General features: G+C 28.6%; 45 protein-coding genes, 3 pseudogenes and 1 riboswitch (1 of these 49 running past the window's edge). Of the genes and pseudogenes, 7 read left to right on the plus strand and 41 right to left on the minus strand.

All coding sequences use genetic code 11. The features are described 5' to 3' along the window. Positions 1 to 148 precede the first annotated feature (148 nt). Complete coding sequence (locus LEQ07_RS03645; protein ID WP_046822057.1) at positions 149 to 448, minus strand: hypothetical protein; 300 nt, start codon at positions 446 to 448, stop codon at positions 149 to 151. A gap of 628 nt (positions 449 to 1,076) precedes the next feature. On the opposite strand from LEQ07_RS03645, the gene LEQ07_RS03650 reads away from it, so the two are divergent. Both LEQ07_RS03650 and LEQ07_RS03655 read left to right on the plus strand, forming a co-directional pair. After that, a complete protein-coding gene (locus tag LEQ07_RS03650) occupies positions 1,077 to 1,637 on the plus strand; it encodes a YdcF family protein (protein WP_263329594.1) in 561 nt (186 codons plus the stop codon). Positions 1,638 to 1,770: 133 nt separating this feature from the next. Next, positions 1,771 to 2,544, plus strand: coding sequence for a CPBP family intramembrane glutamic endopeptidase (locus LEQ07_RS03655; RefSeq protein ID WP_263329595.1), 774 nt, complete (start codon positions 1,771 to 1,773; stop codon positions 2,542 to 2,544). Positions 2,545 to 2,572: 28 nt separating this feature from the next. Here LEQ07_RS03655 and LEQ07_RS20675 read toward each other — a convergent pair whose 3' ends face one another. From LEQ07_RS20675 to LEQ07_RS03735, 17 genes and pseudogenes are all read right to left on the minus strand, one after another. Continuing rightward, the gene (locus LEQ07_RS20675; protein WP_332842889.1) at positions 2,573 to 3,328 is read right to left on the minus strand and encodes a cation:dicarboxylate symporter family transporter; all 756 of its coding nucleotides are present in this window, start codon (positions 3,326 to 3,328) and stop codon (positions 2,573 to 2,575) included. Beyond that, complete coding sequence (locus tag LEQ07_RS20680) at positions 3,325 to 3,942, minus strand: cation:dicarboxylate symporter family transporter (protein WP_332842890.1); 618 nt, start codon at positions 3,940 to 3,942, stop codon at positions 3,325 to 3,327. The genes LEQ07_RS20675 and LEQ07_RS20680 overlap by 4 nt, the downstream gene beginning before the upstream one ends. Before the next feature lie 132 nt (positions 3,943 to 4,074). After that, a complete protein-coding gene (locus LEQ07_RS03665; protein ID WP_035118054.1) occupies positions 4,075 to 4,407 on the minus strand; it encodes a winged helix-turn-helix transcriptional regulator in 333 nt (110 codons plus the stop codon). 202 nt (positions 4,408 to 4,609) lie between these two features. Beyond that, complete coding sequence (locus LEQ07_RS03670) at positions 4,610 to 5,488, minus strand: NAD(P)/FAD-dependent oxidoreductase (RefSeq protein WP_332842891.1); 879 nt, start codon at positions 5,486 to 5,488, stop codon at positions 4,610 to 4,612. 24 nt (positions 5,489 to 5,512) lie between these two features. Continuing rightward, the gene (gene trxA / locus LEQ07_RS03675; RefSeq protein ID WP_046823727.1) at positions 5,513 to 5,827 is read right to left on the minus strand and encodes a thioredoxin; all 315 of its coding nucleotides are present in this window, start codon (positions 5,825 to 5,827) and stop codon (positions 5,513 to 5,515) included. 205 nt (positions 5,828 to 6,032) lie between these two features. After that, positions 6,033 to 6,632 carry a 30S ribosomal protein S4 gene (gene rpsD, locus LEQ07_RS03680; protein WP_046823726.1) on the minus strand — a complete coding sequence of 200 codons (600 nt, stop codon included), beginning with the start codon at positions 6,630 to 6,632 and terminating at the stop codon, positions 6,033 to 6,035. Positions 6,633 to 7,025: 393 nt separating this feature from the next. Next, positions 7,026 to 7,529, minus strand: a complete 504-nt coding sequence (nrdG, locus tag LEQ07_RS03685; protein WP_263329596.1) for an anaerobic ribonucleoside-triphosphate reductase activating protein — start codon at positions 7,527 to 7,529, stop codon at positions 7,026 to 7,028. 16 nt (positions 7,530 to 7,545) lie between these two features. After that, on the minus strand, positions 7,546 to 8,508 hold the full coding sequence (gene nrdD / locus LEQ07_RS03690) for an anaerobic ribonucleoside-triphosphate reductase (protein ID WP_332842892.1): 963 nt from the start codon (positions 8,506 to 8,508) through the stop codon (positions 7,546 to 7,548). A 135-nt stretch (positions 8,509 to 8,643) separates the two neighbouring features. After that, positions 8,644 to 9,084: an NUMOD3 domain-containing DNA-binding protein gene (locus LEQ07_RS03695; protein ID WP_263329597.1), complete on the minus strand. Its 441-nt coding sequence runs from the start codon at positions 9,082 to 9,084 to the stop codon at positions 8,644 to 8,646. Positions 9,085 to 9,113: 29 nt separating this feature from the next. Then, a complete protein-coding gene (locus tag LEQ07_RS03700; protein WP_263329598.1) occupies positions 9,114 to 9,461 on the minus strand; it encodes a GIY-YIG nuclease family protein in 348 nt (115 codons plus the stop codon). 183 nt (positions 9,462 to 9,644) lie between these two features. Next, positions 9,645 to 10,814 (minus strand): annotated as a pseudogene (gene nrdD, locus LEQ07_RS03705) (anaerobic ribonucleoside-triphosphate reductase); the annotation flags it as partial. Between the two features lie 399 nt (positions 10,815 to 11,213). Continuing rightward, positions 11,214 to 12,322 (minus strand): annotated as a pseudogene (locus LEQ07_RS03715) (DHHW family protein). 69 nt (positions 12,323 to 12,391) lie between these two features. Next, positions 12,392 to 13,333, minus strand: coding sequence for an MBOAT family O-acyltransferase (locus tag LEQ07_RS03720; RefSeq protein ID WP_332842894.1), 942 nt, complete (start codon positions 13,331 to 13,333; stop codon positions 12,392 to 12,394). Positions 13,334 to 13,356: 23 nt separating this feature from the next. Continuing rightward, on the minus strand, positions 13,357 to 13,797 hold the full coding sequence (locus LEQ07_RS20685) for a hypothetical protein (protein ID WP_332842895.1): 441 nt from the start codon (positions 13,795 to 13,797) through the stop codon (positions 13,357 to 13,359). A gap of 17 nt (positions 13,798 to 13,814) precedes the next feature. Further along, positions 13,815 to 14,285, minus strand: coding sequence for a DUF4358 domain-containing protein (locus LEQ07_RS03725; protein WP_052952038.1), 471 nt, complete (start codon positions 14,283 to 14,285; stop codon positions 13,815 to 13,817). A 15-nt stretch (positions 14,286 to 14,300) separates the two neighbouring features. Next, positions 14,301 to 15,065, minus strand: a complete 765-nt coding sequence (locus LEQ07_RS03730) for a GDSL-type esterase/lipase family protein (RefSeq protein WP_084822068.1) — start codon at positions 15,063 to 15,065, stop codon at positions 14,301 to 14,303. Positions 15,066 to 15,277: 212 nt separating this feature from the next. After that, positions 15,278 to 16,171 carry a DUF2156 domain-containing protein gene (locus tag LEQ07_RS03735; protein ID WP_046823169.1) on the minus strand — a complete coding sequence of 298 codons (894 nt, stop codon included), beginning with the start codon at positions 16,169 to 16,171 and terminating at the stop codon, positions 15,278 to 15,280. A 204-nt stretch (positions 16,172 to 16,375) separates the two neighbouring features. Between LEQ07_RS03735 and LEQ07_RS03740 the strand changes: the two genes are divergently transcribed. Then, the gene (locus LEQ07_RS03740) at positions 16,376 to 17,269 is read left to right on the plus strand and encodes a C39 family peptidase (protein WP_046823168.1); all 894 of its coding nucleotides are present in this window, start codon (positions 16,376 to 16,378) and stop codon (positions 17,267 to 17,269) included. Positions 17,270 to 17,336: 67 nt separating this feature from the next. Here the strand turns inward: LEQ07_RS03740 and LEQ07_RS03745 are convergent, their stop codons facing one another. The 5 genes from LEQ07_RS03745 to LEQ07_RS03765 all read right to left on the minus strand — a co-directional run bounded on the left by LEQ07_RS03745 (position 17,337) and on the right by LEQ07_RS03765 (position 24,263). After that, on the minus strand, positions 17,337 to 18,728 hold the full coding sequence (locus LEQ07_RS03745) for a glutamate decarboxylase (protein WP_046823167.1): 1,392 nt from the start codon (positions 18,726 to 18,728) through the stop codon (positions 17,337 to 17,339). A gap of 58 nt (positions 18,729 to 18,786) precedes the next feature. Continuing rightward, entirely contained in the window at positions 18,787 to 20,202 is a 1,416-nt protein-coding gene (gene gadC, locus LEQ07_RS03750; protein WP_046823166.1) for a glutamate:gamma-aminobutyrate antiporter, read from the minus strand. A 249-nt stretch (positions 20,203 to 20,451) separates the two neighbouring features. Beyond that, positions 20,452 to 21,777, minus strand: a complete 1,326-nt coding sequence (locus LEQ07_RS03755; RefSeq protein WP_442952396.1) for a glutamate decarboxylase — start codon at positions 21,775 to 21,777, stop codon at positions 20,452 to 20,454. 43 nt (positions 21,778 to 21,820) lie between these two features. Then, entirely contained in the window at positions 21,821 to 23,323 is a 1,503-nt protein-coding gene (gene gadC, locus LEQ07_RS03760) for a glutamate:gamma-aminobutyrate antiporter (protein WP_263329601.1), read from the minus strand. A gap of 259 nt (positions 23,324 to 23,582) precedes the next feature. Beyond that, positions 23,583 to 24,263: an NAD(P)/FAD-dependent oxidoreductase gene (locus LEQ07_RS03765; protein WP_263329602.1), complete on the minus strand. Its 681-nt coding sequence runs from the start codon at positions 24,261 to 24,263 to the stop codon at positions 23,583 to 23,585. A 379-nt stretch (positions 24,264 to 24,642) separates the two neighbouring features. Here LEQ07_RS03765 and adhE point away from each other — a divergent pair, with 379 nt between their 5' ends. Beyond that, a complete protein-coding gene (adhE, locus tag LEQ07_RS03770; RefSeq protein ID WP_263329603.1) occupies positions 24,643 to 27,315 on the plus strand; it encodes a bifunctional acetaldehyde-CoA/alcohol dehydrogenase in 2,673 nt (890 codons plus the stop codon). Between the two features lie 93 nt (positions 27,316 to 27,408). Here the strand turns inward: adhE and dhaL are convergent, their stop codons facing one another. The 5 genes from dhaL to LEQ07_RS03785 form a co-directional block, all read right to left on the minus strand. Beyond that, positions 27,409 to 29,058, minus strand: a complete 1,650-nt coding sequence (gene dhaL, locus LEQ07_RS03775; protein WP_332842912.1) for a dihydroxyacetone kinase subunit DhaL — start codon at positions 29,056 to 29,058, stop codon at positions 27,409 to 27,411. After that, positions 29,055 to 29,183, minus strand: coding sequence for a hypothetical protein (locus LEQ07_RS20690; protein WP_332842896.1), 129 nt, complete (start codon positions 29,181 to 29,183; stop codon positions 29,055 to 29,057). The genes dhaL and LEQ07_RS20690 overlap by 4 nt, the downstream gene beginning before the upstream one ends. 2 nt (positions 29,184 to 29,185) lie before the next feature. After that, complete coding sequence (locus LEQ07_RS03780) at positions 29,186 to 30,313, minus strand: glycerol dehydrogenase (RefSeq protein ID WP_046823160.1); 1,128 nt, start codon at positions 30,311 to 30,313, stop codon at positions 29,186 to 29,188. 191 nt (positions 30,314 to 30,504) lie between these two features. Beyond that, positions 30,505 to 30,672 (minus strand): helix-turn-helix domain-containing protein, encoded by a 168-nt coding sequence (locus tag LEQ07_RS20695; protein WP_332842913.1) that lies wholly within the window; start codon positions 30,670 to 30,672, stop codon positions 30,505 to 30,507. Continuing rightward, positions 30,633 to 31,538 (minus strand): PocR ligand-binding domain-containing protein, encoded by a 906-nt coding sequence (locus tag LEQ07_RS03785; protein WP_332842897.1) that lies wholly within the window; start codon positions 31,536 to 31,538, stop codon positions 30,633 to 30,635. The genes LEQ07_RS20695 and LEQ07_RS03785 overlap by 40 nt, the downstream gene beginning before the upstream one ends. 102 nt (positions 31,539 to 31,640) lie before the next feature. Between LEQ07_RS03785 and LEQ07_RS03790 the strand changes: the two genes are divergently transcribed. Beyond that, positions 31,641 to 32,135 carry a spore coat protein gene (locus LEQ07_RS03790; protein WP_025161988.1) on the plus strand — a complete coding sequence of 165 codons (495 nt, stop codon included), beginning with the start codon at positions 31,641 to 31,643 and terminating at the stop codon, positions 32,133 to 32,135. 218 nt (positions 32,136 to 32,353) lie between these two features. Further along, positions 32,354 to 32,523, plus strand: a riboswitch (Lysine riboswitch). Between the two features lie 441 nt (positions 32,524 to 32,964). Beyond that, positions 32,965 to 34,298: pseudogene (locus LEQ07_RS03795) on the plus strand (amino acid permease). 50 nt (positions 34,299 to 34,348) lie between these two features. Here LEQ07_RS03795 and LEQ07_RS03800 read toward each other — a convergent pair. Beyond that, entirely contained in the window at positions 34,349 to 34,660 is a 312-nt protein-coding gene (locus tag LEQ07_RS03800) for a TIGR04076 family protein (RefSeq protein WP_046823157.1), read from the minus strand. Between the two features lie 123 nt (positions 34,661 to 34,783). Continuing rightward, the gene (locus LEQ07_RS03805; RefSeq protein WP_263329604.1) at positions 34,784 to 42,865 is read right to left on the minus strand and encodes a hypothetical protein; all 8,082 of its coding nucleotides are present in this window, start codon (positions 42,863 to 42,865) and stop codon (positions 34,784 to 34,786) included. A 169-nt stretch (positions 42,866 to 43,034) separates the two neighbouring features. On the opposite strand from LEQ07_RS03805, the gene LEQ07_RS03810 reads away from it, so the two are divergent. Next, positions 43,035 to 46,469, plus strand: coding sequence for an isopeptide-forming domain-containing fimbrial protein (locus LEQ07_RS03810; RefSeq protein WP_263329605.1), 3,435 nt, complete (start codon positions 43,035 to 43,037; stop codon positions 46,467 to 46,469). 235 nt (positions 46,470 to 46,704) lie between these two features. Here the strand turns inward: LEQ07_RS03810 and LEQ07_RS03815 are convergent, their stop codons facing one another. The 11 genes from LEQ07_RS03815 to LEQ07_RS03865 form a co-directional block, all read right to left on the minus strand. After that, on the minus strand, positions 46,705 to 47,445 hold the full coding sequence (locus LEQ07_RS03815) for a DUF11 domain-containing protein (protein WP_263329606.1): 741 nt from the start codon (positions 47,443 to 47,445) through the stop codon (positions 46,705 to 46,707). Between the two features lie 48 nt (positions 47,446 to 47,493). Next, positions 47,494 to 47,646 (minus strand): hypothetical protein, encoded by a 153-nt coding sequence (locus tag LEQ07_RS03820; RefSeq protein ID WP_263329607.1) that lies wholly within the window; start codon positions 47,644 to 47,646, stop codon positions 47,494 to 47,496. Between the two features lie 23 nt (positions 47,647 to 47,669). Next, positions 47,670 to 47,990, minus strand: a complete 321-nt coding sequence (locus LEQ07_RS03825) for a hypothetical protein (protein WP_263329608.1) — start codon at positions 47,988 to 47,990, stop codon at positions 47,670 to 47,672. Positions 47,991 to 48,130: 140 nt separating this feature from the next. Next, a complete protein-coding gene (gene nhaC / locus LEQ07_RS03830; protein WP_046822575.1) occupies positions 48,131 to 49,573 on the minus strand; it encodes a Na+/H+ antiporter NhaC in 1,443 nt (480 codons plus the stop codon). A gap of 103 nt (positions 49,574 to 49,676) precedes the next feature. Beyond that, positions 49,677 to 50,849 (minus strand): MalY/PatB family protein, encoded by a 1,173-nt coding sequence (locus LEQ07_RS03835; protein WP_263329609.1) that lies wholly within the window; start codon positions 50,847 to 50,849, stop codon positions 49,677 to 49,679. A gap of 486 nt (positions 50,850 to 51,335) precedes the next feature. Further along, on the minus strand, positions 51,336 to 53,927 hold the full coding sequence (gene mprF / locus LEQ07_RS03840; RefSeq protein WP_263329610.1) for a bifunctional lysylphosphatidylglycerol flippase/synthetase MprF: 2,592 nt from the start codon (positions 53,925 to 53,927) through the stop codon (positions 51,336 to 51,338). 241 nt (positions 53,928 to 54,168) lie between these two features. After that, positions 54,169 to 54,552, minus strand: a complete 384-nt coding sequence (locus tag LEQ07_RS03845; RefSeq protein WP_263329611.1) for a hypothetical protein — start codon at positions 54,550 to 54,552, stop codon at positions 54,169 to 54,171. Then, the gene (locus tag LEQ07_RS03850) at positions 54,480 to 55,298 is read right to left on the minus strand and encodes a DUF975 family protein (RefSeq protein ID WP_263329612.1); all 819 of its coding nucleotides are present in this window, start codon (positions 55,296 to 55,298) and stop codon (positions 54,480 to 54,482) included. The genes LEQ07_RS03845 and LEQ07_RS03850 overlap by 73 nt, the downstream gene beginning before the upstream one ends. 215 nt (positions 55,299 to 55,513) lie before the next feature. Then, positions 55,514 to 56,128 carry a GH25 family lysozyme gene (locus LEQ07_RS03855; protein WP_052952013.1) on the minus strand — a complete coding sequence of 205 codons (615 nt, stop codon included), beginning with the start codon at positions 56,126 to 56,128 and terminating at the stop codon, positions 55,514 to 55,516. A 134-nt stretch (positions 56,129 to 56,262) separates the two neighbouring features. Continuing rightward, a complete protein-coding gene (locus tag LEQ07_RS03860; RefSeq protein ID WP_263329614.1) occupies positions 56,263 to 57,261 on the minus strand; it encodes a sigma-54 interaction domain-containing protein in 999 nt (332 codons plus the stop codon). 1 nt (position 57,262) lies between these two features. Then, positions 57,263 to 57,671 carry the 3' portion of a PAS domain-containing protein gene (locus LEQ07_RS03865; protein ID WP_263329615.1) on the minus strand. It continues 662 nt past the right edge of the window, so the window shows 409 of its 1,071 coding nt (coding positions 663–1,071); its start codon lies off the right edge, out of view; it ends in the stop codon at positions 57,263 to 57,265.

The following is a 57,671-nucleotide window of genomic DNA, read 5'->3' on the forward strand; positions in this document are numbered from 1 at the left end:
GTTCATTTTTGTTTTGCCCTTTTCTTAAGGACAAGTAATACTATACCACCTTAATTTAACATCGTCAACACTTTTTTAAAATTTAATTTTATTTTTTATAAATATAAAAAAAGCTTTGAGATTAATCACAAAGCTTCTTAACTATTCTTTAGTTTAAATCAGCTATTATTTCACTTATAACTTGTTTAGGATTTTCTAATGCTATACAAGGCTCTACTTCATAGTATTCAACATCTATGAATCTTTCGATTTCATTTACTTCTTCTATACCTTTATTTATTACAAATAAAACAGCACTTGCATCTTTTATATCTTTTTCAGATATTTCATTTATAATTGTATCTTCATTTTGTATTTCAAATTCAATGTTATAGTTAAATTCTTTCGCCGATTCCTGTAATTTATTTCCACAGTTTATGTCTTCACATATAACTACTATATTATTCATACTCATACCTCTCTTTTTTTAATTCTTGTTATATAGTTATATCATAAAATATAATTTATTTTCATTATAATTTTTTTATATAACTATTCTTTATTATTACATTTTTATGTATCTATTAACTTAATTATTGAAAAATATATAATGAATTTAATATATATTTCATTTTAATTTAGGAGGTAACGTATGTTTTTTATTTATTTGTTTCCAATAATAACATTATCTATTTTTTAATATCTTATTTTAAAGATAGAAGAAGACTTTTTAACGGATTATTTTTCAATATATTTCTTATATCTTTTGCTATTTCATTTACATACTTAGCATTTTCTACAGAAAACCGAATTTTAATAGTTTTATTTTTAATCTTATTTATCATATTTATGATTGTTTCGATATTTGGAATTTACGCCCTTATTTTCGGTTTATTTTTAAATGCTAAAATCGTCATGCAAAAGGAAAGTAGAAATTTATCTAATATGTTGACTCTTTTTTTAGGATTAGCACTTGTTTTCCACTTAGTTTTAACATTTTTTAATCCAGAAAAATTTTTACCAAAAGATATAACTATTTTTTAAGTAGTTTTTTACTTTTAGAATTTTACTTCTTATTTAGTATTTTTAATTTCTTAATGATTTCTTTAATAGCTCAATTTAATAAACCAAAGAAAGATCAAGATTTTATAATCGTATTAGGTAGTAGGGTTTTTGGGGATAAAGTTCCACCTCTACTTGCTAGCAGAATCGATAGAGCTATAAATTTTTACAATGAACAATCTAAGGTTTCTTTTTCTCCTAAAATCATTTTTTCAGGAGGCCAAGGTCCGGATGAAGATATTCCAGAAGGTCTAGCTATGCAAAAATATGCATTAAGTAAAGGGATACCATCTAAAGATACAATTATTGAAGATAAATCAGTTAATACTCTCCAAAATATGAAATTTTCAAAAGTTATTATGGATAATTTAATGCCTAATGGTTATAAAAGTATATTTGTAACTAATAATTATCACGTTTTTAGAGCTAGCATATACGCAAGAATGGCTAGTTTGAAAAGTAATGGTTTAGGATCAAAAACTGCTTATTATTTCCTTCCTAATGCTTTAATAAGAGAGTATATAGCACTTGTTGTAATGAACAAAAAAAGGCATATGATTGTAATATTTATAATATTTGTTTTTCAATTTTACTAGCTCTTATAAATCATTATTTTATTTTACAGCTTAATTAATTATGTTTAACCTTCTTCAAATAGGTATATATTATTATTATTCAAATATATTTTAATATATTTGAGTTTTACTTAGATTGGGGGTATATGTTCATATGTCTAATGAAGTTAAATACTTTTTTTTCATAATATTTATAACCTGCATAATGGGATTTGGAGTTACAATTCCACTTACTCAATTAGGAGTATTAACATACGGTTCTCCTATTTTTATGATTTTTTATGCTTTATCTGGATACTCCCCAGCTATAGCAGGTATACTTACTGTTCACAAATTCTACTCAAAAAATGATTTTAGTAGATTTTTAAAAAGTTGTATAGATATGAAAAGAAGTTTCAAGGAATACCTTTATGTTTTAATTACTATTTTAATTTTATGGACAACACCATTTATAGTTGTATGCTTTTTTAGAGATAAATATATTTTATTAACTTATCCATTAATTTTTTTAACATGGATCGCACCATTTATGATTTTCGGTGGTGGACTTGAAGAAATAGGTTGGAGAGGTTTTTTACTCCCTAAGTTATTGTCCAAGTATTCACCTTTGAAAAGTTCCTTATTAATAGGAATAATTTGGTCTTGCTGGCATTTACCACTTTGGTTTGTTGTTGGGTCTCCTCAACAACATCTAAACTTTTTACCTTTTGCATTAAGCTGTTTAGCATCATCATTTGTTCTAACATTTATATATATGGAAACAAATAGCATTTGGCTATGTATACTGTTTCATGCTTTAGATAATGCATGTTCCTATGTATTTAAATATTCTGTAGATCTTCATATAATAATTTCAATATCTACAGCTATAGTCGGGCTTCTAATTTTATTTATTTCTACTAAGTGCATAAAAAATAGACTAAGATAATTATCTTAGTCTATTTTTTATATTTATTCTATTCTATAGAATTTTTATCTATCTCATCAAAACTATTTGCAACTGCTATAGTTGAAGCCATTGCTCCATTTACATTAAGCATTGTACGTCCCATATCTAATATTGGATCTATAGCAATTATTCCACCTAATAATGGGAAGTATGCTCCTAATCCCATACCTGATATAACAACAGATACAGACATAGTTGCAGTACCAGGAATTCCTGCTATTCCTAAAGAACTTATTGTTATTACTATTAATAACATTACATAGAAACTAAAGTTCATAGTTGTTCCTGACATATTAGCTACAGTCACAGCCATTAACGCTGGGTATATTCCTGCACAACCATTCATACCCATATTAGCTCCTAAACTTCCTACAAAGCTAGATATACCTTGATCTACTTTTAAATTCTCATTTAATGTTTCTATAGTAACTGGTAATGTTCCTAAACTAGATCTTGAAGTAAATGCTAATATAAGAGGTTTAGATGCATTTTTTAAGTATTTAACAGGATTAACCCCATTAATTGATATTATTATTAAGTGCACTATAAACATTATTGCAACACTTACATATAAAGCTAATATGAAATCTATAACACCTACTATAGAAGATATTCCTCTATCAATTATAGAACTTGCCATTAATGCAACTACCGCATATGGCATTAACTTTATAACAGTTATCGATATACTTATTATTATCTTATAAAACGCTTCAATTAAGTCTACAAAAGGTTTAATTGTATCTGCGTGTTTTTTACTCAATCTTTTATTGCTATACCTATAAATCCGGCAAATATAACTATAGCTACAACATTTGCTTGCGCCATAGCATCTACTGGGTTTGATGGTAGTAACCCTCTTAAAGTATCTACTACAGGTGTCACTTCTCTTAATTGTTCTGTAGCTTGTTGAGCTACTTCTTGCCCTACTCCCAGTTTAAATAAATTTCCAACTATTATTCCAACTGCTGCTGCTATAGCTGTTGTTCCAAGTAGCATAAAAATAGTTCTACCTGTCAACTTACCTAAATTTTCACCTTGTTTCAAGTTCATTATAACTCTTACAATTGAAACAAATACTAAAGGTACTACTAGCATTTTTAATAAATCCATAAATCCATATCCAAATAATCCATACCATTTAGATACCTCTGTTAACCAAGTGACTTTTGTAGGGTCATTCGGAAAACCTGCTATAAATTGAATTATTAACCCTAAACCAATTCCCATTGCAATTGATGATATCATCAATTTGGTGAAATTAAGCTTTTTAGTTAATTTTTTGACTATAAAGAATAGTCCTATTAATATTCCTATCGATAACAAAGTTAACCAATTTGTTACCATAAGGAATTCTGAGAAAAATGTGTAATTCATGTGTTCCTCCTTATACTTTTTGCAAAGTTAAAGGCTTTGCTTTTTTATATAATATAACAAGTACTAAAAATTATATCAACTGGTAACTTTTTGGTAACTTCTAATTTTTTTACTTTTCAAAATTTTTAAATTTTAATCATTACATACTATATGTTCGTTGCTCCACTTTATCATATTTGCAATAACATGCAGTAACTCCAACCCTGATTTACTTAAATAATAAGTAGATTCTATACTATTTTTCACTACTTTTTTATTATTTATAACAATATTATTTTCTACTAATAAATCAAGCTGTTGCACTAACATCTTCTTACTACATCCATCTATTTTTCTTTGTAACTCTCCAAATCTAATTTTACTATCTTGGATCTCCCAAACTATCCTTGCTACCCATTTTTTACCAACTATACTAGATAGAGCTTCAACTGGACAGTCAAATGTCATATCACTTACATTGTACATTAATTTGGCCCTCCTATTTTTATTTGTGTATACAAGGTTATAATATCGTCAATATTTTGTCCAATTTTGATTATTATGAATTTTGCATATCCACGTTTTATTATAGCTTTTTTCTATAACTGCTCTTATCCATTATTCAAATAAAAATAACCTAAAATAACAAGATTTAATTTTTCTTGAATTTTAGGTTATTTACTTTATATTATTTTTCTAATCCCATTTGTTTTATTCTTAATTTATCTAACTGTGATATAGCACTTGAAACTGCCATCTGCCCTTGCCCTGCAGACTTTAAGTATTGATATGGCTTACCTGCACAATCTCCCGCAGCATAAAGTCCATCTATATTTGTTCTCATTTCTCTATCAGTTTTTATATGAGGTCCTTCAACTTCTAAACCAGGAACCATATAACTTGGAGATACGCTATCCTTGATAACGAAAACCCCATCCACATCTAGCTCGCTATCTTTTAATACAAGTTTATTTACCAATGTATCTCCCTTTATTTCTATAGGTTTACTATCGATTATTTCTATAGAAGAATCTAACTTATTAGATAAGTTATACATAGGTATATAATAAACTTTTGATGCTATTTCACTTAAAAAGTTTGCATCCTCTTCTCCTTCATGATTGTATCCTATTATAGCTACAACTTTATCTCTATATAATCCAGCATCACATGTTGCACAATATCCTACGCCTTTTCCTAAATATTCTTCTTCCCCTTTAATCATTTTCCCATATTGTACACCTGTAGCTATTATTACAGTTGTAGCTTCATAAATTTCATCTCCAACAGTTAATGCAAAATAATCTCCCATTTGGTATACATTATTAACTCTCTCTTGAGTTATTTCAATCCCCATCTCTTTTACGTGATTAGTAAATTTTTCACTCAACTCGGCTCCACTTACATCATAAATTCCTAGATAATTATCTATAGATGGAGCTTTAACTAATTTATCACTTCCATTGTGAGATCCAAATAATATTATGTTTTTATTACGTATCTTAGCATTTATAGCAGCTGCTAAACCAGCTGGTCCGCTTCCTACGATTGCAATATCATATCTCATATTCAACATTCCTCTCTATATTAATTATATATGAGCTTTCACCATATCTTCTAACTTTTGCTTAGGTATAAACCCAACTAATCTTTCAGCTTCTTCTCCATCTTTAAATACAATTACAGTTGGCACTGTTGTTACTTGGAATTTTCTAGCTAATTCTAAGCTTTGATCTATATCTACTTTTAAAAATTTAGCTTCATCTATATCTCCACTTAATTCGTCGAATACTGGAGCTAACATTTTACATGGACCACACCATGTTGCAAAAAAGTCCACTACTGTTGTTTCACTTGCATTTTCTACCTCTACGTTAAATTCGTCTGTATTTATTATTCTACTCATTTTCATTTCTCCTTTATTTATGTTTTATAATAACTTTAATATATCATCAGTTTTTATCTATAACAATTAGTTACTTATTCGTAACTAGTTTTCTACTTTATTATTACCCTTAAATAAAATTCTTTGTACATTAAATGAAAATATTTAATTAAAAAATAAAAAAATGTAGAACTAATGCTCTACATCTTTTATTTAAATTAAATACCTACTTAAGTTTAGAGTAATACTCAACAACTAAAATATCATTTATTTCTATTGGAACTTCGTTTCTTTCAGGTATTTTAGTAAGAGTTCCCGACACATCATCAATGTCCTTACTTAAGTAAGAATATTGGCTATTAGCATTTTGTTGAAAACTATCAATAAACATAGAGTTCTTTTTAGATTTTTCTCTTAGAGATATCTTTTCTCCTACTGACACTCCATAAGAAGGTCGATCGACTTTATTTCCATTAACTAATATGTGTCCATGCACTACCATTTGACGAGCTTGTCTTATAGAACTCGCTAATCCTAATCTATAAACTAAGTTATCTAGCCTACATTCTAGTAATTGAACTAATACCGTACCTGTTTCTCCTTGAGATTTCATAGCTTTTTTTACATAGTTAGAAAATTGTCTTTCTAAAACCCCGTAATAAGCTCTTAATCTTTGTTTCTCTAGTAATTGCAATCCATACGGCGAAAGTTTTTTATCTGCTCTAGAAGTTCCTCTAGTTGCTCTATCCATAGCTTTTGGATGTCCACACACATTAAGTCCTAACCTTCTACATTGTTTAAATCTAGGTCCCATCATTTTTGCCATAATTATCATCTCCTATAAAATTAGAAATTTTGCCGCGATAACTTTAAGCCTGTATACACTATATCATAATTTTCATTTTATGTAAATGACTTTCATTATCATTAAAAAGAGTCATGTATACAATCATGACTCTTTTTAAGAAGTTTTTTAGTTTTTGAGTGTAATTTTTGGCACAAATCTAAAAGTACTAATAGTTTATGTTACGGACATTAAACTTAAACTATATCTGCGGGATTGAGTACTTTATAAATTTATAGCATCATTTTTGTAGAGAAGGTTTTTCTCTATGTTTTTAGTATAACATAGGTGTTATTCGTTGTAAATGAAAATTATTATCATTAAGGATATAAAAAAAACTAACCAATATAATTTATAATTGGTTAGTCTATTTTATTAATTAAGATCATATAAAATAATTTCATTTTTATCTAAATATTTTTTTACATCTATAACTCTTTGATTAGAAGAACCTCTTAACTTTATAGATAAATTTTTTCGTTCTTCGTCAAATTGTCCATCTATTAATATATCTATATAATTTAAAATCTTTCTTTGATTTTCATTAAATTTTTCTACAGTGTATCCTGTCCATAAATATATAAGTTTATTTGGATAATGACTTTTAAATTCTCTACATAAACTAATTACACCTTCAACATTTTGAGGACATAATGGTTCTCCTCCTAATATTGCTAAATCTCTATATATATTATTTTTATTTATGTTTTCTATAATATAATCTAAGTTTTCTTGCTTAAATTCTTGTCCTCCATCAAAGTCCCATGTCTCTTTATTAAAACATCCTTTACAATGATGTTGGCATCCTTGAGTCCAAAAAGACATAGTTATCCCTAATCCATTAGCTATATCATTATCTTTTATTTTAGAAAATCTCATTTTCATCACTCCAACCTTATAGATGTAAAACTCTTTCGCCTATTTCCTGTGTACGTCCTTTTCCCCACATATTTGCACCTATATATCCACAAGTTCTTCTCATAACTTGCATTTCATTTTTATCTCTATTTCCACAATTAGGGCAATACCATTCTAAATCTTTATCTAACTTTATTTCTCCTGTATAACCACAAGAATAACAAATATCAGGTTTAGTGTTTATCTCGGCATATTGTATATTATGGTATATATAATTTATTATTTGTTCTACTGCAGGTAAGTTTTTACTCATATCAGGAACTTCTATATAACTTATACATCCACCTAAACTTATATCATGAAACTGACTTTCAAATTTTAACTTTTCAAAAGCATCTATCTCTTCGCTTACATGAACATGATATGAATTCGTGTAATACATTCTATCTGTAACATTTTTTATCTCTCCAAATTTTTGTTTATCTATTCTACAAAATCTTGAAGTTAAACTTTCTCCTGGAGTTCCATATAATCCAAATCCAAGACCAGTTTCATCCTTCCATTTTTGGCAAGTGTTATTTAAGTGGTTCATTACTTCAAGTGCAAATTTTTCACCATCTTTAGTAGTATGGCTAACTCCAAGCATAGCTTGTGTCATTTCATACACACCAACATAACCTAAAGAAAGAGTTGAGTATCCATTTTCTAATAATGAATCTATTTTTTCTCCTTTTTTAAGTCTTGCTATACCACCATGTTGCCAATGTATAGGTGATACATCTGATATTACACCTTTTAATAAATCATGTCTAACCATTAGAGCTTCTCTACAAAGTTCTAATCTTTCATCTAATACCTCCCAGAACTTCTCCATATCTTGATTTGCTGTTAATGCAACTTGCACTAAGTTTAAAGAAATTACACCTTGGTTAAATCTTCCATACCATTTATAATTTCCATTCTCGTCCTTCCATGGACTCAAGTGTGATCTACACAACATATCCAATATTTCTATTGGGTCGGACTATCTCTTCACTCCGGTTTACCAAACCATCATCGTGCCTTGCGCTTCCATTGGTGCTAAAATCCAATGTACTCTACTCCCTTACATTTTAAAATGTGGTTTCGATAGTCTCTACACGTTTTCTGTAATAAATTCATCATAATATAATACTCTTTTATTAGTTAATGGTATAAATCTTTTAATATTCTTAGGATTGCTATATATATCCCTATGCTTAATCCATTGCTCTAAAAATGTCCTTCCTACATTATATTTTGTAGGCATCATTTTGTAATATTCTGATTTATTTTTAAACCTTTCAACTATATTTTTATTTTCATCAATAATAATAACTTCTCTATAGTAGTCTATTCCAAGCTGAGCTTTTATCAAATTTTCTATATGTTTATCTGTTTTAGCAACTCCTTTTAAGGATTCACTAGTTTTTCTAATCTCTTCAGATCCTCTTGATCTTCCTTTTAATTTATTACTTATAGCTAGCTTTGTTTCTTCAGACATGTGTTTTCCATACATACCATTCTTTTCACCCTTAAGACCTCCATAAATTCTCATAGGATTCTTATCTCCTATCTTACTTTGTCTTATTTTTCACTAATTATATTTTTATTTGGGTGATTTGATAATGTATCTCCTCCACACTTACCTTTCATAGCTCTAGAGTTATAACCTTTATTAACAGTATCTAGTTTATTAATCCAAAAATATTCTTTTTCATCTAGTTCTTCCTGGTTTCTAGCTATATCTAATTCTTCTATATAAAAGTTTTCGGAACCATACTTTCTAACAGCTCTATAAAATTTAGTATCGTGTTCATATTTTTGATATCCCATATGCCTACTAAATCTCTGCTTTAGAGTTTCTGTTGTCTGCCCTACATATATTTTATTATTGATTTTACAAGTAATTTTATAAACTAAAAAATTTTTCATATGTTTTTATCACCTACTTTTAAATATAAACAATATGACAAATTATTTTTATTACAGAACTTCGCACGATATTACCTTATCTATTCTGACTTAGGTTTCATCGTTAGCCAGTAACTTACTGACACCCCTTTAGCATGGGTTCACAAGGTTTTACATGAGCCGTAGTCTATATAACTATTGTTAACCCATTGGTGGGAATGTGTTTCCTTCGTAATTTTTTCATTATTTTGCACTTTGATAATCAGGTACTAATCTCTTTGTATTACATTTAGCTGCTAATTTAGTAATGTAGTCGTATTTACCACCTTCTAAGCAATTATGCTCATCTAATAGATAAACTAGCTTAGGGAACTCTTCTCCTACTTCTTGTCCTTTGTAGTTTTTCATTCCTTCTAATCTTTGAGCTATCATTTCCTCACAAATTAAAGCCATTTCTCTTTCATACTCACTACCTTCTTCAATTTCTAAGTAAATAGTTGAGAATGGAGATTGACCATTGCTTGTATATAATGTAGATAGTTGATATCTTATAGTTTGAATTCCGTTTTTTAACTCTTCTAACATTCTATCTTCAGCTAAATCTTTAGCCATTTCTTCTGGATACTTATCCTTATATTTGTTTAAATATTTATCATATGAAACTCTTAAAAACGGAGCAATATGTTTTATAGTTATAGAGTTACCTCCATACTGCCCACTAGCAATTTGAGCTATTATCTGTGTAGTAACTGTACAAGCTGTAGTGAATGACTTTGGTGATTCAACTAACTTATTACTTATTACTGTACCATTATTTAGCATATCTTCTAAGTTTATAAGCATACAGTTATGAATAGGTTGTATAGCATAATCCATATCATGATAATGAAGAACTCCCTCATCATGAGCATGTGCTATATGAGCTGGAATTAACTTTCTTCTAGCTATATCTTTTGATACTTCCCCAGCTATTAAATCTCTTTGAGTTGAAGCTAATAAACCATTTTTATTAGAATTTTCATTCATAACATCTTCATTACTGTTATCTAAAAGACCTAAAATACTATCATCTGTAGTATTAACTTCTCTTTTAAATGATTGAACTGCTCTATACCCCTCATATGCTTTAGCTGTTAATTCATGTTTATGATTTATTAAATTTTTATAAACCATATCTTCAACCTTATTAACAGTTGCTACGTCTTTTGTTTGATTAAAACTTAATTCAATTTCATCGGCTATTTCTTTAGCCATTTCTTCTTCATATATTCCACTTCCGTACTTCATAGCTTTTAGTATTGCATTTTCTATTTTTGTTTTATCAAATTTTACAATACTGCCATCTCTTTTAATTATATTTAATTGTTTATTCATAAAACTCTCCTTTTGTCTAATACATATTGATTGATTAAATTTTATTCTACAAAAGTATTGACTTTTATAATTTTATGTTGTTCATATAAGCATTTTTCATACTATATGTAGTAAGCACATAGTCCATTCTATACCATATATAGTATATATTCAAGTTGGTTAATACCCATATTTTTTAAATTTCCTCATAAAAATTTAAAAGAAACCGCTCTAAATCTACACTCTAGATACTAGTTCTTTCTTTTTTATTTTTATTAATTTTTTACGCTTGAAAAATTATACTCTCTAATGCATTGTTGTTAATTTATGAAACTTAGTTATACCAATATTCTATAATTTTAGAGTAAAAAACTTTTTGAGCAACGGACAAAGTCGTTGGCGACATGAGCGAAGCGAATTTTATATGTTATTTAATACTGGCGCTAATGATGAATCATTAAAAAATGTATTTGCATTATATAAGTAAAGTAAATCCGTAACATTCTTTTCTTTAATCAATTTTTCTATATCTTCATAATAATATCTTGGATCTACCATTATAATCTCTTTGTAAAATGGAGTTAAAAATTGAACAAAGCTATTTGCATAAGAATCTTTTATTAGTAGCAAGGTTTTATCACTTTCACTTGTAGTTTTTATATCTACAACTGGATGATTTCCACCTAAGAAAACTTCATACTTATCCTTTTTTTTCAATGCTTCACTATCATATATAGTAGGAGATTTTTCTTTTCTTCTTTATATTCTACTATCACTTGATCATTTTTATCTTTAGGTGTATATATATCAACTTGATCAGGCTTTACTTTGTACCCGCTCTTTGAATATAGTGTTCCATAAAACTCATTTGAAACTCTGTACTTGTCATAACTATTGGATTCAGATTTTAACCCTGATAGCTTAGCAAAATCTAAAAAAGCATAATATGCACCTAATGTAGTCCAGTGGTGATCCGTTTTATAATATATATATTCATCTTTATGTTTTTTCATTTCACTTGATACATTTATAAAATCTATTTTGTTATCAATAGATTTTGATAGTTTATTTAAATATTCATCTTGATTATAAACAGGAGCAAATGCTGGTAATTTATCATCTAGTATATTAACAGCAGTTGGTGCTATTAACATACTTGTCTTCATATCCTTATGTTTATTCGCAAACTTATTTATAGCTTCTATATTAGCATTTAAATACTCTTCATTTGGTTTTCCAAAACTTTCTATTAAATACCCATCATCACATTTAAATACACCGTTTTCACTATTTTTACCCATGAGGTCGTCAGCTTTAGTTTTAATTTGAATAAATTTATCTCTTCCAACCATTTGATCAATAGTATATTTTTCGTATTTTTTTGTATATCTACCTTCAAATAATCTATCTAGTGTAAATTTAGGCTTTTGTTCTAGAAGTCTATTCTCATTTTCTGAAAACTGTTTATCCTTAACTAGTAAATTAAGACCTACAAATGAAAATATAGTTACTAAAAACATTATTGCCATCAATTTTGAATATGCATTTATATACTTACGATTATTTTTTTTTGTAAATTTCAAAGTCCTCACCCCTTATTAGAATCTAAAGTATAAGAAAGGATTATATGTTTCATTTACTAAATATGCTATGCTTAAAAATAACAAAACAAATTGAATTATTACAGTCAATGTAACACCTTCCATTTTTCCATTTTGAATAATTTTTTTAAATACCTTATTAACTATAGGTGTAGAACATAATATTAAAATTATTAAAAGAATTAAGTTTGTATGTAAATAATAAATAAATGTTGAATCTATTATTTTATTTCCATTTAAGAAAAACATTACTTTTATGTATTCCAAAGATTTTTGTATACTTTCAATTCCAAAAAATGTCCATCCAATCATAACTAGTACCATTGTGTATATATGTTGGATAAAGCCAGGCATTTTCTCTAATATATTTTTTAATAAAAACTTCTCTATCATTAAAATCAATCCATAGTATAAGCCCCATAATATAAAGTTCCAATCAGCTCCATGCCATAGTCCTGTAAGAAACCATACTATACATAAATTTCTAAGTTGGAATATAGTACTACATCTATTACCACCTAAAGGTATATAAACATATTCTCTAAACCAACTTCCTAAGGATATATGCCATCTTCTCCAAAATTCAGTAACACTTTTAGATATGTATGGATAATTAAAGTTCTCAATAAAATCAAATCCTAGCATTTTACCAAGACCTATTGCCATATCAGAATATCCACTAAAGTCAAAGTATAGTTGCAAAGTATATGCACCTATCGCAAGCCAAGCCGTTAAAACAGATATTTCACTTGCATCATATTGTTGTATACTTGTAAATATCATACCTATATTGTTAGCAAGTAACACCTTTTTAGAAAGACCTTGTATAAATCTATCTACACCTTCCCCAAACTTGTTCATACTATGAGTTCTGTATTTTAGTTGGTAATCTATATCTGTATATCTAACAATAGGACCTGCAACTAACTGTGGAAACATCGTTACATAAAGGCCAAACGATATTAAGCTTTTTGAACTTTTACCTTATTTAAATACACATCAATAACATATGATAATGTTTGAAACGTATAAAATGATATACCTATTGGAAGTGGTAGCTGATTGTATCCAATATTTAAAGAAAATATGCCATTTATATTTTCAATTAAAAATCCATAATATTTGAAAAAACCTAATATACCTAAATTCACTAAAACCGCAAATATAAATATTCGTTTAGATTTAATCTTATTTCTTCTATATTTATTTATAAGTAACCCTATTAAATAATCAAATACAGTAGTAAACATCATGAGAAAAACATATACAGGCTCTCCCCATGCATAAAAAATCAAACTAATTAACAACAGTACTATATTTTTCATTTTTCTAGGCGAAATGTAATATAGAATTAAGGTTATAGGTAAAAAAGTAAATAAAAATACTATACTACTAAAAACCATTTGTTTACCTCTCTTTTTTAATTTTTGATACTTTCTTTAAATGAATCAGTCAGTTTATCTAAATCCTTTGAAACTGCATAAAATACAAAGTTACCTTTATCTTTGACTTCGTAATCTTGAAGTAATGCTACTTGTTTTGGTCCATATCCACTAAAACTTTCAATTTGTTTATTAACTCTACTATCTATAGCATCTTCTATTCCTTGAATTTGCCCCTTATCCTTTACTTTTATCACAAGCATCTCTTCTACATCCATAGTAGATTTAGGTATGTATATTGAAAAATCTTCAAACTCACTAGAGTTTAAACCAAAAAATCTTCTTAAAGATTTGCTATCACTTTTTTCCATATTGTTTAAATTAACAGTTTTGCTAATATCTTCAGTTATACTTCTAGCAGATTTATCATTATTTATTCCACATCCACTAACAATAAACATCGTACATACAAAACTAAGAGTCAAAATACACTTTTTAAATTTTCTCAAAATACTCACTCCTATCTATAAATTAGTCTTAATTTTTAACATATTTAAATAACCATTATAAAATTTAGGACTAAAATGTATACCATCCGGCGCATATAAGTTGCTTTTTGAGTTAACGCTATCATTAACATCGATAAATTCTACATTTAAAGCCTTACACATACCTTCTAACGCCTTATTAAAACTATATACATTCTTAAAACTATGCTCTTTTTCCATAGCTGCTTGAGTTGTTGGTATTATAGAAGTTACATATATTTTAGAACTCGGTAATTTTCGTTCAATGTCTTTTATAAGTATTTCATAGTTATTAATAAAGTCCTTAGAGTTACTAAACAATTGTAAATCATTCATTCCATAAGTTAAAAACACATTACTAGGTGAAAGGTTAACAACTTCTGATACATCTCCTTTTGCCTGTATTACATTTCTTCCTTTATATGCTACAACTGATGATGGACTTAAAAAACCATATTCTGTTAGTCCCTCACCTCTTGAGTCCCCCATTATTACAGAATCATCAAATACTTTTTCAAAGTTTGCATTATCTTTGTTTTCATCTATATTCGAACTGTCGTCGCTATTTTTTTCAATTTCATTTCTTATACTTGATATATCTTCTGATTCTAATTCTTTTATTTTAGCTACGCCTTTTTCCGGATTTACTTCTGCTTGGCCGAATTTGATTTTATATATATGCCTCGCAAAGCCTAATAAAATTAATATAGCGCCTCCGATCAACACAATTTTCATAGTACGAACATATAAAATTTTCCTCATAAGTGTCACTTCTTTCTTACATATAATATTAAATTTCTTACCATATAAAATAATTATATATTATACTCTTTTTCTTCCATTTTTTGTATAAATTTTTTTTACAGTTTTGTTAATTATTTTCGACATATTATTTTTCATTCGACATGATATTATAATAACAAAAGGCATTGCCAATTTCTATGACAATGCCTTAATTTCAATAATTTAACATTTTATTTTTCTATTACAGTATATTTTTCAGCAAATTTAACTGGATGATATGAAAGCTTTGCTTTTCTAAGACCTTCTATCCCTAAATCTTCTTCTCTATTAACAAATTCAACATCACTAAATTCATTTAATAAGAACTGTTGGTTAATATAAGGGTACAACCCTCTTATATCTGCATTTGCTTTTTCAACATGTATTACCGCCATATTATCATTTAACATTTCTCCAATAGAAAATGCTTCTAATTTAGAGTCAATATATATACCACTTATCTTTAATGTCTCTTTTAATTTTTCATAATTCTTAAATATTCTTTTTATTGCTTTAAATTCACTATCTAGTTCTATACTTTCCTCTTTATCTTTTGACCACTCTTTTAATAAATTTATACATTCATCAAAGTCTGCTTCTTCTAACTTTTTATATTCTACTCTATCACCATATTCTTTAACAAAACTATTTAGGTGGTTTCTTTTCTTTTGATTTTTTCTTCCTGCTAAAGTTCTTAGACTTTCTCCATCATATATATAATCAAAATTGTTGCGTTCTTCAATATATTCGAATCTATCTCCATAAACACTTTGTAAGTATTCAACGACTTCTTTATTTATAGCTTTTAAATGAATTTGTTTGTGTTGTTTTTCAAAGTTTTTAATTATAAAATCAAAAGCTTTATTCATATTTTCTTTTTTAGCTAAAGGCAATATTATAAAACCTTTGTTTTCATATTCTCCTGCAACTATAGCAAAATCCTCTTCAACATAGTACTTTGTATTATATAAATCTTTCCACATATATAATGTAGTAAAGCAATACTCACATGCTTCGTAATCAACTAAATCAAAATATTTATCTAATATGTTTTTACAATCTATTTCTATATCCTTAAACACAATAAATTACCTCCAAATCAATATATCATATATTACATTATATCAAATTTAATTGATTTAATTAATTAGTTACTTTTTCGTAACCATGTTTGAAATTGTCAATTTATTTATCAAAAAATTTGTTACAGTTTTGTTATATTGTATTTAATTTAAAGTTGTATAATTATATTAGACTTGATTTTATACATTAGAGGAGAGGATTAGAAATTGGCTTATGCAAAAGGAAAACATAGCGTAAAAAAGAAGCAAAAACTAAACAAGCAAAAAGTTAAACTTATTGCTTTACCCATAGTATTATCATTAGGTATATTTATAGGATATAAAGAAGTATCAAATGCATTTTCAAGCACAGTTGGATATGCAAGCCCAAAAACTGTTGAGTTGTCTAAGGAATTACTTGAATCAAAAGATCCTGTAATTCAAAAATTAATAGACTTAGCTCCTGTGTATCCTAAAATTTATGAAATACTAAAAAATCCAAGTGAGTATCCTCCTGAGTTTTTAGTCATGGCATCTAAAAAACCTGAAACAATAGATTTTGTCGCTGACTTTGTAAATCATAAAGGTGGACAAACTGAAGTATCAACACCTGTTGAAGGAAGTTATACAAAAGGCGAAATACCTTTATACATGCAATGGGATGAAAGATGGGGTTATGATAAATATGGTCCTGATTATTTCGCAATTAATGGTTGTGGTCCAACAGCCCTATCAATGGTTGCTGTAGGTCTTACTGGAAATGAAAACTTAAGTCCAAAATATATTGAAAACTTTAGTGTTAAAAACGGATATCTAGTAGATGGTGTTGGTACAGCTTGGTCATTAATGACTGATGGAGCTAAAAAACTAGGCCTTAAAGGCAAAGTTATACCTTTAAGTGCTTCAATCATTATCTCAAACCTTGAAAAAGGAAATCCAGTTATAGCAACCATGGGACCCGGTCATTTTACAACAGAAGGCCATTATATTGTATTAACTGGTGTTACTGATGACGGAAAAATAATAGTTAATGACTCTGATAGTAAAGAAAGAAGTAGCAAAACTTGGGATGTTGACGTATTTTTAAAAGAAGCTAAAAATGTATGGGCATTTAGCGTTTAAGTCTAATACTTATATTGATTTATATAAAAAGAAGCTAATTCAATTGAATTAGCTTCTTTTTATATAATTAATGAGTAAAACCATATTTTTTATTTTCTGCTTTTTTACCATGAACTAATATAGTTGCTTTATTTAAATCATCTATAGCTGTATTTAAGTCTCTTATAAATAATTCAGCCATGTCATAACTTAAATCTGCTCTACATACTATACGTTGTATTATAACTTTATCTAGATTAACAGGTAATGGATATGCTGGTATTTGCCATCCTTTCATTGCTAATCTATCTGCTAAATCATATAATGTCCATTGTACAGCATCTTCATTTCTTAATCTATAACATACTATAGGTAAATTTTCACCATCATTGTATATCTTAAATAATCCTGTATTTTCAATTTCTTTAGATAGGTACATCGCTACATCTTTTGTACGTTGATGTATTTGTCTATATCCTTCAAATCCAAGTCTTAAGAAGTTGTAATATTGTCCTATTACTTGACTTGCTGATCTTGAGAAGTTTATTGCCATCGTTGGCATTGATCCTCCTAAGTAACTTACTTCAAATATTAATTCTTTTGGTAAGTACTCTTCATCTTTCCATATTACCCATCCTATACCTGGGTATACTAATCCGTATTTATGTCCTGATGTACTTATTGATACTACATTTTTTAATCTAAAGTCCCACTCAAGTTCAGGATCTATAAATGGTGTAAATAATCCACCTGATGCAGCATCTACATGTATTGGTACACTTATTTTTGCTGTTTTATTGTATTCTTCAATTAATGCATCTAATGCTTTTATGTCATCAAATTTCCCTGTATATGTTATTCCAAGTAATGCTGCTATACCAATTGTATAGTCATCTACATAATCTAAAACTTTGTCTATATCTAAACTCATATGTTCTTCATCCATTGGTACAGTACGCATCTCTATATCCCAGTATACACAGAATTTTTCCCAACAAACTTGATATCCTGAAGATACTACTAAGTTTGGTTTTTTCTTTGTTGTATCTATTCCTAATTTTTCTGCTCTGTTTCTCCATCTAAATTTCATAGCCATACCACCAAGCATACATGCTTCTGATGATCCTACTGTTGATGTTCCTATATAGCTTAACTCTTTTGGTGCATTCCATAAGTTTGCTATCATATCAACACATCTATTTTCCATTTCTGTTGTTTGTGGATATTCAGATTTATCTATAGCATTTTTTTCTAATGTTTCTGCCATAAGTTGTGTTGCTTCCTCTTCCATATATGTTTGACAGAATGTCGCTAAGTTAAGTCTTGCATTACCTTCATTCATTAACTCGTCTTTTATTAATCTATACGCTATGTTTGGAGCAATAGAATCTTTCCCTATTACGTCTTTTGGAATATTAGAGCCAGACTCTATTGTCCCAAACACTGGTGTACTATAATCATCTTCTTTTTTAAATAACATTTTGAAAAACCTCCCTGAATTACAATGCTTGTCTTTTTATTAATTAATTTTATTTATATTATCTACTCTTCTTACATGTAATTGAATATATTACAAAAGGTATTAATACTGTTACTACAAAACTTACACTTAATATAGTTAAATATTCATGTATACTCTTACCAACTAACTGACTTGGTGGGAAAAATGATATAATCAATGCAAATATTGAAGTTAAGAAACCGCATGCGGCAACTATTAATTTAAATATTTTTCCACCAGGAACTTGATAAGAACGTTTTAAATCATCTCTTTTTAGTATTAATTTAAAGTACCCTATGAAGAATAGTAAATATCCTACTAAATATATAACTACTGTTAGTGATATAGCTGTAAGAAATGAAACATTGTCTCCTCCACCGCCAAGTGTAAGAACCGCTGCCCATATTGTAACTACTATCCCTTGTACAAAAACTAAGTTTACTGGAACATCATGTTTATTAGTTTTAGTTAATGATTTTGGTAAAATTCCTTTTTGAGCTGCTATATACATACCTCTTGAAGGTCCTACAACCCATGCACTAACTTCACCCATTACACCTAATGCTAATAGTAATGCTATTAATTTTACAATCCATGTTCCATTTGGTATAAAATGTAGTATTAAAACTTTAAAAGTATCAACTACTCCTGAACTTAAATTTAAATCACCTTGTGGAATTACAGCTGCAACTGTTAATCCTCCAATTGTGTTAAGTACTATAGCTACTATAACTAATATAATCATAGCTAATGGATAATTGCGTTTTGAATTCTCTAATTCATTTACATGTGATGCTGATGCTTCAACTCCCATATATGCTAGTATAAATGATACAAAAACAACTAATGTATTTACTTTTGAAAAGTCAGGAACAAAATATCTAGCTCCTATCTTTACATCAATTGGATTACCTTGTACTAAATAAGCTATAGATATTCCAAATAATATTATTGCTGGTATAGCTATTCCAAGTATAAATCCAGCTTTTGCTATTTTAGCAGTATTCTTTGTTCCACCTAATTGTGTTAATGTTAATCCCCAGAATATAACTAAAACTGCTATAAATTTTAAAACAGGAACATTGTTTAATGCATTCCAGTTGAATATATATGAAACACAACCTAATATAAAATAAATCATTGTTACAAATCCAACTGTTATTTGGAACCATTGAAAAAATATCGCTGCAAATCCGAATCTTTCTCCTAAAGTATTTCCAACCCAAGCAAATATTCCACCTTCTTGCCAGCCATCAACTGTGGCCATTTCTGCTGCACACAATGCTACAGGTAAAAACCATAATATTCCTCCAAGTAAAAGGAAAAATACTAAATTAAATCCTGATGTAGCAAATGTAGGATACTCATATACAGTCATAACCATTGATGCAGTCATTGCGAAGAATGCAAACAAAGTAAGTGAATTACCTCTAGCTGCGTTTTCTTCTTTCATGTCAATCATCTCCTATTTTGTCTTAATTCTTCTCAATGTAAATTATCATAGGCCTAAAATAATTTCTTAATTTTATATTGTATATTTACCCTATTATAATCCTATTAAACTTTTTGCAAAAAAAGTTTCATTTTATTTTTATTTTGCAATTTAAGCTTCATTAGCCTTCAATTTAACAAACAATAAAAAAAGTCTTAGTATTTTTTAAATAATACTAAGACTTTTTCAATCTATACTATATTTTTTATATTAGTGAGTAAATCCGTACACTTTGTTTTCTGGTTCTTTACCATGAACTAATACATTTGCATCATTTAAATCTTTTATAGCTGTTTTTAAATCTCTTATAAATAATTCAGCCATATCATGACTTAAGTCTGCTCTACATACTATACGTTGTATTATTGTTTTATCTAGGTTAATTGGTAATGGATATGCTGGTATTTGCCATCCTTTCATTGCTAATCTATCTGCTAGGTCGTATAATGTCCATTCCACATTAGCATTATCAATCAATCTATAACATACTATTGGTAAATTTTCTCCATTATTATAAATTTTGAATAATCCTGTTTTCTCTATTTCATCAGATAAGTACATAGCTACATCTTTTGTACGTTGATGTATTTCTCTGTATCCTTCAAATCCAAGTCTTAAGAAGTTATAGTATTGTCCTATTACTTGACTTGCTGATCTTGAGAAGTTTATTGCCATTGTTGGCATTGATCCTCCTAAGTAACTTACTTCAAATATTAATTCTTTTGGTAAGTACTCTTCATCTTTCCATATTACCCATCCTATACCTGGGTATACTAATCCGTATTTATGTCCTGATGTACTTATTGATACTACATTTTTCAATCTAAAATCCCATTCCATATCTGGATCTATAAATGGTGTAAATAATCCACCTGATGCTGCATCTACATGTATTGGTACACTTATTTTTGCTGTTTTATTGTGTTCTTCAAGTAATGCATCTAATGCTTTTATATCATCAAATTTTCCTGTATATGTTATACCTTGTAATGCTACAACACCTATTGTGTAGTCATCCACATAATCTAAAACTTTACCCACGTCTAAGCTCATATGTTCTTCATCCATTGGTACTAAACGCATTTCTATATCCCAGTATACACAGAATTTTTCCCAACAAACTTGGAATCCTGATGATACTACTAAGTTTGGTTTTCTCTTTGTTGTATCTATTCCTAATTTTTCTGCTCTGTTTCTCCATCTAAATTTCATTGCCATACCACCAAGCATACATGCTTCTGATGATCCTACTGTTGATGTTCCTATATAATTTAATTCTTTTGGTGAATTCCATAAGTTTGCTATCATATTTACACATCTGTTTTCCATTTCTGTTGTTTGTGGGTATTCAGATTTGTCTATAGCATTTTTTTCTAATGTTTCTGCCATAAGTTTTGTTGCTTCATCTTCCATATATGTTTGACAGAATGTTGCTAAGTTAAGTCTTGCATTTCCTTCATTCATTAACTCATCTTTAATTAATCTGTAAGCTAAATTTGGAGCAATAGAATCTTTCCCTAAAACATCTTTTGGCACGCTAGAGCCAGATTCTGTTGTCCCAAATATTGGAGTATCATAACTATCTCCTAATTGATTTTTCTACCATATAACATTTTAAAAACCTCCCTAAATGTATTTTTTTAATAATCTTATTATTTTGTTGTTTTAACTTCTCTTTTTTAGATGTAATAGCATATATTACAAATGGTATTAAAACTGTAATTACAAAACTTACTATTAATATAGTTAAGTATTCGTGAGCACTTTTTGCATTTAATTGATTTGATGGAACAAATGAAATTACTAATGCAAATATTGATGTTGCAAATCCACATGCTGCAACTATTAATTTAAATGTTTTTCCACCAGGTACATGGTAAGAACGTTTTAAATTATCTTTTTTAAGTACTAATGTAAAGTAAGCTATAAAGAATAATAAATATCCAACTAGATATATAACAACTGTTAATGATATAGCTGTAAGGAATGATACATTATTTCCTCCACCACCGAAAGTAAGAACAGCTGCCCATATTGTAACTATTATCCCTTGTACGAAAACTAAGTTTACAGGAACATCATGTTCATTGGTTTTAGTTAGTGATTTTGGTAATATGCCTTTTTGAGCTGCTGCATACATACCCCTTGATGGTCCAACAACCCATGCACTAACTTCCCCCATAACTCCTAGTGCTAATAATATAGCTATTAATTTTACAACCCATGTACTATGAGGTGCAAAGTGTAATATTAAAGCTTTAAATGTTTCAACAACTCCTGCACTTAAACTTAATTGACTTTGTGGAACTACTGCTGCAACTGTTAATCCACCAATTGTATTAAGTACTATAGCTAATATAACTAATATAATCATAGCTAATGGATAGTTCTTTTTAGCATTATCTAGCTCATTTACATGTGATGCTGATGCTTCAACACCCATATATGCTAATATAAATGATACGAAAATAACTAATGTATTTACTTTTGAAAAATCTGGTACAAAATATTGAGCCCCTATTTTTACATCTATAGGATTTCCTTGTACTATGTATGCTATTGATAATCCAAATAAGATTATTGCTGGTATTAATATACCAAATACAAATCCAGCTTTTGCTATTTTAGCTGTGTTTTTTGTACCTCCTAGTTGCGAAAACGTTAATAACCAGAATATCACTAATACTCCAATAAACTTAATAACCGGAACATTATTTAATGCATTCCAATCGAATATGTATGAAACACAACCTAATATAAAATAAATCATTGTTACAAATCCAACTGTAATTTGAAACCATTGGAAAAATATCGCTGCAAATCCGAATCTTTCACCTAAAGTATTTCCAACCCAAGCAAAAATTCCTCCTTCTTGCCATCCTTCAACAGTAGCCATCTCTGCTGCACATAGTGCTACTGGTAAGAACCATAATATACCTCCTAGTAATAAGAAGAATACTAAATTGAATCCTGATGTAGCAAATGTAGGATATTCGTAAACTGTCATAACCATTGATGCGGTCATTGCAAAGAATGCGAATAAGCTAAGTGAATTTTTTTTGGCAGCTTGTGCCTGTTTCATCTTAATCATCTCCTGATATTTAATTTTTATAAGTTCACCTAATAATACCGGATTACTATCCCTAGACCCTTTGGTATCACCCGTGTTTGTATTAATTAGATACCCCGTATTTTTATATCAAAACACATTTGGTAAATGTTGTAAAAATCTAAAAATTCATTCTTAGCAGATAATAATTATATTTTAAGTTTCACAGCTTCCCATAGTTTTTTGTAATCTCCATTTTATTAAGCATAAAAAAGAGTAGCAGTTCAGCTTGCTACTCTAAAATTTCTTTTAAATTTAAACTTTGTAAGACATCTTTTCTAAACTTTTCAATACTTATTCTATCCATAAAGTCTCCTAGTTTTTCTCCCATTTGACCATGCTCATTATAATATTCAAGTATTGTTTTTACTAAGTTATAAGCTTCTTCCTCAGTTAATCCCTTAGTTATTATATCTGCACTTCTTGGATAAAACCCAGCACTACCACCAGCTGTTACAAAAAACTTTCCATCTATATCTACTAATACACCTATATCTTTAGAATACACACTAGTACAAGCATTTCTACACCCTGCAACACCGATTTTAGTTCTATTTGGAAGTATCATTCCATGAAAGTTTTTACTTATTTTCATTCCTATTCCTATAGTTGGATATTTTGAACGTTTACAAAAGTTAGCTGGGCATATCTCTACATTTTTAACTGAGTTTTGATTTTTAACTGCCGGTTCCATATCTAGATCTTTCCATATACTTATTAAATCTTCTTGCTTTAAATTTGTTATTAAAATTCTTTGACCAGATGTTAACTTAAGAACACCATTATATTTTTTTGTAACTTCAGCTATTTTTATAAGTGTATCAGGTAAAACAAATCCTCCTGGTATATGTGGAGTTATTGCATAAGTTCTCTTTCCATCTTTAATTTTTTGTAAGTTTCCGTAATTGCTCATAAAATCTCTCTCCTTAAAATTTTAATTAAATTTTTTCATATATCTATTATAACCACTTATTTAATTTAATTCTGTAACATACGTTATAACTTAATATAAAAAATTAGATAACGTTTCCAATTTTATTTTTTAAGTTAGTTTTATTTTTAACAATTTTACCCTTTCCTTCTGGTGATTTTTTGCTAAAATGTTTTTGAAGAACAAATTAATTTTTTAACAAGCTAGTACATTTATCTCAGTCAAGAATTACATTAAGTCATATCACCCGATAAAAATAATTATAGTTGTATAAAAATCTTCAATGAATTTTATCACTAAGCAAAAAAGTTGCATACATTTTTTTAATGTTACAACTTAATTAAACCAAGGGGGAACATAAATGAAACAAGAATTGTTAAAAACTAATCAATCAGTAGTTGATGGCCCTGAATCTTTAGCCATAAAACTAGATCAAATCAAAAAGGCTCAAAAAATATTTTCAACTTATACTCAGGAACAAGTTGATAAAATCTTTTTAGCTGCAGCAATGGCTGCAAATCAACAAAGACTTCCTTTAGCAAAAACTGCACACGAAGAAACTAATATGGGTATAGTAGAAGACAAAGTTATAAAAAATCACTTTGCTTCAGAATATATATACAATACTTATAAAAATGTAAAAACTTGCGGGGTTTTAGAAGAAGATTCAGCTTTTGGTATAACTAAAATAGCGGAACCAATAGGTGTTATTGCTGCGGTAATTCCTACTACAAATCCAACTTCAACTGCAATATTTAAAACTTTAATTGCCCTAAAAACTAGAAACGGTATTATAATATCGCCTCATCCTAGAGCAAAAAAATCAACTATTCAAGCTGCAAAAGTAGTTCTTGAAGCTGCTGTAAAAGCAGGTGCTCCAGAAGGTATTATCGGTTGGATAGATGAACCATCTCTTGAAATGACAACAACTATAATGGAAAGTGCCGATATTATACTAGCAACTGGTGGCCCTGGTATGGTAAAATCTGCATACTCTTCTGGTAAACCAGCAATAGGTGTTGGAGCTGGTAATACTCCTGCAATAATAGATGATAGCGCTGATATAGAAACTGCTGTAAATTCAATACTACTTTCAAAAACATTTGATAATGGTATGATATGCGCTTCTGAACAATCAGTTATTGTCTTAAACAGTATTTATGAAAATGTAAAATCTGAATTTGTAAAACGTGGTGCTTACCTGTTAAATAAATCTGAAATAGAAAAAGTAAAAGGTATTTTATTAAATAAAAACGGAGGTCTAAATGCAGATATAGTAGGTCAACCTGCATATAAAATAGCTGAGTTAGCTGGCCTTTCAATACCTAAAGAATCTAAAATATTACTTGGTGAAGTTGAGTCAGTTGACATATCTGAACCTTTTGCTCACGAAAAATTATCTCCAGTACTTGCAATGTATAAAGCTAAAAACTTTGATGATGCAATATCTAAAGCAGATCAACTTATATATGATGGTGGTTTAGGTCATACATCTTCTATATATTTAAATACAATAACTCAATCTGATAAACTTGAAAAATTTAGAAATTCTATGAAAACTTGTAGAGTTTTAGTCAATACTCCTGCTTCTCAAGGTGGTATAGGAGATTTATATAACTTCAAATTAGCTCCATCTTTAACACTTGGATGTGGTTCTTGGGGAGGAAACTCTGTATCTGAAAATGTAGGTGTTAAACATTTAATAAATATAAAAACTGTAGCTGAAAGGAGAGAAAATATGCTTTGGTTTAGAGCCCCAGAAAAAGTTTATTTCAAAAAAGGTTGTTTAGGAGTTGCTCTTCAGGAGCTTAAGCATGTTCTAAAAAAAGAAAGAGCCTTTATAGTTACAGATGGTTTCCTTTATCAAAACGGATATACAAAACCTATAACTAATTTATTGGATGAAATGAATATTAAACATCATACATTCTATGATGTTGCGCCAGACCCAACATTAGAAACTGCTAAAGCTGGTGCTAAAGCTATGGCTGACTTCAAACCAGATGTAATAATTTCCATAGGTGGTGGTAGTGCAATGGATGCAGGTAAAATCATGTGGACAATGTACGAGCATCCAGAAATAGACTTTGGTGACTTAGCTATGAGATTTATGGATATAAGAAAAAGAGTTTATGAATTCCCTACAATGGGTGAAAAAGCTTACTTCGTAGCTATACCAACTTCTGCTGGTACCGGTTCTGAGGTTACACCTTTTGCAGTTATAACAGATCAAGATACAGGAATCAAATATCCTTTAGCTGATTATCAATTAATGCCTAATATGGCTATAGTAGACTCTGACTTAATGATGAGTATGCCTAAAGGATTAACTGCAGCTTCTGGTATAGACGCTTTAACTCATGCTTTAGAAGCTTATGCATCTATGATGGCAACTGAATACACAAATGGCTTAGCTCTTCAAGCTGTTAAATCTATATTTGAATATCTTCCAAGAGCTTATGAAAACGGAACAACTGATCCTGAAGCTAGAGAAAAAATGGCTAACGCTTCTACAATGGCAGGTATGGCATTTGCTAATGCATTTTTAGGAGTTTGCCACTCTATGGCTCATAAATTAGGTTCATTCCACCATATACCTCATGGTGTTGCGAATGCACTTTTAATAAATGAAGTGTTAAAATTCAATGTATCTTCTGCTCCTATAAAAATGGGTATATTCCCTCAATATAAATATCCTCAATGTTTAGAAAGATATTCTGAAATAGCTTCATTCATAGGTATTAACGGAAATTCAAATGAAGATAAATTTAATAAACTATTAATTAAAATAGATGAATTAAAATCTACTGTTGGAATTCCTAAAACTATAAAAGATTGGGGTGTAGATGAAGCTACATTCTTAGAAAGTTTAGATGAAATGGTTGAGCAAGCATTCGATGACCAATGTACTGGGGCTAACCCTAGATATCCATTAATGAGCGAAATTAAACAAATGTACTTAAATGTTTATTACGGAAATGCAAATGTAGCAAAAGAAGTCCTAGAAGGTAAGTTAAATTGTGCTTTAGATTAATTTTTAAAATACATATTTATTAATTATAAAAAAGAACCTCAACTTTAACAAGTTGAGGTTCTTAATCTATATAAAATGAAATTCATGGGATGACTATTTTAAATCATTAGATATTTCAGTAAAGATTACTCCAAGTGCATGAGCTCCTGCATCTGGATATCCTAAACTTCTTTCTCCAACAGTTCCTGCTCTACCCATACGAGCTACTATTTCTTTAGTTGACTCTGCTCCTTCTACAGCTTTTCTTGCTGCTTTTTCAAAAGCTTCTTTAAATGTATCATTTTCTTTTACGCTTAATTCCCATGAGTTTGCACATGGTACTAATGCATCTATTAAAGTTTTATCTCCTACTCCAGCTCCTCTACCAAATGATCTTTCACCTGTAGCTTGTACACCATTAACAGCTGCATCCATCATATTAGCAAAGTTTAAAACAGTAAGTTCATCTTTATCTCCTAAATATCTTCCTGCTGCTCTAAAAGCACTTCCCCATATTGGTCCTGATGCTCCTCCACAGTATTCCATTATTACCATAGAACATTCATTTAAGAATTTACCAATAGTTAGGTCTTCTATTGAAAGTATATTTGCCCATTCTCTTTTTAATTGCTTAAATCCTTTTGCTACACTCATTCCAAAATCTCCATCTCCAGCATAAGAGTCTAATTCACAGAATGGTACTTCATTTCTTATTATTATTTCACTCATTTTATCAACTACATAAATCATATTTTCTAAAGTGAATCTGTAATCTTCTATATTTGAAAAATCTTTATTAGTTTGTACTTCAAAACATACATTTGAATCATCTATGTTATTTTCATCTTCATATATATCTGTATATTCTACTGGTACGAAAGCTCCTGAAACCTTAAATCCAGGTGCTTCACTTACTTGAGATAATAAATGTTTTAGCTCAGTATCTAATTTCATTATAGATACAGATGCTCCTGCCATATCTATACTAGTCATATAGTTTCCAACAAAAGCTGTACATATTTTGATATTTCTCTTAGCTAATTCACGTATAACAGAATTATTAAGTAAATATAGTTCTTGAAGTGGAGTTCCTCCAAAACCATTAATCATTAATGCAATTTCTTCTTCATTTGAATCTTCTATTTTCATATCTGCTAATATATCATTTACTATTTTTTTAGATAGCTCATCTGCAGAAGATATTTTTTCTCTTCTTACACCTGGCTCTCCATGTATTCCAACTCCAAATTCTATTTCATCTTCTTCTAATTGGAATGTAGGTGTTCCTTTTGCTGGTACAGTACATGATGTAAGTGCAAATCCTAAACTTCTAACATTATTAGCAGCTTTTTGTGCAACTTCCTTTACTTCATGTAAACTCATACCAAGTTCAGCTGCAGCTCCTGCTATTTTATGAACTAAAACCGTTCCTGCAACCCCACGTCTACCAACTGTATATAAACTGTCTTCAACTGCAATATCGTCATCTACTTTTATATAGTCAACAATTAAACCATCTTCTATAGCAAGATGTGCTGCATTTCTAAAGTTCATAATATCTCCACTATAGTTTTTGATTATTAGTAATGTTCCTTTATTACTTGCAGTCTCTTTTATTGCATTATATATTTGTATTTGAGAAGGTGATGCAAACACATCTCCACAAACAGCTGCATCTAACATACCTTTTCCTACAAATCCTGCATGTGCTGGTTCATGACCACTTCCCCCACCACTTATTAAACTAACTTTATTTCTATTTATATTTTTTTCTTAATTACTTTATATTTTTTTAAAAACTCAAGTTCTGGATGTGCCATAGCTATTCCATTACACATTTCCATAACTACAGTTTCTGGTTTATTTATTATTTTTTCATAATGTAACACCTCTATCTGTTTTTATAGTTTTTCCCTATGCTATCAGCTGTTATTATTGCAGCTGCAACTTCATCAACGTTTATAGGGAATGGCATAGAATATATAGATTCTTCTTTAATACATGCTTTTTCAGCCACTTCTTTTAATTCTTCTTCAGTAATAGTTTCTACCCCTATATCTTCTAGACAAACAGGAAGCCCTACTTGTAAACAAAATTCTAATACTTCTTCTATTTCTTCTTTAGGTGCATTTTCTAAAACTAATTGTGCTATTGTTCCAAATGCAACTTTTTCACCATGGAAGTATTTATGTGTTCCTTCTAATATAGTAAGTCCATCATGTATAGCATGAGCTGCTGCTAATCCTCCACTTTCAAATCCAAGTCCAGATAAAAGAATATTTGTCTCAATTATGTTTTCTAAAGCTGGAGTAACTAAGTTACAATCTGATGATACTTTAGCTTTAACTCCATCATTTATTAGAGTTTCATAACATAATTTTGCTAAAGCTAATGCTGTATTAGTTCCCTTAGCTTCTCCGCATAACCCTTCTCTATAACCACAAGGTAGACCTGCATTTACATTTGAATATGAACTAGCTGTTGCTCTTGCTTCAAAGTAAGTTGATAAAGCATCTCCCATTCCTGAAACTAAAAATCTTGTTGGTGCTTTAGCTATAACTGTAGTATCAACTAAAACTACACTTGGACTTTGCTTGAAATATGCATAATCATCAAATGCTCCATCTGGTGTGTATAATACTGCTGAATGACTTGTAGGTGCATCTGTTGCAGCTATAGTTGGAACTATTATTAAGTTATCTCCTTGAGCTACACACTTAGCAGTATCTATTGCTTTACCTCCGCCTAGACCAATTGTGCATGCACATTTATTATTTTTAGCTAACTCTTGTAATCTTGCTACTTCTTCTCTAGAACATTCTCCTTTGAAGTTACTTTCAACAAAAGTTACCCCGAATTTTTTAGCAGTTGAATCTAATTTATCTTTAACACGTTCTATATCATCTTTATGTGCGATTAATAAAGCTGAATCCCCAAATACTTTTATGAAGTACCCTAAATTTAATAACTCATCTTGACCTTGTACATATTTTGTAGGACATATAAATGCTTTTCTCATATTAATCTCTCCTTTGTATTTTGTAGTGATATTATTTTTAAGTTAACTTAATTATAATACCGTTTTCCCTAAAATGCATTGGACATAGATGTTAATAAATTACGATTTAAAACCGTAATTTTTTGAACTTAAATTATATAATTGGAATTTATGTACTTTTCGAAATTTTTTTAACAAATTCAATTTATCTGTTATCTAAGATGCTTTTTGTATAAATTTGGGGTTACACCTTCATACTTTTTAAATATCTTTATAAAGTATCCTGACTCGCTAAATCCAAGTTCATCACTGATTTCATTTATTGTCATATCGGTTTCTTCTAAAAGAGCTTTTGCCCATTTAATCTTAAGCTTTGATATGTATGTTGAAAATTTTCACCTATTTCTTTTGAAAATAGTCTACTAAAATAACTTGAACTAACATGGCATAACTTAGCCATACTTTCCATTGATATATTTTCACTTTTATTGTTATATATATATTGTATTGCTGGCTTTAAAGTTTTGCTTACATTAATTTCTTCACTGTCTTCTTTATGATCATAAGTTATATACCTATTCACAATAGCATTAGAAATTTCTTTTTTAACACTTTCTATATTTTTTATGCTGTATCCAGTAAAAGTTTTACTATCTATTTCTATTCCATTTCTCATAGTTTTTTCATACATCTCTAAAATCAAATTTTTATTTAATGCCTCTTCTACTATATAATTAGATAATAAAAATAACATATTAGATGTATCTTCTACTTCTTTATATGATAAAACAGGTAAATCATTATAATATTGATTAAGTTGATTTGAGATGTCATTTTGTTCTAGTACTTTATCTGGAACTTTTAATATTTGTTCTAACATATCTGTTGATTCATAATCATCTATTCTCACTTGCCCTGCCATTATTGCACCTATATATTTTTCATCTACTATAATAGGTATAGCAACATCAACTATATTGTAATGACATAAATATATATATGGTTTATTCATTCGTACAGCTTCTAACCCACCTCTTGAATCGCATTTTTCACAGTACTTTGATAATTTAGAATTACCTCTTACTAACTCACAAAATTTGTGGCATCTACTGTGTTTAGTTATCGGATTTCCTTTATAGTCCACTATAACTATTGCCATTTTCGTAACTAGCGAAAGATAATCTTGCAAATTATCCCATTTCTTGAAATCTATTATCTTATTTAGACTTAAATTTTCATTTCTCACTTTTCATACTCCTTTAAAGGCAATTTTATATCATGTACTAATTTTATCATATATGAATAATATATTGTTTATTATGCAGACTATTTAGTGGAGGTGGATTTTATGTTAAATTTAACTGCTAAAGAAAAAATGTTATTAGAAGACGAAAAAAGCCATGAGCAATTATGTGTTCAAAAATATCAAGAATATGCTCAAAAAGCTTCAGACCCACAGCTAAAAAGTTTATTTAATGAACTTGCTCAACACGAACAACAACACTTAACTTCAATAAATCAAATTTTAAGTGGTACTGTTCCAAATGTTAATCAAGCTCAAGGTCAAAACCAAGGAAATCAAAACTCAAATATGCAAAATTCAAATACTATGCCTAACATGAATTTACAATCATCACAAATGAATGCTTATAATGAACAAGATAAAATGTTATGCCAAGACTCACTTAGTACTGAAAAATATGTATCATCTACATATAATACAGCTATCTTTGAGTTTGCAGATAAAAACATACGCCAAGTTTTAAATCATATTCAAAAAGAAGAACAAGAACACGGAGAAAAAATTTACAATTACATGAGTCAACATAATATGTATAACTAGAAAAATAGGATGTGATATCAATTAATGGATCACATCCTTAACTATTTTTGTAGTGTTAAATATTTATATATTATCGGTATATCAATGATTTTCTTTATTAATTTAACTTAATTTTTCTCATTTTTATAAATCATCTGAAAATAGTTAACTTTACTAATATAATTTTTTTTTATTGACTTATTTTAAATTTGTTTTATAATTGTATACAACAAGTAGATAACTGAGATAGAGGCGCGAAACTTATTAGTAGTATTATGGAGGTAAGCTCGATGAAGTAATATGAAAGGAAATTTCGCCGAAGTAAATAGTTAATAGCTTTAACACTATTTACTGGGCTTATATAAAATATATATAAGACTGTCACATTTTGTGGAGTGCTATTTTCAATGAAAGCGTACGGTATCATCATACTTAGTTAGTATGGATTTTTTCGTATAAAGTCATGAGCATAGTCTCATGGCTTTTTTTACGCTTAAGGGATTATAATTATTCAAAGTTCATATATAGCCTATGAAACTTAGTTATATCCATATAATACATTTTGAGCGTAAAAAAGCTTTTTGAGCAACGGACGAAGTCGTTTGAGTAACGGGACACGAGTTTACCGAGTGGACGTTGACGATATGAAATTTGAGCGACATGAGCGAAGTGAATTTTTTATTTTCATAAAGATTTATTATCTTAGTTACTTACTTATGGAAAACTAACTACCATAAGGAGGATAAGTAAAGTGAGTAATGAAAATCAAGAGTTAAAAAGAGGGTTAAAAGCTAGACATCTAAATATGATTGCTCTAGGAGGATCGATCGGTACAGGTATATTCCTTGCAATGGGTGATACTCTTCACCAAGCAGGTCCTGGTGGTGCTTTACTAGCATATGGGTTAATAGGAATAATGGTTTATTTCTTAATAACTAGTTTAGGTGAAATGGCAACATATATGCCTATATCAGGTTCTTTTAGTTCTTATGCTACAAAGTTTATTGATCCAGCACTTGGTTTTGCACTTGGGTGGAACTATTGGTATAACTGGGCAATAACTATAGCTGCTGAAATGGTTGCAGGATCATTAATTATGAAATATTGGTTCCCTAACGTACCTGGATTTTATTGGAGTATATTTTTCTTAGCTATAATTGTAGGGTTAAACTTTTTATCAGCAAAAGCATATGGTGAATCTGAGTATTGGTTTGCAGGAATTAAAGTTGTAACTGTAATAATATTTTTAATAATAGGTGTGTTAATGATACTTGGCGTAATGGGTTCTGATGAAATAGGCTTCCATAATTATTTTATAGCTGACGGACCATTCCATGGTGGCATAAAATCTGTATTTGCTATATTTTTAGTTGCTGGTTTTTCATTCCAAGGTACAGAGCTTATAGGAGTTGCTGCTGGAGAAAGTGAGCATCCTGAAAAAACTATACCAAAAGCTATAAAATCAATATTCTGGAGAATATTAATATTTTATCTAGGAACTATAATTGTATTAGGAGCTATTATACCGTTTACTCAAGCTGGTGTTTCTGAAAGTCCATTTACTATGGTTTTTGAAAAAGCAGGAATAGCTGGTGCTGCTTCACTTATGAATGCAGTAATATTAACATCTGTTTTATCTGCAGGTAATTCAGGTATGTATGCCTCAACTAGAATGCTATATTCAATGGCTAAAGAAGGACTTGCACCTAAATTTTTGCAAGAACTAATAAAAGAGGAGTTCCTGTAAATGCATTAATATTAACTACATTAGTAGCTTCTGCGTGTTTCTTAACAGGTATATTTGCAGAAAGTACAGTTTATGTTTGGTTAGTTGCTGCATCTGGACTTGCTGGATTTATAGCATGGGTTGGTATAGCAGTTTGTCACTATAGATTTAGAAAAGCCTATATCCATCAAGGTAATAATTTAAGCGAATTAAAGTTTAAAGCTAAATGGTATCCATTTGGACCTATATTAGCACTTATAATGTGTTTAATAATAATATTAGGCCAAGGATATTCTTGTATAACTCCAAATGGAGTTGACTGGCATAGCTTAATAGCTTCTTATATAGGTATACCTTTATTTATAGCTTTATACGCTGGATATAAAATTAAACATAAAACTAAAGTTGTATCTTTAGATGAAGTTGATTTAACTTTTGATGAAAATATAAATAATTGATAAATATATTGATTAACTAATAAAAGGCTGATTTTAAATCAGCCTTTTTTCTATATTCTTTCTAATTTATATATAACAGGATGTAATCCATCGTTACAAGAATGTATTGCAACTCCCTCTTGTTTTACATAAGGGCTGTTGTTCCCTAATGCTAAAAATTCAACTTTACTTTCTAATCCTGTCCATGCTCCTTTACAAAAACGTTCTGGCATTTCACAGTTTTTTGATATAAATTCATCGCCAACTTCGCCCTTAGCACAAACTAATGGCATACTTTCTTTTGCATATTCTATAAAGATGTCATCTACTTTCAATTTTTTTAATATAGTTATTTTTACATCTGAATACTTTTGTACTTCCATATTATTCCCCTCCACTAAAAATTTATATAACAAATACATTTTAAACTAAAATTTATTTATTATAAACATAAATAAAAGAAAATCTCGAAGTCATTAATGCCTTCGAGATTAAAATCATTTATATTAACATAAGTCTACAACTTGAACTTGATAAACAACAGTTATAATTTGACCTGGGACCATAGTTCCTAAATTAAATCCAGCCGATGGATTATAATCTGTATGAACTATACCATTTACAGTTACAGATCCTAATACAAATATAGAATTATTAGGAGTATAGTCTAAAAATACTACATCTGTAGCATTTATGTTTCCTATATTTTCTATCGCAATTGTATACGTTATTTTTTCACCAATAGTCGCATATTTTTTATTTACCGATTTAGTTACATTTAGATTTCCATATGCGATATTAGTTGTTACTGTATTTGAATAAGCTGTATCACTGTATGGTGATTGTTTTGGATCTACTAAATATTTAAATGGTATTACAGCCTGATTAGTTACTTTATTTGATTCTGGAACTGAAACCACTATAGCACTAAACTGTACTATCACAACATTACCTATTCCAATATCACCTATACTAAATCCAACTGTAGGGTCATAAGTTGGCTGACTTACGCCATTTACAATTACAGAACCTGATTTAAATTGTGCTCCTGCGGATGGAGTATCTTGGAATAAAACCTCCGTATTTATAACATTTCCTATATTCGTAAGAGTTATAGTATAGTTTAAAGTATCTCCTATCGTTGCTATTGCTTTATCTACAATTTTAACTGCTGTAATTTTCCCTAAAACCACATTAGTAGTTACTTCGTTACTTGTTTGTGTCTTTGTTGATGTCGATCCACTTGGATCCACTTTATAACTAAATTGAATTTGTGAAGTATTGCTTACATAAGATGGTGTTGGTAAAGCATTTATCTTAGCATCAAAAGTAATTGTTACAGTTTGATTAGCTCCTAAGTCTGATAAATTAAATCCTGAAATTGGATCTAATGCTGGATATAAAACATTATTTATTCTAACAGTTCCTGATACATAACTTAGCTCTGTTTGCAATAAGTCTGTAAATCTTAAATTAGTTGCATTTACATTTCCTGTATTTGTAATTGTTGAAGTATAAGTTACTATATCATTTACCTTTGCATACAATTTATCAACTGATTTTATATTTGATAAACTTCCAACATTTACATTAGTCGTTACTGTATTTGATGTTGATGATATAGGATAATCACTACCTTGTGGATCTACTTTGTATACCCCATTCGATGTAGCATAATTTGTTACTTGTGGTGGCGTAGGTAAAGAGTTTACAGTTGCATTAAATTGCACTAAAGATGTATTACCTGCAATAAGATTAGTAGGCAAATTAAAACCTATTATAGGGTCGTACGTAGGATAGCTAACACCATCAATTTTGACTGTTCCTGTTTTAAATATAGCTCCATTTGATAAAATGTCTGCAAATACTAGGCTAGATATAGTAGTATTACCTTCATTTTTGACTAATATATTATAAGTTAATGTGTCTTGTAATGTTGCATATATTTTATTTACAGTCTTAGACATACTTAGTTTTGGGTAAATTATAATCGTATAAACTGTATTTGAATTTATTGATTTACTATAATTTTGGCCAGTTGGATTTACTTTGTAATTAAATGATCCTACAGCATAGTTTAGTACTGAGTCATGTGTTGGCTGCTGTATAACAGTCGCTGTAAATACTACAGTTACAACTTCTAATGGATCCATTTCACCTAGGTTAAATCCATCATTAGGATTATAGTCTTCATAAGTTATTCCATTTATTTTTACTGAACCTACATTAAATGTAACATCAGACTGTAAACTATCTGTGAAAATCACATCTGTTGCATTAACATTTCCATTATTAGTTAATGTAACTGTATAAGTTATTATATCTCCAGTTGTAGCATATCCCTTGTTAACACTCTTTAATATATTTAGTGATCCTACATTTATTTGAGTAGTTACTGTATTTGAGTTCGTTTGTCCGTATATATCAGTTCCATCAGGATCTATTCTATACATAAATGTTAAATTAGCAGTGTTACTTACTAATGATGGACTTGGCAATGAACTTACTGTTACATCAAATTTAACAACAACAGTATCTCCTGCTATTATATCTCCTAAACTAAAACTTGAATAAGGATTATACCCAGGTTTTGAAACATCATTTATAGTCACTGAATCTGTAACAAAAGTTAATCCTGTTGGAATTACATCTCTAAAGTTTATATTTTTAGCTGTTACATTTCCATTATTTAAAATATTAATCGTATAAGTTAGTACATCTCCAATTGTAGCATATGATTTACTAACAGATTTTGTAGCACTTAACGATCCTACATTTATAACTGTACTTACAATATTGCTTGTGGATTGTTTTGATACTGGAGTTTTATCTGGATCTATTTTGAAATTATAATTTACTGATGAATTATTATATAAAATATAATCTGTTGCTGGAACACTATTAACTTTAACTTTAAAACTAACACTTGTGTTTCCATATCCTATTATATCTTCTAAATTAAACCCTACATTAGGATTATAGTCCGGTTTATTTATCCCATTTACATAAACTGATCCAGCTTCAAATGTTGCATCTGTCTGAATTAAATCTTTAAATAAAATACTTGAACAAGTTGCGTTTCCTTCATTTTCTATATTAATTGTATAAGTTAATATATCATTTATAGTTGCATATAACTTATCTACTGTTTTGTTACTATTTAATAACCCTAAATTGATAAAAGTAGTAACTTTATTCGATGTAGATGTTATTGTAACTGGATCGTCACTTGGTGTCAATTTATAAGTGAATTCTACATCTGCAGTATTCTCTACTTTACCTGTTAGAGGCAATGAATCTACCATAATACTAAAAGTTACTGTATGATAATTATTTGGTATTAAATCACTTAAAACAAAGCCTTCATTAGGATTAAATGTTGGTTGTGAAATTCCATCTACCACAACTGTCCCTTCATTGAATGATGTTGCATTCGGTATTAAATCTGTAAATGTTAAGTTAGTTGCATTAACTGACCCTGTATTTTTTACTGTCACTGAATAAGTTAAATTATCACCTACTGTTGCGTAATTTGTGTTTACTGATTTTGTAAGCGTTAATTCTCCTACAGCAACGAATGTCATAGTTGTATTTGTATTTATAGTTGCATTTATTAGGTCTGTTCCTACAGTGTATTTATAATTTATAGTTGCAAAGTTATAAATTGTATTATCTAAAGGTCTACTATCTACTGTAGCTTGGAAAGTCACCGTGGTAGTTGTATCTGGTTCTATATTGCTTAATACAAATCCTTCATTTGGATTATATCCTATTTTTTGTTGTCCATTTACATATACAGAATCTTCTATAAATGCTAAATTAGAATCTAAAGCATCAATAAAGTTCACAAACTCAGCAGCTACATTTCCTTCATTAACTATATCTATGGTAAAGGTTAAAGCATCTCCTACTTTAGCTATATCCTTATCTACAGATTTAGTAGCAGACATGATAGTATCATATACATATACAGTAGTTGTATTAGAATCTTTAGATTTAGTTGTAGGGCTTCCATTAGGATCTACATAGTATGAATAATCTATAGTTGATTTATTTAATAATTGATTATCTAGTGGTATTTGATCTACTGTTACAGTAAATGTAACTGTAGCCTGATTCCCAATATCTATATCATCTAAATTAAATCCTACTTCTGGATCATAAGTTGGTTTATTTACTCCATTTACATATACTGATCCAGTATTAAATAAAGATTCTTCCTGTATGCTATCTGTAAATTTCAAATTTTTTAATATAGTATTACCAGTGTTTGATATAACAAAACTATAAGTTATTACATTATTTAATCTAACCACAGTCCTGTCTGAAGCCTTCGTAACTGTTAGATTTCCTAATCTTATATAAGTTGTTACAGAATTACTAGCTTTATTAGCTACTGTACTACTTCCATTTGGATCTAGTTTATATGAGTAGTTAATATTTGAGATATTAGTTACATATCCATCATGCGGAACAGAGTCTACATTCACATCAAATTTAACTGTAACTGATGCTCCTGGAGCTATAGTATTTAATGTAAATCCTGTATTTGGATTATAGTCTGGATATGGAGTTCCTCCTATGCTTACAGATCCACTTACAAAACTTGTATCGTTAGGAACTAAATCTGTAAATATAGTATCAGTTATATTTACATTACTGTTATTGGTTATTACTGACGTATAAGTTAATACATCTCCTACCGTTGCATAAGTTTTATCCACACTCTTTGTATTTGTTATATTTACAGTTACTACATTAGTTGTAACTGTATTACTATTTAAAGTTGCATCAACATATGGTAATGTTGGACTTAATCTATATTTAAAATTAATATTAGCACTATTATTAATTTGTGGAGGATTAGGGATACTTGTTACTGTTGCTTTAAATGTTACAACAACATTTCCTCCAGGTAAAACATCATTTATTGTAAATCCAATATTAGGATTAGCGACTGGAATATTTACTCCATCTACAAATACAGACCCATCTACAAATGTAGATCCATTTGGTATTATATCTTTTAAATTTACATTAGTTAATGGAACTGTACCTGTATTACTTGCTATTATTTCATAGTTTAATATATCTCCTACCATTGCATAAGATTTGTTTACTGATTTAGTTAAATTAGCCGAATATGCGTTTATTATAGTAGTTACTATATTACTTGTTGCTGTATTAGATATTGGTTGCTGATTTGGATCTATATAATATTGATATGATATTGTAGCACTATTTTTAATATTATTAGGACTTGGTAAACTGTCTACTTTAACTTTAAACTCAATATTTATAACCTGACCTATATTAATAGTATCTAAGTTAAATCCATCATTAGGATTATAACTTGGCTTATTTACTCCATTTATATAAACCGACCCTGCAATAAATGATGCTTGTGATTGAATTGTATCTGAGAATATTGCATTTTTTGCGCTTGTGTTTCCGTTGTTTGTTACTGTAAATGAATAGGTTAACGTATCTCCTACTAAAGCATATGATTTATCTACATTCTTAACCACATCTACTTGAACATATGGATCATACGTTTTTACAGTATTTGAATAAACAGTTTTAGTAATTAGTGTACTATACGGAGTCTGTTTATAACTAAGGGTAACCTCTGAAGTATTTGGTATATATCCAACCGGACTATTTTCAACTATGGTTGCTCCAAATACTATTGTAGTAGTATCCTCAGGGTGCAAATCATCTAATGGAAACTGTGTACTAGGGTTATAATTTGGATAATTTATACCATTTATATATAAACTTCCTTCATAAAAATCAAGATATAAACCTGTAAAATCTGCAAATTTCATATTTGTTAAATCTACATTTCCGGTATTTTTAATTACTGTTGTATAAACTAAATAATCCCCAACTTGAGCATACATTTTATCTACCGATTTTGTTACCGTATATGAAGCTTGCTTAATAATAGTTTCAACAATATTACTATAAATTGTATTAGTTAAAATATTTCCATCAGGATCTGGTTGATAACTATATACTAAATCCGACTGATTGTATATTATGTTAGGACTTGGTACAGAATTTACTTTAGCTTGGAAAGTCACTTCAACAGTTGCTTTTGAACAAATAGTCCCTAAAGTAAATCCTTGATTTGGATTATAATTTGGATAGCTTATTCCGTTTATAGTTACACTACCAGCTATAAAAGTTGATTCTTGTTGAATACTTGATAAAAATACTGTGTCTGTAGATTTTAAATTGCCGTTATTAGTAATTTTTACAGTATAATATAAAATATCATTTATAATCGCATAATCTTTATCAACACTCTCAATAATGTTCATACATGTGTAATTTGTCATAGTATCTACTTTATTAGAATCTTTTTCAGATTGTACATCTCCTGTTTCAGAAGATATTTGATATTTAAATGGTACTTGCGCTATATTTTCTATTAAGCTTTCTGGGTTAACCTCATTTATTAAAACCTTATACTCCACTTCAGTTATTGCTTTAGGTCCAATTGCTTCTGGTAATATAAATCCATCAAATGGGTTTAATGTTGGCTCTATTATTCCATTAATTTTAACACTTCCATCTATAAAACTTGCCCCTGTTATTGTAGGTTCTAATACTTGAACATTTGTCGCATCTACATTACCTGTATTAGTTAATCTTAATGTATAAGTTACTGTATCTCCTGCTTTTGGATAATTGTTATTATTACATCTTTCTGCAATTACATTAATATACTGAATTATGGTAGATGTAATATTACTTGATATAGTTTTTTCTCTTAAATATCCATATTCATTAAATATATATCCAAATGAAACATATGCATTATTATAAACTTTTTCAGAAACTGGGAGTGACTTAACTTCGCATTGGAAAACAATTTGTGTAGATTCTTCTACATCTAAGTCAGGAAGATATATACCATCTATAGGATTATATTCTGAGTGTTCAACTCCATCAATTATTACGCTTCCATCTACAAAAGAACAGTTTTTATCTATTTTATCTTGTAAGAATATATTCTTGCCAATTTCTGTTCCAATATTTTCTATGTTGATTGTGTAAGTTATAGTGTCTCCAATAACTGCAGTTGACTTTGATGAAGTTTTTGAAATTGATAAAACACCATCTTGAACAGTAAGTTCTACAGTATTTGTTTTAACATAGTTAGTTATAGTGTCTATTCCTGAAATAAATTGATAATTATAATTTGCTGCTTGTTTTAATAATCCTCCAACTGGAACTGAATTTACTCTAACTGTAAATAATACGTTCTTAATTCCATGTGCAGGAATAGTTCCTAAATTTATTCCTGACGATATGTCAGCGGTTGGATATGAAACTTCATTTATAGTTACAGATCCTGGAATAAATGTAGTTGATGAGTCTATGTTTGCTGACACAATAACATTACTTGCGTCTACTGATCCAGAATTTTTTACACTTAGTGAATAAACCAATTCCTCTCCAACTTCAACCTTATACTCTCCGTCTCCGTCTATGTCATAAGCATCTAATGTAGCTGTCATATTAGGTGCATTTACATTTACTTGAGATGCAACAGCTACAAGTTGTACTCCATCTCCTATCACTGATGAATTCACTTGACCTGCTAATAGCGTTTGATTTGGTACTATAGTTTTGGTTATATCTACATTGGTTATATCCCACTTATTTCTTGCTCCTAGTTTTTGTATAGGCACAAATCCATCATGATTATTGCTTCCATTAGTTCCACTTATATTTATTAATCCATTGTTGATATTTAATGGGTTCACTATGTTTATCAGTCCTGAAAAGAAACTGTTCCCTGGATTGTTTGGTGATGTTCCAGGATTTGGATTTGGGCTATTTACAGTATTACCTATATTGCTAAGCTGTGCAAATGATGGTCCTGCATAAGCAAAATCATCACCATTTAGTGGTTCTCCATTTGCACAAGCTAAAAATACATATCCTTTTAGTTTTGAAATATCTGAACTTGTTGTAAATCCTGAAATAGCTGATTGCAAAGGGGCCCCTGGCTTAGCTACAGATATCCCTGACTGATATATTACCTTTTGAGGAGGTAAACTATCATTTCTATAAATTACAGAAAGTGTCCATCCAGCCCTAGTATTACTAAGTCCTGTTTCCGGGATACTTATAGGTACATTTGATACTGTATAATTTCCAGATAAAGAATCTTGTATATATGAAGTTACGTTTGCTGCTCTATATCTATCTATAGTTCCAGATTCACCTGTATTCGTATCTGTGTACTCAGGTGAAATTTGATAGCTTCCTTTTGGTGTTGTAAAAGTTATTGGATCATCTTGAATACTTCTAAGATCATCTGATCCTTCTACATTACTTTTTACGGTTGAATACCATAAAAGCTCTGCATATAGTATTGTACTATTTGACAATATATTTAAATTAGCTGTACTACCAGCCTCTGACCAATCCCTCGTTGTACTTCCATCTGGTTTTATCATATCAGATGTATTTATTGCTACCTCTGTAGTGCTTCCACATACTACAAAACTATTTCCTGTAGCTACTAATACAGCTTTATCAATAGCTGTAAATCTGGGTGTTAACGGCACAATATCTCCTCCTAATTTTTTGTACTTACAAGGCTTAATTTTAACCCTTTTATATACTATTACTGATTATCTTTTTAGTTGACTGTTTTATATATTTTTTAATTATTAAAGAATTTGTCGTATCACAAAGTATTTGAGATGAATATAGTTTATTAAAAGGAGTGATTTTATGTCTTTGGATATATTGAATATGACAATAGATAAAACTCAAAATATACCTATATTAGTAGGAAATACTTCCTCATTTAATATAAAAATAAAAAACTTAAGTAATACTCTAAGACTTTATAACTTAAGTTTGTTTTTAAATTTACCGGATGGAATGGTTCTTTCTAGTTCAACTCTACCTCAAACATCTAGTGTTCCTAATATAGACGGTAGTGCTAATTATTCTTGGGTTAACTTAAAAGATTTGGCGCCACTTGAAGTCGACTATACTTTTTCTATTACTGTACAATGTAATACTAAATTTAAAAGTGGTGATACAATACCTTTTGACTATATATTTTCAGGAATTACAGTTTTATGCCAAGTTGATACTATGCCTAGAGGCTCTTATGATATAGGAAATCAAATTTTAACACAACAATTAGATATGACTTTTAAAACTGTACGATTTTACAGTACTATTTCTACTTCAGGGAAAGTTTTAAAAGGTGCAGGAACTTCTTCTAACTTAGATAACTATACACAAATTCAAACTACTACTTGCAAATTTTTTAATAATGCAGTATCCACATCTTCAGTAAATATATCTATATTATTAGAAGATGGAATTAGATATATTGGAAATATATCTATATCTGGAGCGGACTCTTCAAAATTTATTAATCCTACTATAAGTTCTGTAAATATTGATGGTAAAATATATACTCAAATTTATTATGGAAATATTAATTTATCAATAAACAGTAATACGACTTTAACTTTTAATTACGCTGTATGGAATCAATATAATAATAATCAAGGTGATTTTATAATTCATGGAACTGTCTTAAATATGCATGTTAATATGTATTCAGCTGATCCTCTTATAGTCTCAAATTCAAATAGCGAAACTAAATTTACTGCTATGGACTTAATTATAAATACTTATACAAATAATAGATTAGTAGATGTACAAGATTATGTTACGTATACTTATACATTTAGCGTTGGTCAATACTATGATGTAGAGGATATAATAGTTAATTATTATTTACCAGATGGTATATCATATGTTTCAAGTTCATCTACCCCAACTTCTATTGACGACAATCCTGTTATTCAAGGTCTTAACTTAACTTATAACTTTAGCTTAGCCGCTCAAAATTCTAGTACAACTATTACTATCTATGCTAAAATTGATAGTTATTACAGATATAAAAAAGATTCCCAATCTATAAATCTTCCAGTAGTTGCATCAGACCCATTTTTAGCTACTACAAATATTTTAGGAATACTTATAGGACCTTTCTCTACAGTAACTGATAGTTCAAGTACATCATCTAGTATAAGTGTAGGTTCTATAGATAAACAGTTTATAAAGGGATACTATAAAGATGGAACTCCTAAAAATATAGATACTCTAGCTCCTGGTGACTTAGCTGAGTATTTATTATCATATAATGCTTCTAGTTTAAAAGCTATTCAAAAAGAAGTTTATATAGATGACTTTTTCCCTCTTTCAGTAGATCCCATAGATAACTTAAATTATATATATACAGGTTATAATCCTATATTATCCCCACAACTTATAAGTCCTCATGGTGTAGATTTTTATTATGGAGATATTCCTGGATTATCATCTTCTAGTATTAATTTTAAAGTTCCAATAGCCCAACTTGGTTCATCTACTCAAAATGTAAACTTGATGAAATTAAAAGGAATTAACACATACGGGTATGCTTATAGCAATAGAGATCAGGTTAACTTTAATATAGGTACTCCAAATTTACAATTAACTAAATCTGTAAATGGTCCTAATAAAAATTCTATAAAAGTAAATGAAGTTTATACCTACTCAATTACTATATCTAATACAAATAATCTAGGTACAGAAACCGATGCTTTTAATTTCATACTTTCTGATACTTTGTCTTCATGGTTTGTAATTGATCAAAATAGTATAAATGTTAGTGGTTCTGGTAGTTATAGTTCTATCGATATGCAAAACGAAAGTATATCTGTTAATATAAATAAATTATCTCCTGGTCAATCTCTAACTTTAACTTATAAAGTAACTATAATTTCTACTTTAGCCCCAAAGGTTACTATAAAAACCACTGCAACTAATACAAACCCTTATTCTCAAATATATGAAGAAGGGTCTACTAATTTTCAATACTCTAATCTTATAAAAAGTGCATCAACTACTTTATCATCAGCATCTATAACTCTTACGAAAACTAATATCTCAGATGTATTTAAAGTAGGATCTCCCATAACATATATACTTAGTGTTGTTGTTCCTCAAGGAACTATAGCTTATGGGTTATATTTAAAAGACATACTTCCAAGTGGTGGTCAATCTTATTTAGGGCCAGCTTCAAGAAATAACGAACCTATAACTCCAATAATATCTTCAAATACAGTTACTTTCCCTAGCGAGGGAACAATTGATGCTAGAGTAACTTCTCAAACTATTAAATATAATATGACATGTACAATAACAAATGCTAACAAAACGCTAAACTCAACTACATCAACCCAAACAAACTCTATACAATGTTTTTACCAACAAATTCAAGGAGGTAGCTTTTCTAGTGTTAGTAAAAATTTATCTGTTACTATAAACCACCCTAACTTAGTTATGAATCTAACCGCGATAGATAAATCAAATTCTACACTTTATAACCAAAATGCAAATATAACTACTAATTCCATTATTCAATTTAAGCTTACGTTCAAAAACAATAGCTCTATTAAATTAGTAAATGGAACTATAGAAATACCTCTAAATAATAACTTTTTGTTTACTGAAATAAATACATCTATATTTTGTAATGCTTATTACAATAGCTCTTCTAATAAAATTGTTATTTCTATTCCTATACTAGATGTTTCTAATACTGGTTATGTAATATTTACAGCAATACCTCAATCAACGCTTAGATCTGGTACATCTATACCTACGCAAGCGACTGCTATATCTTATTATAATGATATATCTACTATAAAAATATATGGCGGCGAAAAAAGCAATATAATAACTTGCTCTTTATCTCCTGGCGTATCTCTTACTCCAGACCCATTAACTAAAATAAATGATTCCACTTCATTTATAGTTACACAACCTGGTAATACTGCTGTTATAGTTGACTACTTCAAAAATATTGGTGGAGGTTATGATGATTTCACATTAATCATACAAAAAGTAGGAATACCATACACACTATATATCGATAATATTAAAATAGCTGATGTCCCAAAAAATACTCTATATCAACAAACATTGCCTATCATGTCAAATTTAGCACCTAATACAACTAAAGTTATAAAAATACATGCTTTAATTCCTTACGATAATCCACTTGGAACTAGATATGACTTTATAGTGACTGCCAAGTCAGTTACTAATCCTTATCCTGAACAAACTGTATTAAATATAGATCCAAGTTTTTAAAGTACAAAATCCCTTATATAAGACTATTTTTTAATCTTTATATAAGGGATTTAACTTTTTATTTGTTTTAAATTATTATCAAAATACATATATAAATTTGTACTAGTAAATATTAATTTTTTATTTATTAAATTTACTGAAGCATAATTTACATTAACCTTTATATTTTCATTTCTTATGTACGCAATACCTATAGGTGTCATTAAGTATGATGAAAATCCAAATTTATATCTAATTATATTAGTATTATTATCTTTTTTATTTTTAGATAAAAATGTATTTTATAATCTATATACCCAATAACAACTAAGTTGCACATATTAGATTTATTCTTTTGAATAATTCTATTAATTGGACTATCTACCAGTTTTGTGCTTATTACTTTTATATCAACCTCAAATTTTAGAATTTTAGAAATATCTTTTTTTAGTCTTATATTCTCACATATGTTTATTTCCTTAAATACTTTTCGTTGAAATTCACTACTTACAATATTGCTATCAATATTTAATCTTACTGGCACTTCCTCTATATTTAATATATAGTTTTGTTGTATAGTTGAAAAATTTGTTATTGGATGTATGAAATATTGAGGTAAAACTATAACCTTAAATTTTATAATTACACTACTCCTGTAATTAATTTTATTTATATAAAACCCATTGTCAGGTCTTAAACATCTTTTTTTGATATTATCAACCTTAACTGAATTTTCTATAAAAATAGTTCCTTTAGGTATTTTGTCTTTAAAAAATACATTTGTGACAGTAAAATTACTTACATTAGTTATAACTATACTGTAGGTTAATATATCAAATGCATATGTAGAATTTTTATCTACAAATTTTTCTATATCTAACATGTTTTTTATTATATCTGTTGATACTACATTACTAAAATTTGTTTTAGTAACTAATGGACTATCTTGAGTTAACCTATACTTAAAATCAACTCTACATTCATTAACAACTCTCATTGAATCACCTTTTCTTTTTTGTATAACTACCTTTTAGTAAACTTTATACTAGTCTATATACTGAATTAACATAGTAAGACTTACTAAAACTTGGTTTTTGCTGACTTTAGCAATGGTTATATCTTCAATTAAGTATCTTAAATCTATAGTTTTTGTTTTACATATATCATCTGGAATTACAATAAATGTACTGAACGGCATGTTAAAATTTATTATCTCTCTTTTTATATTTTTACTTTTTTACCTTTAGAAGTACATTCTAGTATCAAACTCATATTTGTATTTCCTACTATAATTAGATTCTTCCCACTTAGATGCTGTCCTTCTAAAGAAGTCCCTTTTATACTTTCAGTTACCTTACTATCTATTATCTTAGTTGAATACACCTCTACGTTTGGACTAGTGTTTTCTATATTTGAAATATCTAAGTTCTTACTATTTATATGTAAATTTTGATATATATTTAATTGCTTAAAATATTCTAAAGGTGGCATTTCTTCAAAACAAGATAATTTACAATTCATTTTTTTAAAATTTACTTCCATATAGCCTTCTCCATTAATATTAATTTTTTGATTATATTTTTATCAATCTATTAAATAATATGTGCGTTACTTAATTTAAATAACTACCATCTTAATAAAAAAAGAAGAGCTTCTAAGCTCTTCTTTTTTATTAAGATCTATTACGACTGCAAATACTCTTCAACTTCAAGTTCTCTAATTTCATTAAGTTCTTCATCTGTATACTTTTTCATAGAAAATCCTGTTACTCCATAAGTAAATGAAATAATTGGAGTTATCCAGCTTAAAAAACAATATGGTATAAAATCAAATGGACTCACCCCTAATGTTTGACTACAAAATATTGCATTTGAATTCCAAGGAATTAATGGTCCTCCAAGAGTTGCCGTATCTTCTATTATTCTAGATAAATTTTCTGGTTTTAATTTGAACTCTTTATACAAAGGCGACATAATAGTTCCTACAAATACAGATGTAAACATCATCGAAGAACTAAATGCATTTGCAAAATAACTAGTTATAAATGTTGCTCCTACTAACTTTGTTCTAGAGTTTCCTATTTTTCTAATCATTGGTTGTAGTAAAACTTCTAAAAATCCAGTTTTTTGAAGTATTCCTGCTATAACAAAAACTATAAATACTAAAAGTACAGTTTCTGCCATACTCATCATACCTCCACGATTTAATAGTTTGTCTGCATATTCAAGTCCTGTATCTACAGAATATCCATTTAGCATATAATTTAGTAAATCTCCTATTTTTTCTCCTTCTTGGAAAACTGCTATAACTCCACCAAGAATAGCAGAAGCTAATATCGATACTATTGGTGGTTTTTGTAGTAAAAGTAATATAAGTAAAAAGATTATTGGAAGTAAAGCCATAAATCCTATATTAAAATTAGCTTTTAAAACATTTATAACTTCATTGATTTGATTGTAATCTATTGTATTGCTTGCATATTTAAATCCAATTGAAGTATATAAAACTATGCATATTATATATGATGGTACTGTGGTATACAACATATGTTTTATATGAGTTATTACATCTGTCTTACAGACTGCTGCAGCTAAGTTTGTAGAGTCTGATAAAGGAGATATCTTATCTCCAAAGAAAGCTCCAGATATAATAGCACCTGCTGTAAGTCCTGCTGGAACTCCCATGCTTGTCCCTATACTCATTAGAGCAATACCTGAAGTTCCCAAAGTTCCCCATGATGTTCCGGTTGCTATCGATGTGAGAGAACATACTATTAATGTTGTTAATAGAAAATATTTAGGTGTTATTATCGTAAGACCACTATATACAATAGTCGGTATTGTTCCTGCTGCTATCCATGTAGCAATTAATACTCCTACTGATAATATAATTAAGTTAGACTGAAACGCATCTTTTCCCACAGAAAATCCAAATTCTTCAATTTCACTATTAGTATAACCTAATTTCATAGCTGCCGGAACAACGATTAGCCATGATAGTAAAAACATAGTTGTTATAGATGCCTTAAATACAACCATTCCAACCGTAGTCAAGGATATAATCGCAAGCATAACTAAAACTGCAAATCTAAATGTAGGTTTCTTTTTTTCAACATTTGTACACATGGGGAAACTTCCTTTCTCTTTGATTAGTTTTTGGTATCGTTTTCACATTCCTTAAAATTTAGACCTCAAAATAATTCTTATATAATTTTGAGGTCTAAATTTTTTACAATAAATCTATAGCATTTTTTATTCTTGTTAAAGCTTCTTCAACCATAGACCTAGGACAAGCTAAGTTTATTCTTTGATACCCTTGTCCACCTATTCCAAATGAAGGTCCATTGTTTAATGCAACTTTAGCATTTTCTACTAAAAACTTGGCAACTTCATCATCACTTAATCCAAGTTCGCTAAAGTCTACCCATAATAAATAAGTTCCTTCTGGTTTTCTTACCTTTAACTTTGGCATGTTTTGCTCAATATAATTAACAGCAAAATCCATATTGCCTTCTAAATAATCTATAAAATCTGTTAACCATTCTTCTCCATGGTTATATGCGGCTTCTGTTGCAACTAAACTAAATGCATTGTTTCTTCTAATATCTATTCTTGCAAAAGCTGAGTCTAGTGCTTTGTAATCCTCTTCGTTAGGAAGTATAACTTGAGACATTTGAAGTCCTGCTATATTGAAAGTTTTAGTAGGCGCCATACAAGTAATACTGTTTTGTTCAAATTCCCTACATATTGATGCAAAAGGTATATGTTTATGACCTTTGAAAATTATATCACTGTGTATCTCATCTGAGATAACTTTTACATTATGATTAATACATATATCCCCTAATTGCTTTAGCTCTTCTTTTGTCCAAACTCTTCCAACTGGATTATGAGGGTTACAAAGTATAAATATTTTTACATCTTTTATCTTAGCTTCGATATCTTCATAGTCCATAACATAATTTCCATCTTCTAATTTCTTTAAAGGACTTATAACTAATTCTCTTTTATTATCTTTTACTACACTATTGAAAGGACTGTATACTGGTTCTTGTATCATTATCTTGTCACCTTCATTAGTAAGTTCTTGTATTAATATACTAATTGCAGGAATAACTCCTGGACTAAAAACTAGCCATTCACTTTTTATATTCCATCCAAATCTTCTAGCTACCCAATTTACTATTGATTGGTTATAAGAGTTTGGTCTAGTTGTGTATCCATAAATACCTTGTTCGAGTCTGTTTCTTAAAGCATCTATTATGCATGGAGCTGCTTTAAAATCCATATCTGCAACCCACATAGGAATAAGATCATTAGTTCCATATTTCTTATCCATTTCTGACCATTTAGCTGCAAAGTTATTACTTCTATCAATTATAGTATCAAAATTATAATTCATTATTTACTACCTCCAATAAATTCTTTATACTTACAATGTATAAGCAATATCTATGCCAAATCTTTTTAATCTAAATTACATTTTCAAAGCAAAGCTATATATACAGTAATTCCAACAAATAGTAAATAATTTATTTAATATATTTGTTATTTATCTTAATATTATTTATACAAATTTAAAAACGCCTTTTTTAATTTCTACTAAATAAATAAAATAGGTTTAATAGGTTAAACAATTCACCCCATTAAACCTTTTTGTTAAACTTCTTCTTTACATTATTTTAAATAAGTCTAACTAATTTTTTATAATTATAAGTTTTTACTATAATTATCATATGATTTCGCTATTTAACATCTTCATTTCAAAGTAATATGATATTAATTGAAATAAACACCTTTAAAATACAGAATCTGGAGTAGCTAAAGCTATAGAAAAATTTGTTTTAAGTTAAATAAAAACACTATTTAATAGTGTTTTTTATTTAACTTATGCTAACTCTTGTTTTAATGCTTCACTGTAATGGTTACAACTTTCATATCTGTAATTTTTCCCATTAGATACTAGCATTATAACTTGAATCATTGTAAATACAAGAGAAGTTCTTTTTTTATAAGCCATATATCTTCCATCCCAAGACTCACAATATTTTTCTTTAAATCTCTTTAGTCCTTCAAAAGAGTAAAAATATTGTCCATGAGAATAAATTTTAGCAGCCATTTTTTCTCTTAAAAATGAATATTTAGATCTTCCCACATTAGATAAAGGTGCCATTCCCATATTAAATCTTGAATATCCATGCTCTATCCCATATTTAAATAAATTTACAAATATAAAATCCATTATCCCATTACAGCTATCTTTTGAGAAACGCATTAAATCTATAGATAATGTTTTATTGCCATCATACATAGGCATTAAATTTGTAAATCCTTTAATTTCTCCATCTTTATTTTTTACTATAGCAATAGCATCTAAACTTAAATATTCTTCATCGAAGAATCCAACTGAGAATCCTTTTTCTGGTCTTCCTTCAAGCCATTCATCAGAAATATTTTTAATTTCTTCAAGAAAACTTTTACTAAATGGCGGATACACCATTTCAAATGTATATCCTTCTTTTTCAACTCTAGAAAGCGCATTTCTTACACTTTTCATTTTACGTCCTTCTAACGTAAACTCTTCTAAGTTTACAGATGCCTCTTCACCTAATTTAATAAATTCATATCCAGTTTCATGTAAATGAGGTATCATCTTTTCATCTATTGCTGTAAAAACAGGTATGTACCCATATCTATCAGACATTTCATAAAACTCTTGGATCGATTCAAAGAACTTGCTATCATCACCTACAAGGTTCCCAAGAACTACTAACTTATTTGCATATACTTGATATTGAAGCATAACATCTTCATCTTTATTCATATATACAAACTTATCATTTAAATTTACAAAGTGAATTACAGAGCTTCCATTATACTTTTTTAATATATTGTCTACTTTATCTTTACACTGATATAATTTAACTTTTTGAAAGTCATTCTTTTTATTTAAGTAATATAAAATAACTAAAAACGCTACTGCAATTAAAAATCCAATAGTACTTATTGCTCCAAATTTGCTTACTTGTTCAAAAGTATGGTAATTACTTAAATTAAATATAGAGTTGCTAGAAACTTTTAAATGAGTGTTGTTGTAAGCTATATATATATATAATCCTTGGAAAAATAATAATATTAATGAATTTTTTAGTATATCTCCCCATCTCATTACAAATCCATCTCTATAAAATTGGTTTTTACTAATTTTTAATACTACTCCTACAATAATTAGATATGTACTAACCTGATATTCAAATCTAATAATTAAAGATACAAGAATTCCAATTATAACTAATGCCATAGTTATCTTATACACATTTTTAGATTTAAAGCTTATTACTCTAGACATAGCAATTAATAAAAATCCAATTATAATAGAAAATCCACCAGACATACATGTAATTTTAAATCCTAAAATTTGATTTACTACATGTATTCTCTCTACCATACCAGGTATAGCTTGTGATGCTAAAAGTAATAATCCCGCAGAAAATACTAATATAATTAGTCCATAATGAGCAAATTTTGATGATACTATTGAAACTAAATACTTTTTATTTTTATCTACTTTGGTCCAAAGTTCAGATATATATAATAATAATCCTATAAGTAATGGTATTATATAGTAAGTTAATCTATATAAAAATATAGCTAATATTACCTTCTCTGATGCAACGCCTAGAGCATTAAGTCCTGTTAGTAAAGTTAAATCAAATGTACCTACCCCACCTGGAGACATACTTATTATCGCTACAGCTATAGCAGCTACAAATATTGGAAAAAATTGTGCTATCGATATATTTTCTCCTAATATTATCACTATTGAATACACTAAAGTTATAGTCGTAATCCATTCTAATAATGATATTCCTATTATTTTAAATGTATCTATAACATCTCTTCTTATCTCATTTTTATACTTTATATATCTTCCAACTAAAATCAATGTTAAAATCGGTAAATACATACTTATGCATATAGTTAACACATTTGTGATACTAATTTTACCAAGATTAAATTTCATCATTATTAGATATATAAAACATGTCATTGAAAATCCAGTTAGATTTAAAGCTACTACTTTGGATACCTCTTTGGCTAAATGTTTTTTGTCTTTAACATACGGATTGTAAAAATGACTTTTTAAAGCAATAGCACTGCTTCCTCCAAATCCAACAATACTAGATACAGAACTGGCAATCCATGAGTATTTATACAATTTTTTATTATCTAAGTTTATTCCAACTCTCTTCTTGATTATAAAATCATAAAAAGTTAAAGGTATATATGAAATTATGCCCAGCGAAATAATAATAAGTATATTTCCTAATGTAAGCTGATGTGCATAAGTATAAAATGTTTCGATGTTAAATCCGCTAATAATATTAGCTGACTCTTTAACTGTTATTCCTAAAATAATTACTACAAATAATATTTTTAATCCTAGTATTAGTCTATTTTTATTTGTTTTGATAACCATCACCTCTCTAATTTATTTTACTTTATCAAGTCTACCACATTACATTATGCTTTTTCGCTTTATTACAAATTTGTTATGTACATGTAACATTACTGTAAAACACTCTATATATTAAACATATTAATTCTTAATTCTTAATTTTTTTAAGTGATATTTCTTAATTTTTTCTTTAGAAATTATTCCTTATTTGCATCAAAATAAAAGTGCGCATATAAATATAATTTATATGCGCACTTTTATTTTATAGCTTATTTCCTTTTATATCGAATTTTCCTGGAATCGGATTATAAGATTCTATTTTTTTACCTGGACTATTTGGATCACAACTAATACCTAATAACTTATCTTCATCAACTATTATATACATAACTGTGGAATTGACTTTATCTCCTTTTTTAGAATCTAATGGATGTTTTTTTACAACCACTGTATATTTACTTAAATCGCTTAAATTATTATAATTAGGTTCAATTTTATACGCTATACTTTCTTCTTCAGATATATAATAACTCTTCTCTTCATCGAAACTTATAAGTCTTAAATCATTATCTTCTATAATTTTTTTATAATAGGCGGTGTAAGTACCCTTTGAGATATATTTGCTTCTATTGTCATATATGCACATAATAAAATACCTACTAATAGTCCTGATTTTAGACTTCTATATTTTGATTTTTCATAAGTGTCTAGCTCATCTTTCTTTATATATTCATAAAAATTTGTAAATGTTAACTGTATATAAGGCCCTACCCAAATATATGCTATTCCAAAGGTAAATCCAACTAAAAGCATCCATCCAATAAAACTTAATGAAAGTAATATATAGTCCCAAATATAATTTTTAATAATACTGATAGATTTTTTAATAGCTTCAATTAATGAAATATCTTGTTTATCTGCAACAATGTATTGAAGTTGTGAAAAAATTATAGAGAAAAATAAATTTGATATACTACTTATAAATGCAATCATAGTTAATCTTGTGTGACTATCTTTTACTAAAAATATTGGTATAGCTACAAAAGGAGCAGTCATAATAAAAGTTATACCCATCTGAAGCAATATAGCTCCATATGATTGATATAGTATATTAAATCCTTTTAAGACATCTTTTGCTTTGATTTTATCCCCTTTTATACAATCTAAAGATACTATATTTAATCCTACTACTAACGGAGTAGATACAAGCATTGATATGATACTTATAACCAATGTCATTCTATACGATGTGAAAATTTCTTCACTTAAAAACTGTGGTATAAACGTAATCATTCCAACTAATACAGTAGCTATAGTAATATCTATTTTATTATCAGCTAACTGTCTCCTAGCTTCTACTTTCATATCCACCCTTAATTCACTTTTATTCATTTTATTCCCCCCTGATTTGTTGCTATATAATCTATTTATTATAAATTATATATATTTTATGCTTAGCTTTAGTTACAACATCCTTACAAATATTAGCAAATAAAAACTTATCTGAAATTTATTTTCCATGTCTTTTTTACATTTTTAAAAAGATATTACCATAAATATTATGGTAATATCTCGAAATTCCTTTAATTTATTCTAATTTTTTGTCCTTAGTTCTTATATTCATTTAACAGTATTTGTTCCGTAAACACGTCTAAATCTGTTTTACTTTCTATTCCTGTGATTATTCCTGACTCAGAATATTGCCATCCAATATAATTTTCTCCCCATATAGGATTGCTTTCCGGATTACTTGTTCCGTATTGAGCTATCCACAAAGGATATCTTCCTAATCCAGATTCTGAATCTAAATTATTTTGAGCAAAATTAGTATATGTGTAAATAGCTACATCCAATCCACTTAATATTTTAACTTCCTCCAAAAACTCTATTGCCTGTCTAGATAGTTTTGATTTGCTTAACCCTCCTGTTTTTTCTAAATCTAAAACTAGCTTGCAGTCACATTTTAATTTCTTTATCGTACTTACAAAATGTTGAGCTTGTGCTTTAGGTGTTCCAGAATTTACAGGATTAAAAAAATGATAAAAACCTATCTTTAGTCCCTCTGCTCTTGCTTCATTATAGTAATCTCTAAATCTAGGATCTATATAATTAGTTCCTTCTGTTGCTTTTATATAAACAACTTGAATTCCACTATTAAAAACATCTTTAAAATTCACATAGCCTGTCCAATGACTGACATCAATACCTTTTAATTTATTCACATAAAACCTCCTTTTTAAAATTTCTCCAAGTAAAGTCCCCCTAATCTATATAATATTCAAAAAAATTTTTTATGTTCCTTTACATTAAATAATTTATAAAGTAAAAAAGTTTGATAGACTGTACTACTTATCTATCAAACCCTTTTGTTTTCTTCTAAAAATAGAATTCCTTTTTCTGTTATTACCGATCCACCTCGTCCAGATAAAATTTTTATAAATCCAAACTCTTGTAATTCTATTAATATACTTCTAATTTGTTGCTCAGTTAAAAATATCTTTTCTGCTAATGCATATTCATATATTTTCCTTCTTCCAATTCTCTGTTTTAAAACATATGCATTATTTATTTTCTCTAGTACAAATATATAATCTCTTAAATCTCTTTTTAAATTAGATATGTTTTGAATATCATTTTTCTTTGATAATTCTAAGCAATAATCTTTATGTTTTATTGACTCTAACATGTACTCAGGTAAATCATATACTTCTATTATACTTTTATCTAAATATGAACAATACTCTACTAAATTTCTTAATTCTCTTATATTTCCTTCCCAGCTATATGTTTTAAAAACCTCAACAAGTTCATCTGAAAGGCTAAATTTCACATCAAGATTTTTCTTAAATGATTCGAAAATTAAAAATACATCTTCATTTCGATTTCTAAGTGGTGCAATTTTTAATGGCAATACATTTAATCTATAAAACAAATCTTTTCTAAATTTATTTTCGCATACTAGCTTTTTTAAATCTCTATTGGTAGCTGCTATAATTCTTATATCCACATCTATAATCTTATCTGAACCAACTCTTCTAATTTGTTTTTCTTGAATTACTCTAAGAAGTGTAGCTTGAGAGTTCAAGTCCATTTCTCCTATTTCATCTAAAAAGATAGTACCTTTATTAGCTAATTCAAACAATCCAATTTTTCCACCCTTTCTAGCTCCTGTAAATGCCCCTTCATCATATCCGAAAAGTTCACTTTGTAATAATCCTTCTTGAAAAGTGCTACAGTTTACAGCTACAAACGGTCCTTGGCTTCGTCTTGACGCACTATGTATAGATTGTGCAAATAACTCTTTACCTGTACCACTTTCACCAATTATAAGAATAGATGAATCAGATTGAGCCATTTTATATGCAATTTTTTGTATTTTTTATAGAATCGCTACATCCAATTATATCGTCAAAATTATATTTACTTACATTCCCTGAGCTCATTAACTGAGCTCTTAACTTCGCTTGTTTCTTTTCAGCTTGATGGAATTTGGATACTTTTATTATAAATCCATTAAAAACACTTATATGCGTGTATTTAATCTCCATGTTTATATCTATATTATTTACTTTAATAAGTTTTTGAAAATATGGAACTTCTTTTTTAATTATTTGATCAAAATCTAGAGATTTTACATATTCACCTATATATTTTCCTATCATTTCATTTCCATTGATAGATAATATTTCTCTGGCTACGTGACTATAAAACTGCACTATACCATCATTACTAACTCCAATAATTCCATCGTCAATTGCAGATAAT

Source organism: Paraclostridium sp. AKS73 (assembly GCF_025671395.1).
GTDB lineage: Bacteria > Bacillota > Clostridia > Peptostreptococcales > Peptostreptococcaceae > Paraclostridium > Paraclostridium benzoelyticum.

Excerpts from the sequence above, each read along its gene's own strand:
- trxA (WP_046823727.1), bottom strand. The coding sequence starts at position 5,827 with ATGAGTAGAATAATAAATACAGACGAATTTAACGTAGAGGTAGAAAAT.
- LEQ07_RS03790 (WP_025161988.1), top strand. The coding sequence starts at position 31,641 with ATGTTAAATTTAACTGCTAAAGAAAAAATGTTATTAGAAGACGAAAAA.
- nrdD (WP_332842892.1), bottom strand. The coding sequence starts at position 8,508 with ATGTTGTGTAGATCACACTTGAGTCCATGGAAGGACGAGAATGGAAAT.
- LEQ07_RS03780 (WP_046823160.1), bottom strand. The coding sequence starts at position 30,313 with ATGAGAAAAGCATTTATATGTCCTACAAAATATGTACAAGGTCAAGAT.
- LEQ07_RS03800 (WP_046823157.1), bottom strand. The coding sequence starts at position 34,660 with ATGGAAGTACAAAAGTATTCAGATGTAAAAATAACTATATTAAAAAAA.
- LEQ07_RS03825 (WP_263329608.1), bottom strand. The coding sequence starts at position 47,990 with ATGGAAGTAAATTTTAAAAAAATGAATTGTAAATTATCTTGTTTTGAA.
- adhE (WP_263329603.1), top strand. The coding sequence starts at position 24,643 with ATGAAACAAGAATTGTTAAAAACTAATCAATCAGTAGTTGATGGCCCT.
- LEQ07_RS03655 (WP_263329595.1), top strand. The coding sequence starts at position 1,771 with ATGTCTAATGAAGTTAAATACTTTTTTTTCATAATATTTATAACCTGC.
- gadC (WP_046823166.1), bottom strand. The coding sequence starts at position 20,202 with ATGAAAGAAGAAAACGCAGCTAGAGGTAATTCACTTACTTTGTTTGCA.
- mprF (WP_263329610.1), bottom strand. The coding sequence starts at position 53,927 with ATGGTTATCAAAACAAATAAAAATAGACTAATACTAGGATTAAAAATA.
- LEQ07_RS03815 (WP_263329606.1), bottom strand. The coding sequence starts at position 47,445 with ATGAGAGTTGTTAATGAATGTAGAGTTGATTTTAAGTATAGGTTAACT.
- LEQ07_RS03645 (WP_046822057.1), bottom strand. The coding sequence starts at position 448 with ATGAATAATATAGTAGTTATATGTGAAGACATAAACTGTGGAAATAAA.
- LEQ07_RS03695 (WP_263329597.1), bottom strand. The coding sequence starts at position 9,084 with ATGAGAATTTATGGAGGTCTTAAGGGTGAAAAGAATGGTATGTATGGA.
- rpsD (WP_046823726.1), bottom strand. The coding sequence starts at position 6,632 with ATGGCAAAAATGATGGGACCTAGATTTAAACAATGTAGAAGGTTAGGA.
- LEQ07_RS03670 (WP_332842891.1), bottom strand. The coding sequence starts at position 5,488 with ATGAGATATGATATTGCAATCGTAGGAAGCGGACCAGCTGGTTTAGCA.
- LEQ07_RS03810 (WP_263329605.1), top strand. The coding sequence starts at position 43,035 with ATGTCTTTGGATATATTGAATATGACAATAGATAAAACTCAAAATATA.
- LEQ07_RS03665 (WP_035118054.1), bottom strand. The coding sequence starts at position 4,407 with ATGTACAATGTAAGTGATATGACATTTGACTGTCCAGTTGAAGCTCTA.
- LEQ07_RS03650 (WP_263329594.1), top strand. The coding sequence starts at position 1,077 with ATGATTTCTTTAATAGCTCAATTTAATAAACCAAAGAAAGATCAAGAT.
- LEQ07_RS20685 (WP_332842895.1), bottom strand. The coding sequence starts at position 13,797 with ATGGTTTTTAGTAGTATAGTATTTTTATTTACTTTTTTACCTATAACC.
- LEQ07_RS03820 (WP_263329607.1), bottom strand. The coding sequence starts at position 47,646 with ATGCCGTTCAGTACATTTATTGTAATTCCAGATGATATATGTAAAACA.
- LEQ07_RS03700 (WP_263329598.1), bottom strand. The coding sequence starts at position 9,461 with ATGAAAAATTTTTTAGTTTATAAAATTACTTGTAAAATCAATAATAAA.
- nrdG (WP_263329596.1), bottom strand. The coding sequence starts at position 7,529 with ATGAGATTTTCTAAAATAAAAGATAATGATATAGCTAATGGATTAGGG.
- LEQ07_RS03730 (WP_084822068.1), bottom strand. The coding sequence starts at position 15,065 with ATGAGGAAAATTTTATATGTTCGTACTATGAAAATTGTGTTGATCGGA.
- LEQ07_RS03745 (WP_046823167.1), bottom strand. The coding sequence starts at position 18,728 with ATGTTATTTAAAAAAGAAGATGATTATAGTACACCAGTGTTTGGGACA.
- LEQ07_RS03765 (WP_263329602.1), bottom strand. The coding sequence starts at position 24,263 with ATGAGCAATTACGGAAACTTACAAAAAATTAAAGATGGAAAGAGAACT.
- LEQ07_RS20680 (WP_332842890.1), bottom strand. The coding sequence starts at position 3,942 with ATGAATTACACATTTTTCTCAGAATTCCTTATGGTAACAAATTGGTTA.
- gadC (WP_263329601.1), bottom strand. The coding sequence starts at position 23,323 with ATGAAACAGGCACAAGCTGCCAAAAAAAATTCACTTAGCTTATTCGCA.
- nhaC (WP_046822575.1), bottom strand. The coding sequence starts at position 49,573 with ATGTGTACAAATGTTGAAAAAAAGAAACCTACATTTAGATTTGCAGTT.
- LEQ07_RS03845 (WP_263329611.1), bottom strand. The coding sequence starts at position 54,552 with ATGTGCATATATGACAATAGAAGCAAATATATCTCAAAGGGTACTTAC.
- LEQ07_RS03860 (WP_263329614.1), bottom strand. The coding sequence starts at position 57,261 with ATGGCTCAATCTGATTCATCTATTCTTATAATTGGTGAAAGTGGTACA.
- LEQ07_RS03720 (WP_332842894.1), bottom strand. The coding sequence starts at position 13,333 with ATGTTTCCACAGTTAGTTGCAGGTCCTATTGTTAGATATACAGATATA.
- LEQ07_RS03835 (WP_263329609.1), bottom strand. The coding sequence starts at position 50,849 with ATGAATTATAATTTTGATACTATAATTGATAGAAGTAATAACTTTGCA.
- LEQ07_RS03850 (WP_263329612.1), bottom strand. The coding sequence starts at position 55,298 with ATGAATAAAAGTGAATTAAGGGTGGATATGAAAGTAGAAGCTAGGAGA.